Annotated in this window: 53 protein-coding genes, 1 other RNA gene and 1 pseudogene (2 of these 55 running past the window's edge); 36 read left to right on the forward strand and 19 right to left on the reverse strand. The window is 56.5% G+C overall.

Going from position 1 to position 57,304, the window contains the following annotated elements:
• The 3 genes from ACLIBF_RS05540 to ACLIBF_RS05550 all read right to left on the reverse strand — a co-directional run.
• Positions 1–172, reverse strand: the 5' portion of a protein-coding gene (locus tag ACLIBF_RS05540) for a hypothetical protein (protein ID WP_279810548.1). It extends 32 nt beyond the left edge of the window; 172 of the gene's 204 nt are visible here — the first part of the coding sequence; its start codon is at positions 170–172; the stop codon falls past the left edge of the window.
• Between the two features lie 137 nt (positions 173–309).
• Positions 310–534, reverse strand: a complete 225-nt coding sequence (locus ACLIBF_RS05545; RefSeq protein ID WP_279810547.1) for a hypothetical protein — start codon at positions 532–534, stop codon at positions 310–312.
• Positions 535–638: 104 nt separating this feature from the next.
• A complete protein-coding gene (locus ACLIBF_RS05550; RefSeq protein WP_448309470.1) occupies positions 639–845 on the reverse strand; it encodes a ParE family toxin-like protein in 207 nt (68 codons plus the stop codon).
• Positions 846–1,040: 195 nt separating this feature from the next.
• Between ACLIBF_RS05550 and ACLIBF_RS05555 the strand changes: the two genes are divergently transcribed.
• The gene (locus tag ACLIBF_RS05555) at positions 1,041–1,964 is read left to right on the forward strand and encodes an IS5 family transposase (protein WP_001118645.1); all 924 of its coding nucleotides are present in this window, start codon (positions 1,041–1,043) and stop codon (positions 1,962–1,964) included.
• A 55-nt stretch (positions 1,965–2,019) separates the two neighbouring features.
• On the opposite strand, the pseudogene ACLIBF_RS05560 reads toward ACLIBF_RS05555, so the two are convergent.
• The 3 genes and pseudogenes from ACLIBF_RS05560 to smpB all read right to left on the reverse strand — a co-directional run.
• Positions 2,020–2,496 (reverse strand): annotated as a pseudogene (locus tag ACLIBF_RS05560) (integrase arm-type DNA-binding domain-containing protein); the annotation flags it as partial.
• Positions 2,497–2,662: 166 nt separating this feature from the next.
• Positions 2,663–3,024: a transfer-messenger RNA gene (gene ssrA, locus ACLIBF_RS05565) on the reverse strand.
• A gap of 43 nt (positions 3,025–3,067) precedes the next feature.
• Positions 3,068–3,550: an SsrA-binding protein SmpB gene (smpB, locus tag ACLIBF_RS05570; protein ID WP_046288168.1), complete on the reverse strand. Its 483-nt coding sequence runs from the start codon at positions 3,548–3,550 to the stop codon at positions 3,068–3,070.
• Between the two features lie 158 nt (positions 3,551–3,708).
• On the opposite strand from smpB, the gene ACLIBF_RS05575 reads away from it, so the two are divergent.
• Positions 3,709–4,143: a type II toxin-antitoxin system RatA family toxin gene (locus tag ACLIBF_RS05575; RefSeq protein WP_031376296.1), complete on the forward strand. Its 435-nt coding sequence runs from the start codon at positions 3,709–3,711 to the stop codon at positions 4,141–4,143.
• Complete coding sequence (locus ACLIBF_RS05580; protein WP_031376295.1) at positions 4,136–4,429, forward strand: RnfH family protein; 294 nt, start codon at positions 4,136–4,138, stop codon at positions 4,427–4,429. The genes ACLIBF_RS05575 and ACLIBF_RS05580 overlap by 8 nt, the downstream gene beginning before the upstream one ends.
• A gap of 87 nt (positions 4,430–4,516) precedes the next feature.
• Here the strand turns inward: ACLIBF_RS05580 and bamE are convergent, their stop codons facing one another.
• The 3 genes from bamE to nadK all read right to left on the reverse strand — a co-directional run bounded on the left by bamE (position 4,517) and on the right by nadK (position 7,675).
• Positions 4,517–4,864: an outer membrane protein assembly factor BamE gene (gene bamE / locus ACLIBF_RS05585; protein WP_031376294.1), complete on the reverse strand. Its 348-nt coding sequence runs from the start codon at positions 4,862–4,864 to the stop codon at positions 4,517–4,519.
• Positions 4,865–5,050: 186 nt separating this feature from the next.
• Complete coding sequence (recN, locus tag ACLIBF_RS05590) at positions 5,051–6,712, reverse strand: DNA repair protein RecN (RefSeq protein ID WP_448309471.1); 1,662 nt, start codon at positions 6,710–6,712, stop codon at positions 5,051–5,053.
• Between the two features lie 84 nt (positions 6,713–6,796).
• Positions 6,797–7,675 (reverse strand): NAD(+) kinase, encoded by an 879-nt coding sequence (nadK, locus tag ACLIBF_RS05595; RefSeq protein WP_031376292.1) that lies wholly within the window; start codon positions 7,673–7,675, stop codon positions 6,797–6,799.
• A gap of 122 nt (positions 7,676–7,797) precedes the next feature.
• Between nadK and grpE the strand changes: the two genes are divergently transcribed.
• Positions 7,798–8,379: a nucleotide exchange factor GrpE gene (gene grpE, locus ACLIBF_RS05600; RefSeq protein WP_031376291.1), complete on the forward strand. Its 582-nt coding sequence runs from the start codon at positions 7,798–7,800 to the stop codon at positions 8,377–8,379.
• A gap of 57 nt (positions 8,380–8,436) precedes the next feature.
• Here grpE and ung read toward each other — a convergent pair whose 3' ends face one another.
• Complete coding sequence (gene ung / locus ACLIBF_RS05605; protein WP_279809789.1) at positions 8,437–9,117, reverse strand: uracil-DNA glycosylase; 681 nt, start codon at positions 9,115–9,117, stop codon at positions 8,437–8,439.
• Positions 9,118–9,361: 244 nt separating this feature from the next.
• Here ung and grcA point away from each other — a divergent pair, with 244 nt between their 5' ends.
• Positions 9,362–9,745 carry an autonomous glycyl radical cofactor GrcA gene (grcA, locus tag ACLIBF_RS05610; protein WP_031376289.1) on the forward strand — a complete coding sequence of 128 codons (384 nt, stop codon included), beginning with the start codon at positions 9,362–9,364 and terminating at the stop codon, positions 9,743–9,745.
• A gap of 226 nt (positions 9,746–9,971) precedes the next feature.
• On the opposite strand, the gene srmB is transcribed toward grcA, so the two are convergent.
• On the reverse strand, positions 9,972–11,291 hold the full coding sequence (gene srmB / locus ACLIBF_RS05615; protein WP_031376288.1) for an ATP-dependent RNA helicase SrmB: 1,320 nt from the start codon (positions 11,289–11,291) through the stop codon (positions 9,972–9,974).
• A 155-nt stretch (positions 11,292–11,446) separates the two neighbouring features.
• Here srmB and trmN point away from each other — a divergent pair, with 155 nt between their 5' ends.
• Positions 11,447–12,196 carry a tRNA(1)(Val) (adenine(37)-N(6))-methyltransferase TrmN gene (trmN, locus tag ACLIBF_RS05620; protein WP_031376287.1) on the forward strand — a complete coding sequence of 250 codons (750 nt, stop codon included), beginning with the start codon at positions 11,447–11,449 and terminating at the stop codon, positions 12,194–12,196.
• Here trmN and nadB read toward each other — a convergent pair.
• Positions 12,181–13,803, reverse strand: coding sequence for an L-aspartate oxidase (gene nadB / locus ACLIBF_RS05625; protein WP_069728760.1), 1,623 nt, complete (start codon positions 13,801–13,803; stop codon positions 12,181–12,183). The genes trmN and nadB overlap by 16 nt on opposite strands.
• Positions 13,804–14,215: 412 nt before the next feature.
• Between nadB and rpoE the strand changes: the two genes are divergently transcribed.
• From rpoE to acpS, 11 genes are all read left to right on the forward strand, one after another.
• Positions 14,216–14,794: an RNA polymerase sigma factor RpoE gene (gene rpoE, locus ACLIBF_RS05630; protein ID WP_031376285.1), complete on the forward strand. Its 579-nt coding sequence runs from the start codon at positions 14,216–14,218 to the stop codon at positions 14,792–14,794.
• A 27-nt stretch (positions 14,795–14,821) separates the two neighbouring features.
• Positions 14,822–15,475 carry an anti-sigma-E factor RseA gene (gene rseA, locus ACLIBF_RS05635; protein ID WP_031376284.1) on the forward strand — a complete coding sequence of 218 codons (654 nt, stop codon included), beginning with the start codon at positions 14,822–14,824 and terminating at the stop codon, positions 15,473–15,475.
• Complete coding sequence (gene rseB / locus ACLIBF_RS05640) at positions 15,475–16,431, forward strand: sigma-E factor regulatory protein RseB (protein ID WP_031376283.1); 957 nt, start codon at positions 15,475–15,477, stop codon at positions 16,429–16,431. Before rseA ends, rseB begins: the two co-directional genes overlap by 1 nt.
• Positions 16,428–16,892 carry a SoxR-reducing system protein RseC gene (gene rseC / locus ACLIBF_RS05645; RefSeq protein WP_279809787.1) on the forward strand — a complete coding sequence of 155 codons (465 nt, stop codon included), beginning with the start codon at positions 16,428–16,430 and terminating at the stop codon, positions 16,890–16,892. The genes rseB and rseC overlap by 4 nt, the downstream gene beginning before the upstream one ends.
• Before the next feature lie 219 nt (positions 16,893–17,111).
• The gene (gene lepA, locus ACLIBF_RS05650; protein ID WP_031376281.1) at positions 17,112–18,911 is read left to right on the forward strand and encodes a translation elongation factor 4; all 1,800 of its coding nucleotides are present in this window, start codon (positions 17,112–17,114) and stop codon (positions 18,909–18,911) included.
• Between the two features lie 9 nt (positions 18,912–18,920).
• A complete protein-coding gene (gene lepB / locus ACLIBF_RS05655) occupies positions 18,921–19,895 on the forward strand; it encodes a signal peptidase I (protein ID WP_069728694.1) in 975 nt (324 codons plus the stop codon).
• Positions 19,896–20,026: 131 nt separating this feature from the next.
• On the forward strand, positions 20,027–20,707 hold the full coding sequence (gene rnc / locus ACLIBF_RS05660; RefSeq protein WP_031376279.1) for a ribonuclease III: 681 nt from the start codon (positions 20,027–20,029) through the stop codon (positions 20,705–20,707).
• A gap of 150 nt (positions 20,708–20,857) precedes the next feature.
• On the forward strand, positions 20,858–21,763 hold the full coding sequence (gene era, locus ACLIBF_RS05665; RefSeq protein ID WP_031376278.1) for a GTPase Era: 906 nt from the start codon (positions 20,858–20,860) through the stop codon (positions 21,761–21,763).
• A 4-nt stretch (positions 21,764–21,767) separates the two neighbouring features.
• Positions 21,768–22,496, forward strand: coding sequence for a DNA repair protein RecO (gene recO, locus ACLIBF_RS05670; protein ID WP_279809786.1), 729 nt, complete (start codon positions 21,768–21,770; stop codon positions 22,494–22,496).
• A gap of 72 nt (positions 22,497–22,568) precedes the next feature.
• Entirely contained in the window at positions 22,569–23,300 is a 732-nt protein-coding gene (pdxJ, locus tag ACLIBF_RS05675) for a pyridoxine 5'-phosphate synthase (protein ID WP_279809785.1), read from the forward strand.
• Positions 23,300–23,680 carry a holo-ACP synthase gene (gene acpS / locus ACLIBF_RS05680; protein WP_031376275.1) on the forward strand — a complete coding sequence of 127 codons (381 nt, stop codon included), beginning with the start codon at positions 23,300–23,302 and terminating at the stop codon, positions 23,678–23,680. Before pdxJ ends, acpS begins: the two co-directional genes overlap by 1 nt.
• Here the strand turns inward: acpS and ACLIBF_RS05685 are convergent.
• Both ACLIBF_RS05685 and ACLIBF_RS05690 read right to left on the reverse strand, forming a co-directional pair.
• A complete protein-coding gene (locus tag ACLIBF_RS05685) occupies positions 23,677–23,925 on the reverse strand; it encodes a YfhL family 4Fe-4S dicluster ferredoxin (protein ID WP_031376274.1) in 249 nt (82 codons plus the stop codon). The two genes, acpS and ACLIBF_RS05685, sit on opposite strands and share 4 nt — an antisense overlap.
• A gap of 55 nt (positions 23,926–23,980) precedes the next feature.
• Positions 23,981–24,820: a MurR/RpiR family transcriptional regulator gene (locus ACLIBF_RS05690; protein WP_031376273.1), complete on the reverse strand. Its 840-nt coding sequence runs from the start codon at positions 24,818–24,820 to the stop codon at positions 23,981–23,983.
• Positions 24,821–24,974: 154 nt separating this feature from the next.
• Between ACLIBF_RS05690 and yfhb the strand changes: the two genes are divergently transcribed.
• A complete protein-coding gene (yfhb, locus tag ACLIBF_RS05695) occupies positions 24,975–25,613 on the forward strand; it encodes a phosphatidylglycerophosphatase C (RefSeq protein WP_031376272.1) in 639 nt (212 codons plus the stop codon).
• Positions 25,614–25,676: 63 nt separating this feature from the next.
• Positions 25,677–26,171 carry a tRNA adenosine(34) deaminase TadA gene (gene tadA / locus ACLIBF_RS05700; RefSeq protein ID WP_031376271.1) on the forward strand — a complete coding sequence of 165 codons (495 nt, stop codon included), beginning with the start codon at positions 25,677–25,679 and terminating at the stop codon, positions 26,169–26,171.
• Here the strand turns inward: tadA and mltF are convergent.
• The gene (gene mltF, locus ACLIBF_RS05705; RefSeq protein WP_031376270.1) at positions 26,168–27,625 is read right to left on the reverse strand and encodes a membrane-bound lytic murein transglycosylase MltF; all 1,458 of its coding nucleotides are present in this window, start codon (positions 27,623–27,625) and stop codon (positions 26,168–26,170) included. The genes tadA and mltF overlap by 4 nt on opposite strands.
• A 268-nt stretch (positions 27,626–27,893) precedes the next feature.
• On the opposite strand from mltF, the gene purL reads away from it, so the two are divergent.
• The 5 genes from purL (at position 27,894) to glnB (ending at position 36,255) form a co-directional block, all read left to right on the forward strand.
• On the forward strand, positions 27,894–31,784 hold the full coding sequence (purL, locus tag ACLIBF_RS05710; protein WP_279809784.1) for a phosphoribosylformylglycinamidine synthase: 3,891 nt from the start codon (positions 27,894–27,896) through the stop codon (positions 31,782–31,784).
• Between the two features lie 571 nt (positions 31,785–32,355).
• Complete coding sequence (locus ACLIBF_RS05715) at positions 32,356–33,783, forward strand: sensor histidine kinase (protein ID WP_069728698.1); 1,428 nt, start codon at positions 32,356–32,358, stop codon at positions 33,781–33,783.
• A gap of 3 nt (positions 33,784–33,786) precedes the next feature.
• On the forward strand, positions 33,787–34,455 hold the full coding sequence (gene qseG, locus ACLIBF_RS05720) for a two-component system QseEF-associated lipoprotein QseG (protein ID WP_089561665.1): 669 nt from the start codon (positions 33,787–33,789) through the stop codon (positions 34,453–34,455).
• A complete protein-coding gene (gene glrR, locus ACLIBF_RS05725) occupies positions 34,455–35,789 on the forward strand; it encodes a two-component system response regulator GlrR (protein WP_031376266.1) in 1,335 nt (444 codons plus the stop codon). The genes qseG and glrR overlap by 1 nt, the downstream gene beginning before the upstream one ends.
• Positions 35,790–35,916: 127 nt before the next feature.
• Positions 35,917–36,255, forward strand: coding sequence for a nitrogen regulatory protein P-II (gene glnB / locus ACLIBF_RS05730; protein ID WP_003848647.1), 339 nt, complete (start codon positions 35,917–35,919; stop codon positions 36,253–36,255).
• A gap of 52 nt (positions 36,256–36,307) precedes the next feature.
• Here the strand turns inward: glnB and hmpA are convergent, their stop codons facing one another.
• A complete protein-coding gene (gene hmpA, locus ACLIBF_RS05735) occupies positions 36,308–37,492 on the reverse strand; it encodes an NO-inducible flavohemoprotein (protein ID WP_031376265.1) in 1,185 nt (394 codons plus the stop codon).
• A 329-nt stretch (positions 37,493–37,821) separates the two neighbouring features.
• Between hmpA and glyA the strand changes: the two genes are divergently transcribed.
• Together glyA and ACLIBF_RS05745 are read left to right on the forward strand one after the other, a co-directional pair.
• Complete coding sequence (glyA, locus tag ACLIBF_RS05740) at positions 37,822–39,075, forward strand: serine hydroxymethyltransferase (RefSeq protein ID WP_448309472.1); 1,254 nt, start codon at positions 37,822–37,824, stop codon at positions 39,073–39,075.
• 128 nt (positions 39,076–39,203) lie between these two features.
• Positions 39,204–40,352 carry a 3-phenylpropionate MFS transporter gene (locus ACLIBF_RS05745; RefSeq protein WP_448309473.1) on the forward strand — a complete coding sequence of 383 codons (1,149 nt, stop codon included), beginning with the start codon at positions 39,204–39,206 and terminating at the stop codon, positions 40,350–40,352.
• Here ACLIBF_RS05745 and csiE read toward each other — a convergent pair.
• Positions 40,334–41,602, reverse strand: a complete 1,269-nt coding sequence (gene csiE / locus ACLIBF_RS05750) for a stationary phase inducible protein CsiE (RefSeq protein ID WP_089561666.1) — start codon at positions 41,600–41,602, stop codon at positions 40,334–40,336. The genes ACLIBF_RS05745 and csiE overlap by 19 nt on opposite strands.
• Positions 41,603–41,758: 156 nt before the next feature.
• On the opposite strand from csiE, the gene ACLIBF_RS05755 reads away from it, so the two are divergent.
• From ACLIBF_RS05755 to ACLIBF_RS05765, 3 genes are all read left to right on the forward strand, one after another.
• Positions 41,759–42,385 (forward strand): DUF1007 family protein, encoded by a 627-nt coding sequence (locus ACLIBF_RS05755; RefSeq protein WP_089561667.1) that lies wholly within the window; start codon positions 41,759–41,761, stop codon positions 42,383–42,385.
• Entirely contained in the window at positions 42,376–43,353 is a 978-nt protein-coding gene (locus tag ACLIBF_RS05760; RefSeq protein WP_031376260.1) for a nickel/cobalt transporter, read from the forward strand. The genes ACLIBF_RS05755 and ACLIBF_RS05760 overlap by 10 nt, the downstream gene beginning before the upstream one ends.
• Before the next feature lie 205 nt (positions 43,354–43,558).
• Positions 43,559–44,572, forward strand: a complete 1,014-nt coding sequence (locus ACLIBF_RS05765) for a TIGR04086 family membrane protein (protein WP_031376259.1) — start codon at positions 43,559–43,561, stop codon at positions 44,570–44,572.
• A gap of 62 nt (positions 44,573–44,634) precedes the next feature.
• Here ACLIBF_RS05765 and suhB read toward each other — a convergent pair whose 3' ends face one another.
• Positions 44,635–45,438 carry an inositol-1-monophosphatase gene (gene suhB, locus ACLIBF_RS05770; protein WP_031376258.1) on the reverse strand — a complete coding sequence of 268 codons (804 nt, stop codon included), beginning with the start codon at positions 45,436–45,438 and terminating at the stop codon, positions 44,635–44,637.
• 131 nt (positions 45,439–45,569) lie between these two features.
• On the opposite strand from suhB, the gene trmJ reads away from it, so the two are divergent.
• The 5 genes from trmJ to sseB all read left to right on the forward strand — a co-directional run bounded on the left by trmJ (position 45,570) and on the right by sseB (position 50,462).
• Positions 45,570–46,322, forward strand: coding sequence for a tRNA (cytosine(32)/uridine(32)-2'-O)-methyltransferase TrmJ (gene trmJ, locus ACLIBF_RS05775; RefSeq protein ID WP_031376257.1), 753 nt, complete (start codon positions 45,570–45,572; stop codon positions 46,320–46,322).
• A 130-nt stretch (positions 46,323–46,452) separates the two neighbouring features.
• Positions 46,453–46,950 (forward strand): Fe-S cluster assembly transcriptional regulator IscR, encoded by a 498-nt coding sequence (gene iscR / locus ACLIBF_RS05780; RefSeq protein ID WP_031376256.1) that lies wholly within the window; start codon positions 46,453–46,455, stop codon positions 46,948–46,950.
• Positions 46,951–47,038: 88 nt separating this feature from the next.
• The gene (locus tag ACLIBF_RS05785; protein WP_159223313.1) at positions 47,039–48,193 is read left to right on the forward strand and encodes an IscS subfamily cysteine desulfurase; all 1,155 of its coding nucleotides are present in this window, start codon (positions 47,039–47,041) and stop codon (positions 48,191–48,193) included.
• A gap of 170 nt (positions 48,194–48,363) precedes the next feature.
• Positions 48,364–49,650, forward strand: a complete 1,287-nt coding sequence (pepB, locus tag ACLIBF_RS05790; RefSeq protein WP_069728703.1) for an aminopeptidase PepB — start codon at positions 48,364–48,366, stop codon at positions 49,648–49,650.
• Between the two features lie 47 nt (positions 49,651–49,697).
• Positions 49,698–50,462 carry an enhanced serine sensitivity protein SseB gene (sseB, locus tag ACLIBF_RS05795; RefSeq protein WP_031376253.1) on the forward strand — a complete coding sequence of 255 codons (765 nt, stop codon included), beginning with the start codon at positions 49,698–49,700 and terminating at the stop codon, positions 50,460–50,462.
• A gap of 33 nt (positions 50,463–50,495) precedes the next feature.
• On the opposite strand, the gene sseA is transcribed toward sseB, so the two are convergent.
• On the reverse strand, positions 50,496–51,338 hold the full coding sequence (gene sseA / locus ACLIBF_RS05800) for a 3-mercaptopyruvate sulfurtransferase (protein ID WP_046288169.1): 843 nt from the start codon (positions 51,336–51,338) through the stop codon (positions 50,496–50,498).
• Positions 51,339–51,483: 145 nt separating this feature from the next.
• On the opposite strand from sseA, the gene ACLIBF_RS05805 reads away from it, so the two are divergent.
• Together ACLIBF_RS05805 and pbpC are read left to right on the forward strand one after the other, a co-directional pair.
• The gene (locus ACLIBF_RS05805) at positions 51,484–56,376 is read left to right on the forward strand and encodes an alpha-2-macroglobulin family protein (protein ID WP_448309474.1); all 4,893 of its coding nucleotides are present in this window, start codon (positions 51,484–51,486) and stop codon (positions 56,374–56,376) included.
• Between the two features lie 12 nt (positions 56,377–56,388).
• Positions 56,389–57,304, forward strand: the start of a protein-coding gene (gene pbpC, locus ACLIBF_RS05810) for a peptidoglycan glycosyltransferase PbpC (RefSeq protein ID WP_279809781.1). The gene runs 1,406 nt beyond the window's last position; 916 of the gene's 2,322 nt are visible here — the first part of the coding sequence; its start codon is at positions 56,389–56,391; the stop codon falls past the right edge of the window.

Consider the following 57,304-nt stretch of genomic DNA (forward strand, 5'->3'; position numbering starts at 1 on the left):
CTACGCGGTCCAGCCCTTTCTGGAGCAGCGGTGGCTGAGGCGGCAGGGCTGGCGGAGGCGAGGACGCGAAACTGGCTCCGGTCAGAATGTTATCCGGTGCAAACTCGATGGAGCGAATGGCGTCAAACGGGCGAGCAAAAGCGGCATCGCCCCTGATGGCTGGTTGCATCATGGGAAATGGTCCTTTGAACAGTTGGGTTAAACGAATATGCTTAGTGAAAAGCCGGGCTGACTGTCAGAAAGAGGTGTGGCCAGAAGGTAAAATGGAAATTTACCGGACAAGACCACAACCCGTTAAAGGGGGGTAGTTCAATACTCCTCCTCTTGTCTTGCGGCGTTCAGTGCGGCAAAGATACTCACCGGATCACCTGATATCAGTGTCCGGAGAATAATAATGCCGGTAGTTGTGACATCAGCTTCAGGGACGGCTTCCAGTGCAGCCTCAACAACACGGATATGCTCAGAAAGGCATAAAATGAAGCTCTTGATGGTGAGTATCGAACGCACACCATTGGTGATGTAATCAATTTTCACGGTTACTCCTTAATCGCGCTGGCCCGTCCTCAGCAGAAGGTCAGTGATTAAACATTGATGATTGACTGCCTAAGCCAGCGGGGTGCCTAAGCGAAGCGCTGGCCTTAAATCTGTTTGTCATAATCTGCGTGACTCAGCAACTCCCAATGCTGTCCGTTATCTCTGGAGAGGAGCCGCCATTGCGGGGTGACCCGAAGCGTGAGGTATCTGTCACGACAGGTTCGCCTCGCCCGGATTTTTTCTGCGCGCCATAAGCTGATGATCCGTTTGGCGCGCCGCATTATCCGGGCAGGTGCATGCGGTTTGGGCATCGTATTTACCTCATTTCAGCGACACAGGCGGCTTCTGCTCAAATGCCCGGGGAATACCTGCACGATCTCTGATGCACTGACGGCTGCGTTCTAACGGGCAGGGTGTCAAACTAAACCGGGCTTTGTTGAATAAATCGAACTTTTGCTGAGTTGAAGGATCAGATCACGCATCCTCCCGACAACACAGACCATTCCGTGGCAAAGCAAAAGTTCAGAATCACCAACTGGTCCACCTACAACAAAGCTCTCATCAACCGTGGCTCCCTCACTTTCTGGCTGGATGATGAGGCGATTCAGGCCTGGTATGAGTCGGCAACGCCTTCATCACGAGGAAGGCCCCAGCGCTATTCTGATCTCGCCATCACCACCGTTCTGGTGATTAAACGCGTATTCCGGCTGACCCTGCGGGCTGCGCAGGGTTTTATTGATTCCATTTTTGCCCTGATGAACGTTCCGTTGCGCTGCCCGGATTACACCAGTGTCAGTAAGCGGGCAAAGTCGGTTAATGTCAGTTTCAAAACGTCCACCCGGGGTGAAATCGCACACCTGGTGATTGATTCCACCGGGCTGAAGGTCTTTGGTGAAGGCGAATGGAAAGTCAGAAAGCACGGCAAAGAGCGCCGTCGTATCTGGCGAAAGTTGCATCTTGCTGTTGACAGCAACACACATGAAGTTGTCTGTGCAGACCTGTCGCTGAATAACGTCACGGACTCAGAAGCCTTCCCGGGCCTTATCCGGCAGACTCACAGAAAAATCAGGGCAGCCGCGGCAGACGGGGCTTACGATACCCGGCTCTGTCACGATGAACTGCGCCGCAAAAAAATCAGCGCGCTTATTCCTCCCCGAAAAGGAGCAGGTTACTGGCCCGGTGAGTACGCAGACCGCAACCGTGCCGTTGCTAATCAGCGGCTGAGCGGAAGCAATGCACGGTGGAAATGGACAACGGAATATAACCGTCGCTCGATAGCGGAAACGGCAATGTACAGAATGAAGCAGTTGTTGGGAGATTCACTGACGCTGCGTGACTACGATGGTCAGGTAGCGGAAGCTATGGCCATGGTGCGTGCGTTGAACAGGATGACAAAGGCTGGGATGCCAGAAAGCGTGCGTATTGCCTGAAAATCCAGCCAGCTACAGGGTCGTTCGCAAGAAATCTTATTTATTCAACAAAGCCCATTTTAGGGCGAATCTCCTTAATGGGGGTATCACCCAACGTTGGAAAGATATTTCTCTCTAGGCTTCGCCAGATGTCGTTAGCATGATCTTGGGAGATGCCTGACGTTTTGACTTTCTCATCAAGCCACTTCCTGGCTACTGCTTGAAATGTATGTTCCGTGGCATCCTTAAGGGCATTGGCTTTGTGGGTGTTATGAACTTGTGGGTCTATACCATTTGCAAGCAACGACAAGTACTCATCACGTAAAGCTCGTGCCTTCGCAAGTGTAAGGTGAGGATAGGTTCCTAAGCTCACCTTAGTTCGCTTTTTGGTCACAGGCACTGCATATCTGAAATACCAATTTTTCTTTCCTCCCTTCGCCAAGGGGGCGATTCGCAGGAGCAAACCATCGCCGTCAAAAAGGTTAACCTCTTTCTCGGCAGGTTTGGTGCTTTTGATTTCAGTGTCAGTGAGCTTCTTAGCGATTTTTGCCATGTTTGGGACCCTCATGTTTTGGACCCTTCGTGTTGGGTCCCAAAAAGGGTGCCATAACGAGTAGATTCTAGCAATTCTCGGTAGACTATTATAGACGTAAAAAAGCCCGCAAGGCTGGTTCCATGCGGGCTTGATAGACTTCACTGAACTTCAATATATCAAAAATTGGTGGAGCTGGCGGGAGTTGAACCCGCGTCCGAAATTACTACACCGTCGGCACTACATGCTTAGTCAGTTTTTACATTCGCCGGTTAGCTGCGAACAGACACGCCACTAACAGACTAGCCTGATTGGATTTAACGCTTCAACCCCAGGCAAGGCATCCACGCGATCTCTTTTGGGTTTGACTTCTCTTGATCCCCGTCTTAAGAGCGGAAGCTAGGGAGAGAAGGCTCTAAGCAGGTTATTAAGCTGCTAGTGCGTAGTTTTCGTCGTTTGCGACTATTTTTTTGCGGCTTTTTACGAGGCAAACCGCCCCTCGGCATGCTCCTAAGGCTTCACAATCCCGTCGAATCCAGAATCAGCCCCAGAACTTCAAATACTAGCAAAAAAGCAGGTCAGAATCCAGCGCTTAACGCTTTGAATTCTTCATGATACGTGCTTTATCCAGTTGCCATTCGCGGTCTTTGATATCGTCACGTTTATCATGCTCTTTCTTACCGCGTGCAACACCAATCTTCAGTTTACACCAGGCGTTCTTCCAGTAGAGCGAGAGCGCCACGATGGTATAACCTTCGCGATTGACGCGGCCATACAGTGAATCCAGCTCACGTTGCTTCAGCAGCAGCTTGCGGCTACGCGTGGGATCGCACACCACATGGGTAGAGGCAACGGCTAAGGGTTGAAAGGTTGAACCAAACAGGAACGCTTCGCCATCGCGCAGCAGAATATAGCTGTCGCTGATGTTGGCTTTGCCGGCACGAAGTGATTTAACTTCCCATCCTTGCAACGATAATCCCGCTTCGTACTCCTCTTCGATGAAGTATTCGTGGCGGGCGCGTTTGTTCATGGCAACAGTGGCAGAACCGGGTTTGTGTGATTTTTTCTTTGTCATAGTGCGGCGTATTTTACATCACTTAGTCGGTTATCGCATCCCCAGTCCAGCGGGGCAGCAGGAAACGGGATATTCTAGCACACCCTTACTCGGGGGCATTTTTGTTTAATCGCTGAAAATGCTATTATTCAGCGGTTTCGTGATGAACAGGAACCATTATGGCTCAGATTAGTCGTTCGGCGCTGGTCCCGTTTAGTGCCGGGCAGATGTACAAACTTGTAAATGATGTGGATGCTTACCCGCAATTTCTGCCGGGTTGCACCGGAAGCCGCGTGCTGGATGCGTCAGAGAATCAAATGACCGCGTCCGTGGATGTGTCGAAAGCAGGCATCAGCAAAACATTTACCACCCGCAATACCCTGACGGATAACCAGAGCATTCATATGCAACTGGTTGACGGGCCGTTCCGTAAGCTGACCGGCGGCTGGAAATTCATCTCGCTGGGCGATGACGCCTGCAAGGTTGAGTTAAGCCTGGAGTTTGAATTCACCAACATGCTGGTAGAGATGGCCTTTGGACGGATCTTCAAAGAGCTGGCCAACAGTATGGTGCAGGCCTTCACCCAGCGTGCCAAAGAGGTTTACAGTGCCTGATATTTCGGTTGAGGTGGTCTACGCGCTGCCTGAAAAGCAATACCAGCTCTACGTCAAAGTGGAGCAGGGCAGCACGGTAGAGCAGGCGATACAGCAATCCGGAATTCTGGAGCTGCGCCGTGAAATCGACCTCAGCAGTAATAAAGTAGGTATCTACAGCCGGGCCGTTAAGCTCAGTGATGTGGTGGATGAAGGCGATCGGATTGAAATCTATCGACCGCTGATTGCCGATCCTAAAGAGCTGCGTCGTCAACGCGCAGAGCGCTCTGCATCCGGTAAAAAGTAAGCAGCAGACAGCAGGGCAGCAATGACCTGTTAATCCGCAGCATAAAAAAAGGCGCTCAGTGCGCCTTTTTTGCTGTCTGCCGTTTAGTTAGTCGCTTTTTTGCGCCAGATTCGGCTTGTTGTCGATATTGGTCAGGACGCCGTTACCATCAAAATTGAGCGTCAGCGTCTGCTGCTGAACGCGCTCATGGCCTGGTTCCTGACGGAAAACGTAATACCAGACGTTGCTGCCGAACGGATCTTTCATCATTGGCGTACCGAGCGTGTAAGCCACCTGCTGCTGGGTCATACCGGTGTGAATCTTGGCCACATCATTGGCAACCAGATAGTTACCCTGGTTGATATCAGGACGATATACCACGCGCTCTAAGGTGGAACATCCGGCGGTCATCATCAACATTACCACTGCCGCGGCAGTCAGCGTTTTACAGCGCATCTATACATTCCTTTTCCGGGGCCAAACGCCTTTTACAGGCTGTTTTTTTGCCAACAAAATCTGAACTCTGCCTGCGGCAGGCTTTATTACTTTGGCGACATAAGTGCCGATGATAATAAACCTTTTCGCTATTGGGAACCTCTACAGAGCATGCATATGACCACGGCAGGTTAAAAAAGTGCGCTATCAGGCGGCTAAAAGTTCTTTGGCGTTAGCCAGCGTGTTGCGTGTGACCTCGCTACCGCCCAGCAGTCGCGCCAGTTCCTGCAGCCGCGCGCGCTTGTCCAGCGGCTGCATATGGGTTTCGGTCATGGCGCCATCGGTCTCTTTGCTGACAAAGAAGTGCTGATGACCACAGCCTGCCACCTGCGGCAGGTGAGTCACACACATCACCTGAGTCGATTCGCCCAGCTGGCGCAGCAGTTTGCCTACTACGGCGGCGGTCGGACCGCTGATCCCGACATCAACTTCATCGAAAATCATCGCTGGCGTTTCCATTTTCTTCGCAGTGATGACCTGAATCGCCAGGGCGATACGGGACAGCTCACCGCCGGAGGCGACTTTGCCGAGCGGCTGCAGCGGATGACCAGGGTTAGTCGTCACCTGGAAGTCGATGCGGCTGGCACCTTCAGCAGTCAGTTGGTCCGGGTTAAAGGTCAGGGCAATCTTAAACTGGCCGTGCGGCATAGAGAGCAGATGCATGCTCTGGGTAATCAGCTGCTGCAGCTCCTCAGCGTACTGAGTGCGGTGCTGATGAAGCTGCTCCGCGCTTAACAGGGCTGCCTGATAGTGCTCGCCAACCAGCGACTGCAGGCTCTCCTGATCGCTTTCATGCTGTGACAGCAACTCCGCTTCCGCCAGTAACTGCTGATGCAGTTCAGGCAGATTTTCCGGCGTAACGTGATGCTTACGCGCCAGAGCGATCTGGCGTGAAATACGCAGCTCCAGTTCATACAGACGATTCGGATCGAGATCGAGGCTGTCGCAGTAATGACGCAGCTCGTCGCTGGCTTCACTCAGCTGAATGGCCGCTTCTTCCAGCAGGTTATAAACCCCGTTCAGTTTCTCATCCAGCGAGGTCAGCTCAGACAGCATCTCACGAGCGCTGTAGAGCAGGCTGCAGAGATTGTTATCGTCGCTATCCGCAAGCAGTTGCAGCGCCTGCTGACTGGTCGACAGCAGCTGTCCGCTGTTTGCCAGCCGCTTGTACTCTTCGTCAATCTGCTCATATTCACCAGCCTGCGGTGCAAACTCGTTCAGCTCTTTCAGCTGATATTGCAGCAGTTCGCGACGTGCTTCACGCTCCTGAGCCTGCTGCTGATGCAGTGCCAGGGTGCGGCAGCTCTGATGCCAGGCCTGATAATGAGTACGCATGCGCTGCAGCAGATCGTCATGACCGGCGTAGGCATCCAGCAGATGTTTCTGGTGCTCAGGTTTGAGCAGCAACTGGTGCGCGTGCTGGCCGTGAATCTGAATCAGTAACTGGCCGAGGTCGCGCAGCTGCGACAGCGGAACCGCCGTGCCGTTGATGAACCCGCGTGAGCGTCCGTCCGCGCTAATCACCCGACGCAGCAGACACTCATTGCCATCATCCAGATGGTTATCCATCAGCCAGCGCTGAGCAGAAGGGGAGGACTTAAGCTGGAAGCGGGCGCAAAGATCGGCCCGGCTGGCGCCCTGACGCACCATGTCGGCATCTGCGCGACCGCCCAGGCATAATCCCAGGGCATCAATCGCGATAGATTTACCGGCACCGGTCTCACCAGTGATTGCTGTCATACCGCGTTGGAAATCAATGTCGAGCTCACGAACGATAGCGAAATTACTGATGGTCAGTTGGGCCAGCATAGGTTCACCTGTATGAATAAACACATATGGTTTTTCATACAGTATAAACTGGAATTTTATCCAGTAAAGAGGCGGCACGGCTTTTCAGAACAATTTTTTTGACCAGCCCAGTTTCGAACTCAGCGTATTGAAATAGCTGTAGTTTTTAGGGTGAATCAGATTCAGGTGACTGGCACTGCGTCGGATCAGCACATCCTCACCTTCCTGGATCGGCAGCGCAATCTGGCTGTCGCAGCTGATCTCCAGGTCGCTCCGGCGTGAAGAAAAGCGCAACCGGATGGTACTGCTGCTGTTAATCACCAGCGGACGGGCCGACAGAGTATGCGGGAACATCGGCACCAGCACAATTGCCTCCAGCGAAGGCGTGAGTATCGGGCCGCCGGCAGAAAGCGAGTAGGCGGTGGAACCGGTCGGCGTGGAGATAATCAGGCCGTCTGAGCGCTGGGAAAAGGCAAATACTTCATCGATATAGACTTCAAACTCGATCATGTGCGCCACTTTTCCGGGATGCAGCACCACTTCATTGATCGCCGAGCCAATGCGTGGCGAACAGTCTGATTTACATACCTGGGCTTCCAGCAAAAAGCGGCTCTCAACGAAGTAGTTGCCCTGCAATACTTCATCCAGCTGCTGCTGCGCATTATCCGGGTCGAGATCGGTCAGAAAACCGAGGTTGCCGCGGTTAATGCCAATCACCTTAATGTCATAGCGCGCCAGCACCCGGGCCGCGCCCAGCATATTGCCGTCACCGCCGACCACCACCGCCAGATCTGCCTGTTGACCAATCTCAGCCAGCGTCCCGGTCTGGACGTCGTGTAGCGCCAGCTCCTGCGCGATTTGCTTCTCCACGATCACTTGATAACCTTTGGCGGTCAGCCAGCGCCAGAGCATCTCATGCGTGGTTAACGCGGTGGGATGGCGTGGATGACCCACAATACCAATGCAGTTAAAGTGTTTGTTCATCGAGTGGGTGTTCCTTATAAGCCAAAACGGCAAGGCAATGTGATAGGTTCCCTTGAAACCGTCAAACCGATCCCCATAATAAGCCAACCAGCGAAATGAATGTGCAAAACGCGGAGAAATTCATGAGTAGTAAAGAACAGAACACCCCAAACGAGCAAGTCTCAGACGAAATTCAGCAGGATCAGCAACAACCTCAGGAAGCGGAGACAGCGGCTGAGGTGGATCCGCGTGATGAGCGTATTGCTCAGCTCGAAGCTGAATTAGCGCAGTCGCAAACCGGCGTGCGTGATGCACAACTGCGTGCGCAGGCTGAAATTGAGAACATTCGTCGCCGTGCCGAAATGGACGTTGAGAAGGCGCATAAATTCGCCCTGGAGAAATTTGCCAACGAATTGCTGCCGGTGATCGACAGTCTTGAGCGTGCGCTGGAAGTGGCGAACAAAGAAGACGCGCAACTGGCTCCGATGATCGAAGGGATTGAACTGACCCTGAAAGGTCTGCTCGGCGCAGTGCGCAAATTCGGTGTAGAAGTGGTGGGCGAAACTGGCGTGCCATTTAATCCCGAAGTGCATCAGGCGATGTCGATGATGGAGTCTGAAGAGTTTGAACCGAACCAGGTGATGCTGGTGATGCAACGTGGCTACACGCTGAATGGCCGCTTACTGCGTCCGGCGATGGTGGCGGTTGCCAAAGCGAAAGGCTGATTTCACGCCTGAATCCGTTCCACGGCCGCGCAGTGTCGCGGCCGTGTGCCTTGCTGCTTATTCAGGCAGTACCGGCGTCCAGTCAATCGGTTGCTGACCGGCTTCACGCAGTATGGCGTTAGTTTTCGAGAAGTGCTGACAGCCAAAAAAGCCCCGATGCGCCGAGAGCGGCGAAGGGTGCGGCGCCTGCAATACGTGATGGCGCTGACGGTCAATAATGCTGCCTTTCTTCTGTGCGTGGGAGCCCCACAGCAGGAACACCACCCCTTCACGATGCTGGTTAATCGCGGCAATCACATTATCGGTAAAGGTTTCCCAGCCAAAGCGCGCATGGGAATGGGCTTTGCCCGCTTCCACTGTTAACACCGTATTCAGCAACATCACGCCCTGTTTCGCCCAGCTTTCGAGAAAACCATGGTCCGGCTTCTGAAAGCCCGGAATGTCCTGCAATAGCTCTTTGTAGATGTTTTGCAGCGACGGCGGTACCTGCACGCCGGGCAGCACCGAAAAGGCCAGTCCGTGCGCCTGATTAGGGCCGTGGTACGGGTCCTGACCCAGAATCACCACTTTGACGTCGCCTAACTCAGTCAGGCGAAAGGCATTGAACACATCCTTTTGCGGTGGGTAAACCGTCACGCCTGCAGCACGCTCATCCGCCACGAGTTTCAGCGTCTCGGTAAAATAGGGTTTCTGTTTCTCTTCAGCCAGCACGTCGTGCCAGGTCAGCTTTTCAGCCATAATCCACTCCCTTAAGGTTTGTGCCGTAAGCTTAGCCGTTCCTGCCCCTGAGCTGAAGGGCAAAAATATTTTTAATAATGCAAAAAAAAGTTAATATCAGCAGCGGTTTGAGATCAGTCAGTTAGCGAAAAAGGACACTTTATGACCGGTTAAAATTGACCCAGGTCAAGGCTGACGGCGTGGGAGAGTGCTATACCGGAGCCTCAAATTTGATTCATTCACGCATTGCCCTGGAGGCGCTGACATGATTACTGGTATCCAGATCACTCAAACTAATAAACCCCAACTCCTTAATTCTTTCTGGCTGTTAGACGAAGAGAAAGCTCAGGCTCGCTGCCTGTGTGCCAAAGGCGACTATGAAGAAGATCAGGTGGTTGCGCTTAGCGAACTGGGTGAATTCACCTACCGTGAAGTGCCGGTAGAAATTAAACCGCAGGTGCGGGTAGAAGGCGGTCAGCATCTGAACGTCAACGTTCTGCGTCGTGAAACACTGGAAGATGCCGTTAAGCATCCTGAAAATTATCCGCAGCTGACCATTCGCGTTTCCGGTTATGCGGTGCGTTTTAACTCACTGACGCCAGAACAGCAACGCGACGTGATTGCCCGTACTTTCACCGAAAGTCTCTGAGTGACATCAGTTAACCGGCGCTGAAAAATAACGCAAAGCGCACACAGCAATTTTTATCAGAATATTAATAAGATAGCAGCCAGATCGGCTGGCGGTGTGGTGGCAGTTATCGCCGGATCGCCATCAGACACTGAAAATGGCACCAACTGCCTGTTACTGATGATTAAATCAAAAAAATCGCCTCTGATGAGGCGATTTTTTTATGGCTGCGATGATTTATTCCGCATTACTCATTAGCCGGCGCGCTGCCGCTCGGCTTGCGGCGTTTACCGATATTTTTGGCATCGCGGTGACGTTTTTTCACCCGCGGTTTTTCAGCTTCGCTGGATTTCTTCTCAGCTCGCTTAGCCAGCGCCTTTTTCGACGGTTTCCCGGTGGTTTTGGCGTGCGGCGCCCGCGTCTCAGGACGCAATTCATCCACCACGCGGGCTTTCAGCGGCTCATTGACGTAGCGGCTGATTTTACCCAGCAGTACGTAGTCATGCGCTTCGACCAGCGAGATCGCGATTCCTTTGCGGCCGGCACGGCCGGTACGGCCAATACGGTGCAGATAGGTATCAGCGGTGCGCGGCATATCGAAGTTAAAGACGTGACTGACTTCCTCAACATCAATACCACGCGCCGCGATGTCGGTGGCGACCAGCACGTTGACCCGGCCTTCACTCAGACGTTTAATCGCTTCGTTACGCTTGGCCTGCACCATCTCGCCTTCCAGATAGCTGCTACGAATCCCCGCTTCGTGCAGCCAGCTGACCAGCTCATGCAGACGCTCACGTTTACGCACAAACACGATGCAGCGCGTCACTTCCGGCTGTTTCAGCAAATGAACCAGTAATTTGGTTTTATGCTCCAGATCGTCAGCGCGATAGTACCACTGCTGGATCTTTTTACGTTCACGGCGGCTGGGATCGGCTTCCAGTTCAACCGGATCGTTCAGCAGACGCTCGGCGAAGTCTTTGATGTTTTCGCCTTCCAGCGTGGCGGAAAACAGCAGCGTTTGCTTGCGCCAGCGGGTTTCTGCCGCGATGGTTTCGATATCCTGTGCGAAACCCATGTCCAGCATGCGGTCCGCTTCATCGAGCACCAGCGTTTCAACTGCGCGGCAGTCAAAGTTCTCTTCTTTGATGTATTGCAGCAGACGACCGGTGGTCGCCACCACAATGTCCTGGTTTTCGCTGAACACTTCAGCGTGGTTCATATAGGCCACGCCGCCGGTGATGGTAGCGATATCCAGATGGGTATGTTTCGCCAGTTCACGCGCCTGGTCGGCGACCTGCATCGCCAGTTCGCGGGTTGGTGTGACGATCAGAATGCGGGGCGGGCCAGATTTCTTACGGGGGAAATCAAGCAGGTGCTGCAGCGCCGGTAGCAGATAGGCGGCAGTTTTCCCGGTCCCGGTAGGTGCCGAACCCAGAACGTCGCGGCCCTCAAGCGCGGGCGGAATTGCAGCAGCCTGAATCACTGTTGGGCGCGTAAAGCCTTTTTCCTGCAGCGCTTGCAGCAGGCTTTCGTCGAGTTCGAGTTCGGAAAATGTGGTTACTGTCATGGTCTACCTCAGTTTGGGGCGCTGATTATAGACAGATCAGACATAATCTTCATCTGTTAATCCGCCAGGTATGGTCTGCTGCGTGAATTCCCTTACCTGTCACGTTACACTTATGCGCTGCCGCACGGCAGAAAAAAAGTGAATGGTAGCGACCCATGATGCACGATAAGCCGCGTGAGCGGCCCCAGTTAAACAAGAACGGATTTACCTTTAAACAATTTTTTGTCGCGCACGATCGCTGTGCGATGAAAGTCGGTACCGATGCCATTCTGCTCGGTGCCTGGGCACCGGTGGCTGGCGTCAGACGGATTCTGGACATTGGCAGCGGCAGCGGACTGATCGCGCTGATGCTGGCGCAGCGCACGTCGTCGCCGGTTGAGATTGATGCGGTCGAGTTAGACGGTGAGGCGGCGCAGCAGGCACGCGAGAATGTACAGCAGTCGCCGTGGCCGCAGCGTATTCACATCCATCAGCAGGATATCGCCCGCTGGGCCGAAGACTGCGAGCAGCGTTATTCGCTGATTGTCAGCAATCCTCCGTACTTTGCGCCTGGCGTAGCCTGTTCCACTGCGGCGCGGGATAGCGCCCGTGCGACCCGCACCCTCGATCATCAGACCCTGTTACGCAGCGCAGCGTTGCTGATTGAAGAAGAGGGGATGTTCTGCGTGGTACTGCCCACCGCGACCGGCGAAACGTTTATCAGCCAGGCGCTGGCCGATGGCTGGCATTTACGTTTTCGGCTGGACGTGGCGGAATATGCTCATCGCCCGCCGCATCGCGTGCTGCTGGCTTTCTCTCCGCAGGCCGGCGAAACGCTGCTGGAGCGTCTTGCCATTCGCGCGCCCGACACCCACTATTCCGAAGACTGGTGTTGCCTGACGCGGGCATTCTACCTGTTCCTGTAACCGGGCGGCGTCAGGATGGTCGGCAGCGCTTCAGGTAACAGGTCGGGATAGTCGCGGATGTAGTGCAGTCCGCGGCTCTCTTTTCGCTCCAGCGCGCAGCGCACCATGAGATCGGCGACCTGCACCAGATTCCTCAGCTCCAGCAGGTTGTTGGAGAGGCGGAAGTGATGGTAATACTCATCAATTTCCTGCTGCAGCAGCGTGATGCGGCGCAACGCCCGCTCGAGGCGCTTGGTGGTTCGCACAATGCCAACGTAATCCCACATAAACAGCCGCAGCTCGTGCCAGTTATGCTGGATGATCACCCGCTCATCCGCATCATCGACCTGGCTTTCATCCCAGCCGGGCAGGGTAGTCACCGCTTCGACGTCGGGCAGGGTGCGAATCAAATCCTCTGCGGCTGACCAGCCATAAACCAGACACTCCAGCAGTGAGTTGGACGCCATCCGGTTGGCGCCGTGCAGGCCGGTATAACTCACTTCACCAATCGCATACAGGCCATTGAGATCGGTACGCCCCTGCTGATCGACCATCACGCCGCCGCAGGTATAGTGCGCGGCAGGCACAATCGGAATCGGCTGTTTGGTCAGATCAAAGCCAAAGGTCAGCAGCTTGTCGTAAATCATCGGGAAGTGAGCGCGGACAAATGCTTCCGGCTGATGACTGATATCGAGATACATGCAGTCCACGCCCAGCCGTTTCATTTCGTGGTCTATCGCCCGGGCGACGATGTCACGCGGCGCCAGTTCAGCCCGTTGATCAAAATCGGGCATGAAACGGCTGCCGTCAGGACGCAGCAGCCAGGCACCTTCGCCACGTAATGCTTCGGTTAGCAGGAAATTCTGCGCCTGCGGATGAAACAGGCAGGTCGGGTGAAACTGGTTAAACTCCAGATTGGCGACCCGGCAGCCGGCACGCCACGCCATCGCAATTCCATCGCCAGAGGCAATATCGGGATTGGTGGTGTATTGATAGACTTTGGCTGCGCCGCCGGTTGCGACCACGACGGCGCGGGCGCTACAGGTTTCCACCTGCTCGCGATTGCGGTTCCAGATCCACGCACCCACAGCACGGCGTGGTCCGGGCAGGCCCAGTTTGTCTGAAAGAATGAGATCGACCGCGTTAGTACGTTCCAGAATCCGGATGTTGGGATGGCTCAGCGCCTGACTGACCAGCGTGGTTTCTACCGCGCGGCCGGTGGCATCGGCACTGTGCAGAATGCGGCGATGACTGTGGCCGCCTTCACGGGTCAGGTGATAGCGCATCTCGCCTGCCGCCTGCGGATCGATATCAAAGGCGACCCCGTTATCAATCAGCCACTGCACGCAGTGACGGGCATTGCTGGCAATAAACGAAACGGCGTCGCGATCGCATAGGCCGGCACCGGCAATCAGCGTATCCTCCACGTGCGACTCAATGCTGTCGGTTTCATCGAACACCGCCGCGATACCGCCCTGCGCATACAGGGTGGAGCCCTCATTGACCTGCGCTTTGCTGAGCACCAGCACCTGATAATGTCTGGCCAGCCGTAACGCCAGCGACAGGCCGGCGGCACCGCTGCCCACAATCAATACATCACATTGATAATCCGGATTTGCATTTGTCATGGTGTTTAATTTACTAAACAAGAATAGGCCTGAGCATAAGCGTTAAGCCGGTTGCTGTGAAGTATTTTGAACAAATTTTCCACGCGCCAGGCAGCGTCAGGCTAAATGTCGCTAACAATCAGCAGGTTAAATTCGGGACGGTTTAAAAAGTGTTTTTTATACCAAACTTAATTAAGCGCAGGGATTTAAAGATGAAAAAGCCGTTGTCATAGGTTACTCTGCCTGCGATTTACGCTCCCTGTACTGAACGAAAATGAACAAGCCGGATAATCACCAGCGGAGCGGTAAATATTAGGGCGATAAGTGAACTTCGCACCACATCACAACTCTAAGCGCATGCTTGCTCAGAACCATTGAGATGTGCTGGCAGTTACTTTACGCGTATAAAAAATTTGGGGAGACATTACCTCGGATGAGCGAGCAGTTAACGGATCAGATCCTCGTTGAACGGGTACAGAAGGGAGATCAAAAAGCTTTCAACTTACTGGTAATTCGTTACCAGCATAAAGTGGCGAGCCTGGTTTCACGCTATGTTCCGTCGGGCGATGTGCCTGATGTAGTACAGGAATCGTTTATTAAAGCGTATCGCGCACTGGACTCTTTCCGGGGCGATAGCGCGTTTTATACCTGGCTGTACCGCATTGCGGTTAATACAGCGAAAAATTACCTGGTTGCTCAGGGGCGACGTCCGCCATCCAGCGATGTGGATGCGATTGACGCAGAAAATTTCGAAAGTGCGGGTGCATTAAAAGAAATTTCGAACCCTGAGAACTTAATGTTGTCTGACGAATTGAAACAAATTGTCTTTCGTACCATCGAGGCGCTACCCGAGGACTTGCGTATGGCAATCACCCTCAGGGAACTGGACGGCCTGAGCTATGAAGAGATCGCCGTCATTATGGATTGCCCGGTAGGCACTGTTCGGTCACGTATCTTCCGTGCGCGAGAGGCCATTGATAATAAAGTTCAACCGCTTATCCAACGTCAGTGATAACGGCTACTGGAAGGGTACATAGGCATGCAGAAAGAAAAACTTTCCGCTTTAATGGATGGTGAGACCTTAGATAACGAGCTGTTCTCAGCCTTATCGAAGGATGCAGATCTACAGAAAAGCTGGGAAAGCTACCATCTGATTCGCGATACCATGCGCGGCGATGTTGGCGAGTTCCTGCATTTCGATATCTCTGCGCGCGTTGCCGCTGCCATCGAAAAAGAACCGCTGCGTACTGTTACACCGCTGATCCCTGAAGCGCAGCCAGAACCTTCCCGCTGGGAAAAAATGCCGTTCTGGCAGAAAGTGCGTCCATGGGCAGCACAGTTAACCCAGGTCGGCGTGGCTGCCTGTGTTTCTCTGGCAGTTATCGTTGGCGTCCAGCACTACAACCAGCCAAACGGCGGCACGGCTGAATCGTCCGATTCTCCGGTGTTTAACACGCTGCCGATGATGGGCAAAGCCTCACCGGTCAGCCTCGGCGTGCCTTCTGATGCGTTTGATACCAACAGCGCTAATCAGCAGGTTCAGGATCAGCGTCGTCGCGTCAATGCGATGCTGCAGGATTATGAACTGCAACGCCGTTTACATGCCGATCAGCTGCAGTTTGAAACCGATGCACCGAAACAAGCACAGGCTGATGTTCCCGGAAACCAATCCTTAGGACTCCAGCAGCAGTAATGAAGCCGCTTTGGTATGCTGTTAGCCTGCTGACAGGCAGCCTGTTGTGGTCATCTGCCGCCCCGGCGCAACCTTCTGCGTCCGGGGCGTTATTGCAGCAGATGGAGCAGGCAAGTCAAAACCTCAACTACGAATTCGCCTATATCAACGTCTCCCGCCTCGGCATTGAATCGTTGCGTTATCGTCATGCTGTGATTGATGAGCGTATTTTTGCTCAGCTGTTGCAGATGGACGGCCCGCGACGTGAAGTGATCCAGCGTGGCAACGATATCAGCTACTTCGAACCTGGCCTTGAGCCGTTTTCGCTGCCCGGTAACCACATTATCGATGCGCTGCCGTCGGTGATTTTTGCAGACTTCACCAAGCTGGGCAGTGCGTACGACTTCATTACCGTTGGCCGCTCGCGTATTGCCGATCAGATGTGCGACGTATTGCGCATCGTGTCACGCGATGGCACCCGCTACAGCTATGTCGTCTGGCTGGATGTGGATACCAGGCTGCCTCTGCGGATTGACCTGCTGGACCGCGACGGTGAAACGCTGGAGCAGTTCCGTGTCATCAGCTTCGCGGTGGATGAAGGGGTGCGTAACCTGATGCAGGGGCTGGAGAAGGCCAACCTGCCGCCATCGCTCTCCGTCCCGAAAGGGGATGCGGTGACGCTCAACTGGCAGCCAGGCTGGATACCCGCCGGCATGACCCTGGTCTCTCAGAATCGTCGTACGTTGCCCGCGCTGAACAAAAACATGGAGTCGCGTCTCTACAGCGACGGCCTGTTCAGCTTCGCCATTAATATCACTCCGGCCGATAAAAGTAGTACCACCCAGACATTGCGCACTGGACGTCGTACGGTACAAACGGTTGTGCGCAATAATAGCGAGATTGCGGTGGTCGGCGAATTACCGCCTTCGACAGCAAAACGCATTGCGGACAGCATCGACCTGGGGTCACAAAAATGATGAGAGAATGGGCCACCGTGGTGGCATGGCAGGATGGCATCGCCACTCTGCATACTGAAGCGAAAACCTCCTGCAACAGCTGCCAGGCGCGTAAAGGTTGCGGCAGCCACATGCTGAACAAACTCGGCCCGAAAAATGCCCACGTAATGCAGATCGCCAGCAGCAAACCGCTGCAGCCGGGTCAGCGTATCGAACTGGGTATCCGCGAGAGCAGCCTGCTGGGCTCGGCGTTGCTGGTCTATATGACGCCGCTGTTGGGTTTGTTTGTGGTGGCAGGGCTGTTTCAGGCGCTGTTCAGCAGCGATCTGGCGGCCGCCAGCGGTGCGCTGCTGGGCGGGATTGGCGGCTTTATTATCGCCAAAGGCGTCTCGATGAAACTGGGCGATCGCGAAGCCTTTCAACCGGTGATCCTGAACATCGCATTACCTCCTGATGCGCTGCGCGTTGAAAGCGAAGCGTAACGCATCTCCAGGCCGCGCACTCCGCGGCCTTTGTCTGTTCTCCCTTACGCAAAACTCTGTTTCGCTTCCACAACGTTCCATTCTTTTATGCGCGGCGTTAACAGTGTAATATGCGTCGTCATTAATGAGGCTGACAGGATTGTGGGTAAAGAGCGATCTTCCTGAATGTGTCTGTGCTCAGGTTTTCAACTGATTCTCTATGCGAAGATATTCATATAAATGAAGCACATAAGAAATTTCTCCATCATCGCCCACATCGACCATGGTAAATCTACGCTCTCTGACCGCCTGATTCAGATTTGTGGTGGCCTCACCGCCCGTGAGATGGCTGCCCAGGTTCTTGACTCTATGGATCTGGAACGCGAGCGCGGTATTACCATCAAAGCACAGAGCGTAACGCTCGATTACCACGCGAAAGACGGCGAAACTTACCAGCTCAATTTCATCGACACTCCGGGTCACGTTGACTTCTCCTATGAAGTTTCCCGCTCACTGGCGGCCTGTGAAGGCGCACTGCTGGTGGTGGATGCCGGGCAGGGCGTAGAAGCGCAGACCCTGGCGAACTGCTACACCGCGATTGAGATGGATCTGGAAGTAGTGCCGGTTCTGAACAAAATTGACCTGCCAGCGGCCGATCCCGATCGTGCGGCGCAGGAAATTGAAGATATCGTCGGCATTGATGCTACTGACGCGGTGCGCTGCTCGGCAAAAACCGGCGTTGGCGTACCGGAAGTGCTGGAACGTTTAGTGCGTGACATCCCGCCGCCAGAAGGCGATCCGGAAGCACCGCTGCAGGCGCTGATTATCGACTCCTGGTTCGATAACTACCTCGGTGTGGTGTCGCTGGTGCGGGTTAAAAACGGCACCATGCGCAAGGGCGATAAAATTAAGGTTCTGAGTACTGGCCAGGTGTATAACGCTGACCGTCTCGGCATCTTCACCCCGAAGCAGGTTGACCGTACCGAGCTTAACTGCGGTGAAGTTGGCTGGCTGGTCTGTGCGATTAAAGACATCCTCGGCGCGCCGGTAGGGGACACCCTGACCACCGCGCGTAACCCGGCAGACAAAGCGCTGCCAGGCTTTAAAAAAGTGAAGCCGCAGGTTTATGCCGGTCTGTTCCCGATCAGCTCTGACGACTATGAAGCGTTCCGTGATGCGCTCGGCAAACTGAGCCTGAATGACGCCTCGCTGTTCTATGAGCCAGAAAGCTCGACGGCGCTGGGCTTTGGTTTCCGCTGCGGCTTCCTCGGTCTGCTGCACATGGAGATCATCCAGGAGCGTCTGGAGCGTGAATACGATCTCGATTTAATTACCACGGCACCGACCGTGGTGTATGAAGTGGTTACCACCAGCGGCGACGTGGTCTACGTAGACAGCCCGTCTAAGTTGCCAGCGCTGAATAATATTGAAGAGCTGCGCGAACCGATCGCCGAGTGTCATATGCTGCTGCCGCAGGAATATCTGGGCAACGTCATTACACTGTGCATTGAGAAACGTGGCGTTCAGACCAATATGGTTTACCACGGCAATCAGGTCGCGCTGACTTACGAGATTCCGATGGCAGAAGTGGTGCTCGACTTCTTCGACCGTCTGAAATCCACCTCACGCGGCTATGCTTCGCTGGATTACAACTTTAAACGTTTCCAGGCCTCTGACATGGTGCGCGTCGACGTTCTGATTAACTCCGAACGTGTCGATGCGCTGGCGCTGATTACCCACCGTGAAAACGCACCGTATCGTGGACGCGATCTGGTTGAGAAGATGAAAGAGCTCATCCCGCGTCAGCAGTTTGATATTGCGATTCAGGCGGCAATCGGCAACCACATTATCGCGCGTTCAACGGTTAAACAGCTGCGTAAAAACGTACTCGCCAAGTGTTATGGCGGCGACGTCAGCCGTAAGAAGAAACTGTTGCAGAAGCAGAAAGACGGTAAGAAGCGAATGAAGCAGGTCGGTAACGTTGAGCTGCCGCAGGAAGCCTTCCTCGCGATTCTGCATGTCGGTAAGGACAGCAAATAAGGATTTCCAATGGCTAATATGTTCGCCCTGATACTGGCGATAGCGACGCTGATTACTGGCATCGTCTGGGTTATTGATCGTTTTAAATGGGCACCGCAACGTCGGGCTAAACAGGCGGCGGCTCAGGCGCAAACCGGTAATACGCTCGACAGCAAAACGCTGGCGAAAGTATCGTCGCAGCCGGGCTGGGTTGAAACTACCGCCTCGGTGTTCCCGGTACTGGCCGTGGTGTTCATCGTGCGTTCGTTTATTTACGAACCGTTCCAGATCCCTTCGGGATCGATGATGCCGACGCTGCTGATTGGCGATTTTATCCTGGTGGAGAAGTTTGCCTATGGAATTAAAGATCCAATCACTCAGACCACGCTGATCCCGACCGGTCAGCCAAAGCGCGGTGACATCGCGGTATTTAAATACCCGAAAGATCCGAGCCTCGACTACATTAAACGCGTGATTGGTTTACCTGGCGATAAAGTGATCTATGATCCTTACAGCAAAACCCTGACGGTCAAGCCAGCCTGTACCGACGGTAAAGCCTGTGACACCGCGTTAGCGGTGACTTATACCGACGTTAAGCCGAGCAACTTTATTCAGACCTTTAGCGGCTTTGATGGCAACGAAACTGGCAACGGTTTTTATCAGGTGCCACAGGGCGATACGATGCGCGGTGGCTTACGCCTCGGCACCCGTAAAGAGACGATTGGCAACGTGACCCATGATATCCTGCTGGTGAACGAAGCGCAGAGTCAGGCGGGCATGTATTACCAGCAGCCGGGTCAGCCACAGGCGAGCTGGGTAGTGCCGAAAGGGCAATATTTCATGATGGGCGATAACCGTGATAACAGCGCCGACAGCCGCTACTGGGGCTTTGTCCCGGAGCGTAATCTGGTCGGTAAAGCGGTCGCTATCTGGATGAGCTTTGAGAAACAAGAAGGACAGTGGCCTACCGGCGTGCGATTCAGTCGTATCGGCGGCATCCACTAAAAGTATTGTCTGATTAACAGGCAAATCGGGTGGCCTCCTGCGGGAGGCCACTGCACACCAAACGGAATGTGTTGGATTCTCAGCCCTGTTTGGTATGCAGAGTCACAGACGCAACAAAGAACTGGAATCGCATGAACCCCATCCTGATTAACAAGCTTCAGCGCAAACTGGGCTACACTTTTACTCATTCGGAACTGTTACAGCAGGCCCTGACTCACCGCAGCGCCAGCAGTAAGCACAACGAGCGTCTTGAATTTCTCGGCGATTCCATTCTCAGCTATGTGATTGCGAACGCGCTTTATCACCGCTTCCCGCGGGTTGATGAAGGTGACATGAGCCGCATGCGCGCCACGCTGGTGCGCGGTAATACGCTGGCGGAAATGGCGCGTGAATTTGATCTCGGCGAATGCCTGCGTTTAGGGCCTGGTGAGCTGAAAAGCGGCGGTTTCCGTCGCGAATCGATCCTGGCGGATACGGTGGAAGCGCTGATTGGCGGTATCTTCCTCGATAGCAGTATCCAGACGGTAGAAAAACTGATCCTCGACTGGTATCAGAGCCGCCTCGACGAAATCAGTCCTGGCGACAAACAAAAAGATCCGAAAACGCGTCTGCAGGAGTATCTGCAGGGGCGTCACCTGCCGCTGCCAAGCTATCTGGTGGTACAGGTGCGTGGCGAAGCTCACGATCAGGAATTCACCATTCACTGTCAGGTGAGTGGCATGGCCGATCCGGTGGTGGGCGTAGGCTCCAGCCGCCGTAAAGCAGAACAGGCAGCCGCCGAACAGGCGCTGATTAAACTGGGTCTCGAATAATTCCCCTGACCCGGGCACCGGCAACGGTGCCCGATATATCATGACCTGACTGCCTGCTGGCCCTGGCGTCTGAACCGACGCTGAATCAATCATGACCCGAATATGCACTATCCCGGCGCCTGAACAGGCGCTGAATAACTCAGGACTCGAATGAGCGAAAACGTAACTTATTGCGGCTTTGTCGCGATTGTCGGCCGACCTAACGTCGGCAAATCCACTTTACTGAACCAGTTGCTGGGACAGAAGGTGTCGATCACCTCGCGTAAGCCGCAAACCACGCGCCACCGCATCATGGGCATCCATACCGAAGGCGCCTATCAGGCGATCTACGTCGATACGCCCGGCCTGCACATGGAAGAGAAACGCGCGATTAACCGTCTGATGAACCGCGCCGCCAGCAGCTCAATTGGCGACGTGGAACTGGTGATCTTCGTGGTTGAAGGCACCCGCTGGACGCCGGATGATGAAATGGTGTTAGGCAAACTGCGCGACGGTAAAGTGCCGGTGGTGCTGGCGATCAACAAAGTCGATAACATCCAGGACAAGAGTATTCTGCTGCCGCACCTGCAGTTCCTGAGCCAGCAGATGAACTTCCTCGATATCGTACCGATCTCGGCGGAAAGCGGAAAGAACGTCGATACCATTGCGGCGATTACCCGTAAACATCTGCGCCAGGCCGATCACCACTTCCCGGAAGATTACATCACTGACCGTTCACAGCGCTTTATGGCGTCGGAGATTATCCGTGAGAAGCTGATGCGTTTCCTCGGTGCTGAACTGCCTTACTCGGTGACGGTAGAAATTGAACGCTTCGTCTCTAACGAACGCGGCGGCTACGACATCAATGGCCTGATTCTGGTTGAGCGTGAAGGTCAGAAGAAGATGGTGATTGGTAACAAAGGCAGCAAGATCAAAACTATCGGCATTGAAGCGCGTAAAGACATGGAAGATATGTTCGAAGCGAAAGTGCATCTCGAACTGTGGGTTAAAGTGAAATCGGGCTGGGCGGACGACGAACGTGCGCTGCGCAGCCTGGGTTACACAGACGATCTCTGATTCGATGGAAGGCTGGCAACGCGCCTTTGTGCTGCATAGTCGTCCCTTCAGTGAGACCAGTCTGCTGCTCGACCTGTTCAGCGAAAGTGAAGGGCGGGTGCGGGTACTGGCGAAAGGGGCGCGTTCACGGCGCTCCCAGCTGAAAGGGGCGTTACAGCCTTTTACCCCACTGCTGGTTCGCTGGAGCGGGCGGGGCGAGGTCAAAACCCTGCGCAATGCCGAAGCGGTATCGCTGGCGTTACCGCTCAGCGGTATCACGCTTTACTGCGGCCTGTACGTCAACGAGCTGATATCCCGCGTACTGGAGCAGGAATTTCCGTTCTCCGATCTGTTCTTCGATTATCTTAACTGTCTGCAAAGCTTAGCCTCATCGCAGGGCTCGCCAGAACCGGCCCTACGCCGCTTTGAACTGGCGCTGCTCGGCCATCTTGGCTACGGCGTCGATTTCCTGCACTGTGCCGGCAGTGGCGAGCCGGTCAGCGACGAGATGACCTACAGCTACCGCGAAGAGCGCGGCTTTATCGCCAGCCTGGTGCTGAATCAACGCAGCTTCACCGGTCGCCAGCTGCGCGCCCTGTGTGAGCGCGAGTTCCCTGATGCCGACAGCCTGCGAGCCGCCAAGCGGTTCACCCGTATCGCCCTGAAACCTTACCTTGGCGGTAAGCCGCTCAAGAGTCAGGAACTGTTTCGTCAGTTTATCCCGAAGAAAAAACCCGACGAAGCCGCTGAATAGCGCTGGTCGTACCGCTTGCCGGATGCAACGCGGTACACTCAACATTACGACAAACAAGAAGTGAGGATGGTCATGTCTGAGTTGCTGTTAGGCGTCAATATCGATCACATTGCCACGGTACGTAACGCGCGCGGGACAAACTATCCCGATCCGGTGCAGGCGGCGTTTATCGCTGAGCAGGCGGGCGCGGATGGCATTACCGTGCATCTGCGCGAGGATCGCCGTCATATCACCGATCGTGATGTGCGTATTCTGCGTGACACCATCCAGACGCGGATGAATCTGGAGATGGCGGTTACCGATGAGATGATTGGCATCGCCTGCGATATCAAACCGCATTTCTGCTGTCTGGTTCCGGAAAAGCGTCAGGAAGTGACCACCGAAGGCGGACTGGACGTGGCGGGCCAGCAGGACAAGCTGAATGCGGCGGTCAAGCTGCTGAGTGAAGCGGGAATTCTGGTCTCACTGTTCATTGATGCCGATCACCGCCAGATTGAAGCGGCGGTGGCCAGCGGAGCGCCGTATATCGAAATTCATACCGGTGCCTACGCTGAAGCCCCGGAAGGCCTGGCACGCGATGCAGAACTGGCACGTATCCGTCAGGCGGCTACCTTCGCGGCCAGCCTTGGTCTGAAGGTCAACGCCGGCCACGGTCTGACCTATCACAACGTGCTGCCGATTGCCGCGCTGCCGGAAATGCATGAGCTGAACATCGGTCATGCGATTATTGGCCGTGCGGTGATGAGCGGATTGCCTGACGCAGTCCGGGAGATGAAGCAGCTGCTGCGTGAAGCGCGTCGCTGATGGCAATTCTCGGGCTGGGTACCGACATCGTTGAAATCGAGCGTATCGCCGGGGTGATTGAGCGCTCCGGCGATCGACTGGCGCGGCGGGTATTGAGCGAAGCGGAATGGCAGCAATATCAGGCGCACCAGCAGCCGGTGCGCTTTCTCGCCAAGCGTTTTGCTGTCAAAGAGGCGGCGGCCAAGGCATTTGGCACCGGCATTCGTGGCGGTCTGGCCTTTAATCAGTTTGAGGTTTATAACGATGCGCTGGGAAAACCGGGGTTACGTTTTTTCCAGCATGCGGATGAACTGGCACAGCGACTGGGCGTGAAAAGCGTTCACGTGACGCTGGCTGACGAACGTCATTACGCCTGCGCCACGGTGATTATCGAAAGCTAACCGTGCAGCACCACAAACTTATCCCACAGCGCATCGCGTGATTCGGTGTGCTGTGGATCAGTAATAATGGTGTTATCGATCGGGCAAACCCGCTGACAGGTTGGCTCATCATAATGCCCGATGCACTCGGTGCAGCGGCTGACGTCAATTTCATAAATCGCATCACCCAGCGAGATGGCCTGGTTCGGGCATTCCGGTTCGCACATATCGCAGTTAATGCATTTGGCCGTGATCAACAGCGCCATTTTTCCCACCTGGTTACAACAGAAAAAGCGCGGCTATTATACGCCCTCCGGCTGATCAGACCAGCTTTTTCACCAGCGCTTCGCTGTGCCGGATATGGCTGGAGGCGCGTTCCGGATCGTTTTGCACCAGCGCCATAAACAGCAGGTCAGTCAGCGCCAGCTGGGCGGTGGTCGAGGAGATCGCTGCGCTGCGGGTGCTTTGCTCTTCCGCTACGGTATAGAGACACTGGCTGGCGCTCTGTTGTAGGGTATTCGGGGTGAAGCCGGTAAAGGCCACCACGTCGGCACCTACCTGGGCGGCTTCCTGCGCGGCCAGATTGATCTCACGCCGCTCACCGGTATAAGAGATAGCGAGCAGCACATCGCCCGGCCCCATCGCCTGTACGCTGGCCAGCAGGGCGTGCATATCCTGCTCGGCGACCGCATTGATCCCGATTTTCATCAGCTTCCATGAAAAATCTTTTGCCACCAGCCCGGAAGCACCAATTCCCACCAGCAGGATGCGCCGGGCATTCTTCAGCAGCTGCAACACCTCGTTGAGCTTCTCTTCGCTGTTGATATCCAGCGTGGCGCGAATCGCCGACAGCTTTTCAGCCAGCAACTTTTCTCCCACCATTTTGAGCGGGTCATCGCTGAGAATATGGTTATGCACGGTAATCGCATCCTTGTCGGCCAGTGACTCACTCAGGGCCAGTTTCAGCGCCGGAAACCCTTTATAGCCCAGCTTCTGGGCGAACTTGACCACGCTCGACTGACTGACGCCTGACTCCTCCGCCAGCTTTTGCGAACTCAGATGACGGGCCCGATCGGGTTGTGACAGCAGAAAATCAGCCAGCCGGCGTTCGTTTAGCGCCAGACGGGGATAAAGCTGGCGAATGCGCAGCAATGAACTCATGCCCAATCCTCATGATTCAGGAGTAATTTGCGAAGAATAAACTATTCATCTGGCATTGTAGTCATCGGAATTAAAAATGACAGCCATCGCCGTGCCGCCTGATGATGGCTACAATAGAGTCTATTGGCGCAAAATCAGCGAAAAGGAGAGTTGTTTGACCAAGGGTACACAACGTCGCATCGTATTTTTCGACCTGGACGGCACGCTGCATCAGCAGGATATGTTTGGCACCTTTATGCGTTATCTGCTGCGACGCCGGCCGCTGAATCTGCTGCTGGTGGTCCCGTTGCTGCCGGTGGTGGGGCTCGGATTGCTGTTCAAAGGCCGGGCGGCACGCTGGCCGATGAGCCTGTTGCTGTGGTCGATCACCTTTGGTCATTCAGAGCGAACCTTGCTGCGTCTAGAAGCTGAATTCGCGCAATGGTTTCGCCTGCGGGTGAAAGCGTTCCCGGTGGTGCAACAGCGCCTGACTGACTATCTCGGCAGCGATGACGCCGATGTCTGGCTGATTACCGGCTCACCACAGTCACTGGTCGAACAGGTCTATTACGACTCGGCTTTTCTGCCGCGGGTGAAAATGATTGCCAGCCAGATGCAGCGCGGCTGGGGCGGTCGGGTGCTGGCGATGCGCTGTCTCGGCCATGAAAAAGTGGCGCAGCTGGAGGAGAAAATCGGCACGCCGCTGCAGCTTTACAGCGGGTACAGCGACAGCAAGCAGGATAACCCGCTGCTGTTTTTCTGCCAGCATCGCTGGCGTGTCACGCCGGCGGGCGAACTGCAACAGCTGGAATAAGTTTCACCCGCGACCGCGAGACCGCTATAATGCGCCGCTTTTCTGTTGCCGGGAGTGGCCTGCATGAATCAACAACGCGATGAATACTGGATGCGCCACGCCCTCGGCCTGGCGCGATTAGCCTGGGAGCAGGGCGAAGTGCCGGTCGGCGCGGTGCTGGTACAGGATGAGCGGGTGATTGGCGAAGGCTGGAATCGCCCGATTGGTCAGCACGATCCGACCGCCCACGCCGAAATGATGGCGCTGCGACAGGGCGGTAAGGTACTGGAAAACTATCGGCTGCTGAACACCACGCTTTACGTGACGCTGGAGCCGTGCGTGATGTGCGCGGGCGCGATGGTCCACAGTCGCATTACCCGGCTGGTGTATGGTGCGCATGATGTCAAAACCGGGGCGGCAGGCTCGCTGCTGGATGTGCTGGGGCATCCCGGCATGAATCATCAGATTGAATTGCACAGCGGCGTGCTGGCAGAAGAGTGTGCCGCCATGCTGAGTGATTTCTTCCGCATGCGGCGCGAGCAGAAAAAAGCGCTGCGTCAGGCGCAACGCCAGAGTTAATTCATGGCGATGTTCGGTTCAACTGCCGGATAGCCTTTTGCCAGTTCCGCTTGCGCAGCCATCTGCTGTGCCAGGCGTTTTTCCTGCTCCTGCAGATACCCCACCAGACTGATCTGATACTTACGGATGTTCTCCACGTAGTTATATGCCTCGTGCCCGCGCGCGTAACCATAGGTGGTCTGGGTGTAGTAACGCTTCTGGCTCAGCATGGGTAGCCGCAGCTTAACGTCCGCCCAGCTATCCGGATTGCCGCCCTGACGCGCCGTCAGTTTACGCACGTCGAGCATGTGGGCATAGCCCATGTTGTAGGCCGCCAGTGCAAACCAGATGCGCTCATCTTCCGGGATAGTTTGCGGCACTTTCTCCATCATATTCTGCAGATACTGACTGCCGCCGCGAATACTCTGCTCAGGATCGGTGCGGTCGCCCACATCGAGGCTCTCAGCGGTATTGCGGGTCAGCATCATCATGCCGCGCACGCCGGTCGGCGAGGTGGCCTGCGGATTCCAGTGCGACTCCTGATAAGAGATGGCTGCCAGCAGGCGCCAGTCGATGCCGGAGGCATACTTCTCAAACAGCGGCTTGATGTCGGGCAGGGTACTGTCGATGGCGCGCAGGAAAGTGCGGGTATCGACATAGTCAAAGGTACCTACGTGACCGAGATATTTCTCCTCCAGTCGCGCCATTGCGCCTTCTTCACCCATGCCGTTAAAGAAGTCGAGCATCGCCGCATTCAGGCTGTCATCGTCGCTGTGCTTCATGTACCAGGTCACCGGCTCTTCATCGGTGACGTCAAACGCCACTGCCAGCTGCGGATAGATGCGTTGCAGCAGGGCGATCGTCACCGAGTCGCCGATGGTATAGTCGAGTTTGCCATCCGCCACTGCTTCCAGCAGCGCTTTCGGGCTTTGATCGGTGGAGATCGCCCAGTCCAGATCGGGGAACTGATTAGAGCGGGCGCTTTTCAGGCTGGAGAGGTACGCCGATCCCGAGGCGACCGTCAGCCGCCCCTTGAGATCACCGAGGTTTTTCGGGCGTGGCTTATCCACGCGATACACCAGCTGTTGCGAAACGTTGTAGTAGCCGGGCCCGGTTCGATACCGCGCCAGGCGTTCGCTGTTATAATTCAGGCCCGCCGCCAGCACATCCGCTTTCCCTTCATCAAGATCGTCAAACAGGTCACTCAGGTTCGGGCGGACCGTCACCTTCAGTTTAACGCCCAGATAATCGGCGAAGCGTTTTGCCAGCTCGTAGTCCATACCGGCCGGGGCCTGATTTATGGTGTAGTAAGTCAGCGGGGAATTGATGGTACTGACACGCAATACTCCCCGTGATTTAATCTGTGAAATCGTATCCTGCCCACCGCCGTACCACGGGATGGACGGCCACAATGCCATCGCTAACAGCACGGCGACCAGACCGATAAACAGATAATTAAATTTTAGGCGTTTCAAATAGTTATCTCTCGCTGGCTCTAAGGCCTCTGTCTTTTAAAGGCAGTATTTGTCTTCTTTGAACTCCCAGAGCGAGGGGCATTTTGCGCAACAAAGCGAAGCTGAGCAACTCATATAGCAGGTTTTGCGCAAATTTCAGGCAAATCCGGTGGGCCATAAATTTTGCGCAAACGGTTTCGTCGCGAGGGCGCTTTCTCTATAATACGCCCCGTTTTCCCCTGTTGCGCCCAATGAAGCGTCGCCCGGCGTTTCGAAGACGAGAGATCTTATGATGGAAATTCTGCGTGGTTCGCCCGCCCTGTCGGCATTTCGTGTAAACAAACTGCTGACCCGCTTTCAGGACGCTCACCTGCCGGTGAGTGATATTTACGCTGAGTACGTCCATTTTGCCGATGTCAGCGCGCCACTGAGCGCCGACCAACAGACCCGTTTACAGCGTCTGCTGAAATATGGTCCTTCTCTCGCTGAACATGCGCCACAAGGGCGTCTGCTGCTGGTGACACCGCGTCCTGGCACCATCTCGCCATGGTCATCGAAAGCCACCGACATTGCTCACAACTGCGATCTGCCGCAGGTCCGTCGCCTGGAGCGCGGTCTGGCATTTTACGTGCAGGCCCCTCAGTTAACCGAGGCGCAGTGGCAATCGCTTGGCGCGCTGCTGCATGATCGCATGATGGAGACGGTCTACAGTGATCTGGCGCAAGCTGAGCAACTGTTCGCTCACCACTCACCGCAGCCGGTAAAAAGTGTCGATGTGCTGGGTGAGGGCCGTCAGGCGCTGGTCCAGGCTAACCTCTCGCTGGGTCTGGCGCTGGCAGACGATGAAATTGATTACCTGCTGGCGGCGTTCACCCGCCTGGGCCGCAATCCGAACGACATCGAACTCTATATGTTCGCTCAGGCTAACTCTGAGCACTGTCGCCACAAGATCTTCAACGCCGACTGGATTATTGATGGCGAGAAGCAGCCGAAATCGCTGTTTAAGATGATCAAAAATACCATGGAGCAGACGCCGGATTACGTGCTGTCTGCTTACAAAGATAACGCTGCTGTGATGGAAGGGTCCGATGTCGGCCGTTTCTTCGCTGATGCGGCAGAAAGCGAATACCGCTGGCATCAGGAAGCGGCACATATCCTGATGAAAGTTGAGACTCACAACCACCCCACGGCGATTTCACCGTGGCCTGGCGCGGCAACCGGCTCCGGTGGCGAAATCCGTGACGAAGGGGCAACCGGACGCGGCGCCAAGCCGAAAGCTGGCCTGGTCGGGTTCTCGGTGTCGAACCTGCGTATTCCTGGCTTCGAGCAGCCGTGGGAAGAGGATTTCGGCAAGCCGGACCGCATCGTCAGCGCGCTGGAGATCATGACCGATGGCCCACTGGGCGGCGCGGCATTTAACAATGAATTTGGTCGTCCGGCACTGAACGGTTACTTCCGTACCTATGAAGAGCAGGTTACCAGCCACAATGGCACCGAGCTGCGCGGCTACCACAAGCCGATCATGCTGGCGGGCGGCATTGGCAATATCCGTGCTGACCACGTGCAGAAAGGTGAAATCACCGTCGGCGCTAAGCTGGTGGTGCTGGGCGGTCCGGCGATGAACATCGGTCTGGGCGGCGGTGCCGCCTCCTCAATGGCGTCGGGCCAGTCTGATGCCGATCTCGACTTCGCCTCGGTACAGCGTGACAACCCGGAAATGGAACGTCGTTGCCAGGAAGTGATCGATCGCTGCTGGCAGCTGGGCGATGACAACCCGATTCTGTTCATTCATGACGTGGGCGCGGGCGGTCTGTCGAATGCGATGCCTGAGCTGGTCAGCGATGGCGGCCGCGGTGGTCAGTTTAACCTGCGCGATATCCTCAACGATGAGCCGGGCATGAGTCCGCTGGAAGTGTGGTGCAACGAATCACAGGAACGTTATGTGATGGCGGTGGCACCCGAGAAGCTGGCAGAGTTCGAAGCGATTTGCCAGCGTGAGCGCGCACCGTTTGCGGTAATCGGTGAAGCCACCGAAGAGCTGCATCTGAGCCTGAGCGACAGCCATTTCGACAATAAACCGATCGACATGCCGCTTGACGTGCTGCTGGGCAAAACGCCGAAGATGACGCGTGACGTGGTGACGCAGCAGGCGCAGGGCAATGAACTGCAGCGTGATGGCATCACCCTGGTGGATGCGGTCAATCGCGTGCTGCATCTGCCCGCCGTGGCGGAGAAAACCTTCCTGATCACCATTGGTGACCGCAGCGTGACCGGCATGGTTGCGCGCGACCAGATGGTCGGGCCGTGGCAGATCCCGGTCGCCAACTGCGCCGTGACCACCGCCAGCCTCGACAGCTATCACGGTGAAGCCTTTGCGCTGGGCGAACGTGCGCCGGTTGCGCTGCTCGATTTCGCTGCCTCCGGCCGTCTGGCGGTGGGTGAAGCGCTGACTAACCTCGCGGCCACCTCTATCGGCTCACTGAAACGCGTCAAACTGTCGGCTAACTGGATGTCGGCTGCCGGTCATCCGGGCGAAGACGCCGGTCTGTACGCCGCGGTAAAAGCGGTCGGCGAAGAGCTTTGTCCGGCGCTGGGCATCACCATCCCGGTCGGTAAAGATTCGATGTCGATGAAAACCCGCTGGCAGGAAGGCAACCAACAGCGTGAAATGACGTCGCCACTGTCGCTGGTGATCACCGCGTTTGCGCGGGTTGAAGATGTGCGTCGCACCGTCACGCCGCAGCTGCAGCCCGATCGGGAAAACCTGCTGCTGCTGATCGACCTCGGTAACGGGGCCAATACCCTCGGCGCTACGGCGCTGTCACAGGTTTATCGTCAACTGGGCGACAAGCCAGCCGATGTGCGTGATGCCAGCCAGCTGGCGGGCTTCTTCAATGCGATGCAGGCGCTGGTGGCGCAGCAGAAACTGCTGGCCTACCACGATCGTTCCGACGGAGGCCTGTTAGTGACGCTGGCAGAAATGGCCTTTGCCGGCCACTGCGGTGTTGAAGTTGATATCGCGGCGCTGGGCAATGACCCACTGGCCGCCTTATTTACCGAAGAGCTGGGCGCGGTGATTCAGATTAACGCTGCCGATCGCGCGGCGGTAGAGCAAATCCTGGCCGAGCACGGTCTGGCAGACTGTAGTCATCTGCTGGGTCATGCTCAGCCAGGCGACCGCTTTGTGATTCGTTCGGGCGACAGCGCGGTTTACAGCGAAAGCCGGACTACGCTGCGCACCTGGTGGGCAGAAACCACCTGGCAGATGCAGCGCCTGCGTGATAACCCGGCCTGCGCCGATCAGGAACACCAGGCGAAAAAGAACGACAGCGATCCGGGCCTCAACGTTACGCTGACCTTCAATCCGCAGGAAGATGTCGCAGCCCCGATGATCGCCACTGGCGCGCGTCCACGGGTTGCGGTGCTGCGTGAGCAGGGCGTCAACTCGCACGTTGAAATGGCAGCGGCTTTTGACCGGGCCGGCTTTACCGCGGTTGATGTGCACATGAGCGACCTGCTGGCCGGACGGCGCGGTCTGGAAGAGTTCCAGGCGCTGGTTGCCTGTGGTGGCTTCTCTTACGGCGACGTGCTGGGCGCGGGCGAAGGCTGGGCAAAATCAATCCTGTTCAACGCTCGGGTACGCGATGAGTTTGAAACCTTCTTCCACCGTCCGCAGACGCTGGCGCTCGGCGTCTGTAACGGTTGTCAGATGATGTCCAACCTGCGTGAACTGATTCCCGGCAGTGACCTGTGGCCACGCTTTGTGCGTAACCAGTCTGAGCGGTTTGAAGCCCGTTTCAGCCTGGTCGAAGTGGCAGCCAGCCCGTCGCTGTTACTGGACGGAATGGCCGGATCGCATATGCCTATCGCGGTTTCCCATGGGGAAGGGTTTGTAGAAGTGCGCGACCCGGCTCATCTGGCCGCACTGGAAGCGAAAGGACTGGTGGCGCTGCGCTTTATCGATAACTTCGGCAAAGTGACAGAAACCTATCCGGCTAACCCGAACGGCTCGCCAAACGGTATCACTGCGGTCACCAACGAAAGCGGCCGCGTCACCATCATGATGCCGCATCCGGAGCGGGTGTTCCGCACCGTCAGCCACTCCTGGCATCCGGCAGAGTGGGGCGAAGACAGCCCGTGGATGCGTATTTTCCGCAACGCACGTAAACAGCTGGGTTAAATAATCCGCTGATAACAACAGGAGGCCACAGCGCCTCCTGTTTTATTTTCAGGCGGCTGTTGGCAAATGGCGACAGCCGTGGCTTAACGGTGTCGCCGTCTGGCGACATTTATCCTGCTGATTTATATCAGCTAGTTTTCCTCTCGTGCTGAGTGTTGCTTTCAGGCGACACTTTTACCGGCTTTTGCGGTTCGCTAACGCTGCCGTTAGCCCGGTGAATCTGACAATTAACTGAAAAATATAGTTATTTATTAATTGGCATGAAACTTGCTATACTCCGTGCGCTGCTCATTCACCTGTTTATGATTGCCCCGCACTGCGGAAAAGAGCTCATAAAACCCGAATGACGCACCAAACGGAGCCTGCCGTCCACCTCATCGATAATCGTTTGCTATGCAACGTTATCAAACGCCGGACGTAACGTTGAGTAAGGCTCCACCCATTGTTCCGCGATGCCGCTGGCGTCGCGTCAACGGCAGGCCAGCGCGCCTGCCGTTTTCTTTTCTGCCTCTTTCTTCCTGCATCAGAGTCCGCTAGCATCCAGACAGCATTTTTCTAAGGAAGCGGCCGCGTGAAAAGATGGCGTTTATTTCCCCGTTCTCTGCGCCAGCTGGTGCTGATGGCGTTTGTGCTGGTGCTGTTACCGCTGCTGGTGCTGGCCTGGCAGGCGTGGGAAAGCCTTTCAGCCCTCAGCGAACAGGCGGCGGATACCAACCGCAACACCTTCACCGACGTGCGCCGCAGCGAGGCGATGGCCCGCACCGCGGTTGAACTGGAGCGCAGCTATCGCCAGTACTGCGTGCTGGATGATGCCTCGCTGGCGCGGCTCTATCAAACGCAGCGTACTCGTTACAGCCAGATGCTGAGCGCCCACAGCGCCAGCCTGCCGGAACTGCCGGCTTTCCAGACACTGCAAGCCACGCTGCCCCTGCTGACCCAACCGCAGTGCGACAATGGCAATCCGGTGCCGCGCGCCGCCGAGGCGCTGGATCGCTTCTCGGCCACTAATATCCGGATGGTGCAGGATACGCGCGAAGTGGTGTTTTCACGTGGCTTACAGCTACAGCGTGAGATTGCCGATCGCGGCCAGTTCTTTGGCTGGCAGGCGCTGATTCTGTTTATCATCAGCCTGGCGTTAATGATGCTCTTCACCGGCATGATCATCGGGCCGGTTAAGCGCATTGAACGGATGATCAACCGGCTGGGTGAAGGACGCGAACTGGGCAGCAGCGTAGAGCTTCGCGGCCCGCGTGAGCTGCGGTCACTCGGCCAGCGTATCCTCTGGCTGAGTGAGCGACTGGCCTGGCTGGAAACCCAGCGTCATGAATTCCTGCGTCATCTCTCCCACGAATTGAAAACGCCGTTAGCCAGCCTGCGCGAAGGCACCGAACTGCTGGCGGATGAAGTGGCCGGATCGCTTAATAGCGAGCAGAAAGAGGTGGTGTCGATTCTGGACAGCAGCAGCCGCCATCTGCAGCGGTTGATTGAGCAACTGCTGGATTACAACCGTAAACTGGCCGATGGCCCGACCCAACTGGAAACGGTCAGGCTGGATGAAATTGTGGCACGGGTGGTCAGCGCGCATGCGCTTTCGGCGCGGACCAAACTGATGCAGACGGTGCTGGATCTCAACGCGACCCGCTGTCTGGCCGAGCCGACGCTATTGATGCGGGTGATCGACAACCTCTATTCGAACGCCGTGAACTACGGCAGCGAATCCGGTACCATCTGGCTGCGCAGTCAGCAGCAGGGCGATCGGATCTGGATCGAGGTTGCCAACAGCGGCACCCCGATTCCGCCGGACGAGCAGAAGATGATATTCGAGCCGTTCTTTCAGGGCAGCCAGCAGCGTAAAGGGCCGGTGAAAGGCAGCGGGCTGGGCCTGAGTATTGCCAAAGATTGTCTGCGCCGGATGCAGGGCGACCTGTCGCTGGTCTCCAGCGATCGCACCGGCGTCTGTTTTCGCATTGAACTGAACACCACAGCCGGGAATGTCTGACTGATGAAATATTTACCCGCTTTGCTGTTGAGCACGCTGACCACGCTGCTGCTCAGCGGATGTACCGCCTCTCCGGCCACCTCATCGCTGCCGTCGGGCCATCCGGTGACGGAACCGGAGGTCAAAATAGCTGATTATCTGGCGACCCGCTGCAGTGATGTGTGGCAGATTGAAAACCACGCGGCGCTGGCTAATCCGCTCTACTGGATGCGCACCATCGACTGTGCAGAACGGTTGTCGCCAGCCGAAGCCCGGGCTGAAGCGCACCGCTGGCCGGCAGACGGCTGGTCACGCGCCTTTAAGCAGGGCGTGTTAATGGCTAACGGCAACGTCACGCCGGTCGAGCGGCGCCAGTATGTCGCCACCCTGGACAGCTACAGCAGTGATTTTCCTGCTCCGGTTCGTCCGCTTATTCAGCTGTGGCGCAGCAATCAGGCGGCGCAACTTGACCTCAGCGAAGCGCGAACCCGTTACGCGCACCTGCAACAAAGCAGTGATGCCCAGCAGGAGACACTCCGGCAGCAGATGATCAGGCAGCAACAGCAGCTGAGTGATACACAGCGTAAGCTGGAGCGATTGACCGACATTGAGCGCCAGCTATCATCCCGCAAAGCGCCGGATGTCTCTGACAGCAGTCACGGCACTGCACTGCCGCAGGACGAGGAGCAATAATGGTTAAACAAGCCGCCCGACTGCTGCTGGTCGATGACGATCCCAGCCTGCTGAAGCTATTGGGCATGCGTCTCAGCAGCGAAGGTTACCAGGTCACCACGGCCGCCAGCGGCCCGGAAGCGTTGCGCCTGCTGCAGAAAGAAAAAATTGAGCTGGTTATCAGCGATCTGCGGATGGATGAAATGGACGGGCTGGCGCTGTTTGGCGAAATCCAGAAACGCCATATGGGGCTGCCGGTGATTATCCTGACCGCGCACGGCTCGATTCCGGATGCGGTCTCCGCCACCCAACAGGGCGTGTTCAGCTTTCTGACCAAGCCGGTGGATCGTGATGCGCTCTACAAAGCGATTGATGAAGCGCTGGCGCAGCAGGCGCCGATCAGCGATGACCGCTGGCGCGAAGCGATTGTTACCCGCAGCCCGTTGATGCTGCGGCTGCTGGAGCAGGCGCATATGGTGGCGCAGTCTGACGTCAGCGTGCTGATTAACGGGCAGAGCGGTACCGGTAAAGAGATGCTGGCGCAGGCAATCCATGCCGCCAGTCCACGTCACGGCAAGCCGTTTATCGCCATCAACTGCGGAGCGCTGCCGGAACAACTGCTGGAGTCTGAGCTGTTTGGTCACGCCAAAGGGGCATTTACCGGCGCGGTGAGCGCCCGTGATGGGCTGTTCAAAGCGGCCGGTGGCGGCACGCTGTTTCTTGATGAGATCGGCGACATGCCACAGGCGCTGCAGGTTAAGCTGCTGCGGGTACTGCAGGAGCGCAAAGTACGGCCGGTCGGCAGCGATCACGACATGGATATCGACGTGCGTATCATTTCCGCCACCCACCGCGATCTGCCTAAGGCGATGGAGAAAAAAGAGTTTCGCGAGGATCTGTTCTATCGCCTCAACGTGGTTAACCTGAAAATTCCGGCGCTGCATCAGCGGACGGAGGATATCCCGCTGCTGGCGAATCATCTGCTGCGTCAGGCGGCGGAACGGCACAAACCGCAAATCCGCAGTTTTTCTGTCGATGCGATGAAACGCCTGATGGCCGCCAGCTGGCCGGGTAACGTGCGTCAGCTGGTCAACGTGGTTGAGCAGTGTGTGGCGCTCAGCGCGTCACCGGTGATCAGTGATGCGCTGGTGGCGCAGGCGCTGAGCGGTGAAAACAGTGCGTTGCCGACCTTTGTCGAGGCGCGCAATCAGTTCGAGCTGAACTATCTGCGTAAGTTACTGCAGATGACTAAAGGCAATGTGACCCATGCTGCGCGTCTGGCTGGACGCAACCGTACTGAGTTCTATAAGCTGCTGTCTCGTCACGAACTGGACGCCAGCGATTTTAAAGAGTAGCGTGCGCCGCAATCCCGCCAGGGCAAAGCGTGATCCGCATGGCGGATATTCGCTGCCCGGCCGCGCCAGCAACATTTATACTTGATAAACCCTTCCGACCACGGAGGGAGAGAGAAAAGGGTCTGACATGAAAAAGATTGATGCGATTATCAAACCATTCAAACTCGATGATGTACGTGAAGCCTTAGCTGAAGTCGGCATCACCGGCATGACCGTGAGTGAAGTGAAAGGGTTCGGCCGCCAGAAAGGCCATACCGAACTCTATCGTGGCGCAGAGTATATGGTCGACTTTCTGCCGAAAGTAAAAATTGAGATGGTGGTCGGCGACGATATCGTTGATACCTGTGTTGAAACCATCATGCGCACTGCGCAGACCGGTAAAATCGGTGACGGTAAAATCTTTGTCTTTGACGTGGCGCGTGTGGTGCGCATTCGTACGGGCGAAGAGGATGAAGAGGCGATCTGAGTTCGCCGGATTAAAAAAGCCCGCTGCGATGCGGGCTTTTTTTATGGTGCAATCACATGCCTTTATGCGGACCGAACAGTTCGTAATGGATGCGCGCGTCCTCAACGCCAGCATCACGCAGCTGCGCCACCACATGCTGCATAAAGCCCAGCGGACCACACAGGTAGAACTGTGTCTGCGGTGACTGTAAACGTGCCGCCATCGCCGTCACGTCCATCAGGCCCTGCGCATCATAGGCGCCGGCATCCTGCGGGGCAGGCTGACGATACCAGACCTGCGAAACGAAATCGCTGAGCTGTGCGCCGGTCGCTTTTACTTCATCAGCAAAGGCGTGCTGCTCGCCATTTTCCGCGGCGTGCAGCCAGCTTACCGCAGCAGGATGCTGCTGCGCGGCCAGCGCATGCAGCATGGCCAGCATCGGGGTCTGACCGACGCCAGCCGAGATCAGCGCTACCGGCGTTTCAGCCTCAGTCTGCAGGAAGAAGTCACCGTGCGGCGCAGCCAGCTGCACTTCATCGCCCACCTGACCATACTGATGCAGCCAGCCAGAAACCGTGCCTTTGTCCTCACGCTTCACCGCAATGCGGTAATCTTTACCGTTACTCAGGTTGGTCAGGGAATACTGGCGAATCTGATGATGTTCGAAACTGGCGGGCTGCAGGTGCACCGTCAGGTACTGGCCCGGCTCAAACGCGGCCACCGGTCCGCCATCGACCGGCGTAAAAGTGAAGCTTTTGATTACCGCACTCTGTTGCTCAATCGCGCTGATGCGGAAGGCGCGGGTCCCCCGCCAGCCGCCCGTTTGCTGTTCCGAGGCCTGATAAATCTGCTCTTCACGCTGGATAAACACCTCTGCCAGCACGCCGTAAGCCCGGCCCCAGGCCGCCAGCACCTCTTCACCCGGATCCAGCAGCTCTTTGATAGTTGCCAGTAAATTTTCGCCGACGATGGCGTACTGATCAGGCTGAATATTCAGGCTGGTATGCTTCTGGGCAATTTTTTCCACCGCCGGCAGCAGCACCGCCAGATTTTCCAGGTTGGCACCGTAGGCGCAAATTGCATTAAACAGCGCTTCACGCTGATCGCCATTGCGCTGGTTATTCATGTTGAAGACGTTTTTGAGTTCGGGATGGTGCGACAACATGCGGTCATAAAAGTGGGCGGTGAGTTTCGGACCGCAGGCCGCAATGGCGGGCAGGGTCGATTTAACGGTCGCGATGGTTTGCGCATCAAGCATAGGAGGAACCTCACATGTAAAGTTGTATTTTAAATACATCTTATAGCCATGCCGGCTGCGCTGTAAATAACCGCTTTAACTTTCTGATCGCCTGGCAAGCCGCGTATGGCCGCTGAATGAGGAAATCTCCGTCACATCCTGAAGAAAAATCGTGGCGCAGTCTGACCAGAAAAAAGCGTAAAAATCCCGTGCCGCTGCATAGCCAATCGTTTGCGTAAAAAGAGGGGATTCACCCTACCTTCACCTGATAAAACGGTTTACACTGTGGGCCTTCGCCCCGGTGGGGCTTAAACTGCCGTTAAAAAAGTTAGCTGAGTCAGGAGATGCGGATGTTAAAGCGTGATATGAACATTGCCGATTATGATGCCGAGTTGTGGCAGGCGATGGAGCAAGAGAAAGTGCGTCAGGAAGAGCACATCGAACTGATTGCTTCTGAAAACTACACCAGCCCGCGCGTTATGCAGGCGCAAGGTTCGCAGCTCACCAACAAATACGCCGAAGGCTATCCAGGCAAACGCTACTACGGCGGTTGTGAATATGTTGATATCGTTGAGCAATTAGCGATTGACCGCGCTAAACAGCTGTTTGGCGCTGATTACGCTAACGTGCAGCCACATTCAGGTTCTCAGGCGAACTTCGCGGTTTATACCGCGCTGCTGCAGCCGGGCGATACCATCCTTGGCATGAACCTGGCCCACGGCGGACACCTGACCCACGGCTCACCGGTTAACCTTTCTGGCAAACTCTACAACGTAGTCGCTTACGGCATCGATGAAACCGGCAAGATCGACTACGACGAGCTGGCTGAACTGGCCAAAACGCATAAGCCAAAAATGATTGTCGGCGGTTTCTCTGCCTATTCCGGCGTATGTGACTGGGCAAAAATGCGTGAAATCGCCGATAGCGTGGGCGCATGGCTGTTCGTTGATATGGCGCACGTTGCCGGTCTGATTGCCGCTGACGTCTACCCAAGCCCGGTGCCGCATGCGCACATCGTGACCTCGACCACCCACAAAACGCTGGCGGGTCCGCGCGGCGGGATCATCCTGGCGAAAAACGGTGACGAAGAGCTGTATAAAAAACTGAACTCCGCAGTGTTCCCGGGTGGACAGGGCGGTCCTCTGATGCACGTGATCGCCGGTAAAGCGGTGGCGTTCAAAGAGGCGATGGAGCCGGAATTCAAAACCTATCAGCAGCAGGTCGCGAAAAATGCCAAAGCGATGGTCGAGGTGCTGATCGCACGCGGCTACAACATCGTCTCTGGCGGCACCCATAACCATCTGTTCCTGATCGATCTGGTGAGCAAAAACCTGACCGGTAAAGAAGCCGATGCGGCGCTGGGCCGTGCTAACATCACGGTAAATAAAAACAGCGTCCCGAACGATCCGAAGAGCCCGTTTGTCACCTCGGGTATTCGTATCGGTACGCCAGCCGTTACGCGTCGTGGCTTCGACGAAGCGGACGTACGTGAACTGGCGGGCTGGATTGCTGACGTGCTGGATAATATCAACGACGAAGCGACCATTGAGCGCACCAAACAGAAAGTGCTGGAAATCTGCAGCCGTCTGCCGGTCTATGCTTAAGCGTTAACTTGTTGTGTAACCGCATAAAAAGGATGGCATCAGCCATCCTTTTTTATTGCCTGAGGTGCGGCGCTCTGCCAGAGTAGCGCCGACTCTTGCTGCCAGGCAGCACACTTGCTGGAGGGAATATGGCAATCGGCTCCGCCAGATGGCTCGGATTGGGCTACTTCACTTACTTCTTCTGTTACGGCATCTACCTGCCTTTCTGGGGCGTATGGCTCAAAGGCACCGGCCTTGATGCGGAAAAAATCGGTCTGCTGCTGGGATGTGGCATGGTGGCGCGCTTTGTCGGCAGCCTGCTTATCGCCTCGCAGGTAAAAAATCCGGCACAGTTAATTACCGCACTTCGCCTGCTGGCACTGATGACCTGCCTGTTCGCCATTGGCTACTGGGTCGGGCAACAGTGGATGTGGCTGCTGGCGGTGATGATTGGCTTTAACCTGTTTTTCTCGCCGCTGGTGCCGCTCAGTGATGCGCTTGCCGCCACCTGGACGCAGCAGATTGGCCTGGCTTACGGTCCGGTACGGCTGTGGGGATCGCTGGCATTTGTGATCAGTTCTGCGCTGACCGGGGTGCTGGTCAGCGCTTACTCTTCGCAGGCAATATTATTGTTACTGTCGGTGGGGGCGCTCAGCATGCTGGCCGGGATGATGCTCACCCCAGCCACCCATCCGCAGGGGAATGAGCGGCAGGGCGCAACAGGCGGTGGCTGGCCGGTCTGGCGTGACCTGCTGCGTGAGAATGCGGTCTGGCGCTTTATGCTGTGCGTGACGCTGCTGCAGGGGGCGCATGCCGCCTATTACGGCTTCAGTGCTATCTGGTGGCAGGAGAGCGGCTATTCGGCCTCAACGGTGGGCTATCTCTGGTCGCTGGGCGTGGTGGCGGAGATTATTATTTTTGCGCTCAGCAATCGCCTGTTTCGTCGCTGGAGCGCGCGCGATTTGCTGCTGCTATCGGGTATCTGCGCACTGATCCGCTGGAGCCTGCTGGGTGCCAGCACCGCGCTGCCGCTGCTGATTGTGGCGCAGATTCTGCACTGCGGCAGCTTCACCGTCTGCCATCTGGCGGCGATGCGCTTTATTGCTGTCCGTCAGGGCGCTGAGGTGATCCGGTTGCAATCGCTCTATTCCGCGCTGGCGATGGGCGGCGGAATCGCAGTGATGACCATGATTTGCGGCGTGCTGTTTACCCATCTGCAGGGGCATCTGTTTTGGGTGATGGCGTTAGTTGCGCTGCCTGCGCTGTTCCTGCGCCCGCGTTACGACTCGAGCAAATAACGGATACGCTGCTGATGGTGCGCCGTCAGCGGCAGTTCCGCATGTATCAGCGGCGGTGAGTAGAGCGGCAGCGAGGTGGCGTACGGTGAAATAATCAGGTCAACTTCGCGCGGCGCGCCATCGCGCTGGAAACTGCTCACCTGCTGATAGGTAATATTGATCGGCAGCAGGGTGATTTCACGGATCTGCTGCTCGACATCCTGCTCAAGCTGCGGATCTTCGCCGGTTAATATCAGCACCTGCTTCTCCTGCAACGCATTTTCCTGCATCAGCCAGGCACCAAAAATCACCGTAATCAGGCTCACCTCTTCCGGGGTAAAAGCGATCTGGTATTCATATTCAAAAGCGCGCAGCGCCAGCTGGGTGGTGCGTAACAGGCGCGGATAGAGTCGGCTGACATCCAGCGCCACGCTGTTGTCGATGCCGATGGTAAAGTGGGTGCGATCCAGCGCCTGCGCCAGATGGGTATAGAGCTGCTGCAGCAGATCGGCGCGGTCAGCAAAGGTCACCGCAGCACACTGCTCAAAATCGGCAATCAGCTGTACCGTCGCCGCCATTAATCGCTGCTCGCAGGGATGCTTTGCCCGATCGGCCTGCGGGGTGTGGATCAGGCTGAACAGCAGCGTCCAGAAATCCGTTTCGCTGATGTGCGGTGCCAGATGGCAGCGTTTGCGCCAGTGATGAATGACATCCTCAGCCGCCTGGCGTTCTGCCTTATGTTGCAGCCAGACGCGCTGCGGATCGCTAAACAGCGCGGGTTGTCGCTGGCACAGCCCATACTTCATAAAAATCTGCAAAAACAGCCGATCCCGTTCGCTAAACTCGCGACCCAGTCGCAGCCCGCAGTGCTGAATTAACGCCTGCAGGTTAGTCTCATCGTAGAGCGCTTTCTCAATCTTCATGACCTTCAGACGCTGACGCAGTGGGGCGGCAAAATGCTCACAGACAAAGGTCTGTGACAAACGCAAACTGCGTCGCAGGTTGTGCAGCAAACAGAGGCGCCGATCCAACTCTGTACCATGAAGACGAAAGCTGCCATCCACCATCTGGTGCAGTTCCAGCCGGTGATATCGCTGTATCTCGTCACCCACTTCCGCGATATCCTGTCGGGCAACCGCAGGATCAACACCATTTAACTGGCAGACTTTTTCAAGCGTAAGCGCGGGAGTCGGCAGAAATAACAGTAATAAAAGATGGCACTGTCGCTGTGAACGGGTGAAGAGTGGTGCCAAAGGGGTAGCAGAACTCATCAATCAGATTTCCAGCAGGCTAATTTGAGCTAAGAATAGCCAACCCCGTCAGTCCCGGTAGCTGTCAGGCGGTTTTTTTAGTCAGAGGTTTAAGGCGGGTCACAAAATTTTGTTACTTATGGATTCTTTTCATCGGGAACGTTACTTTATAACATTATGAAACGCACACGCTTTGTATTACTGATGGTCTTAAGTCCGGCGGCACTGGCGCATCCACACAGTTTCATAGACATGAAAACCGAACTGGTGGCGAAGGGGGATACCTTCACCGGCTTAAAAATGACCTGGACCATGGATGAGATCACCTCTGCCGATCTGCTGTATGACGCTGGCGAGGCGAAGCCAGGCAGCGTGGTGTGGAAAAAGCTGGCGGCCGGTGTGATGGCTAACGTGCTGGGCCAGCACTACTTCTCAGAAATCTGGCATAACCAACAGCGGGTGAAATTTTTGAATCTGCCTGACGAATATCATCTCTCGCGTAACGGTCATAAGGCGGTGCTGGAGTTTATTCTGCCGCTGGCGGAGCCGCCGGTACTGACCGGGCAGCGGTTTGACATCCTGACCTTTGATCCCAGCTATTTTGTCGACATGTTTTATGACAACGCCAGCGCCCTGACGCTGCCGCCGGCACTGCAGCAACGCTGTAAGTTTACGCTGAACACGCCAAAGCCCAACGACTCGTTGAAACAGTATGCGCTGTCGCTGGATAAGGCTGATGCACCAGCAGAAGAGCTTGATTTAGGTCGGCAGTTCGCGCAGACGGTGATTCTCACATGTCAGTAATTTCTACTCCGGCAGGCGCTTCGCGACTCTGGCCGCTCTGGCTGCTGGCGGCGCTGTTGCTGACCGGCGGCACGCTACTCTGGCTCAACTGGTCGCAGATTCTGTTGCAAAGCGTACTCTGGCAGAAAGATCTGCACCGGCAGATGACTCAGCTGTTACAGCTGGTGGCTGAGCAGCCGCAGCAGGCCGGGCTGTCACTGGTGCTGTTCAGCCTGCTGTATGGCATTTTGCATGCGCTGGGACCGGGCCATGGCAAAGTGGTGATTACCACTTTTCTTGCAACCCATCCGGCCAGAGTTAAAACCAGTATTAAGCTGACGCTGCTGGCCTCGCTATTGCAGGGTTCAGTAGCGATCGTGCTGGTCACGGTGATGCTGGTGCTGCTGCAAACCTCTTCACGCCAGCTGCATCTCAGCAGCTTCTGGCTGGAAAAGGGCAGCTATCTGCTGGTGAGCGGACTGGGGGCCTGGATCGGTTATCGCGCGCTGCGAACGCTGTGGCAGATGCGACGTCCGCGCCCGGCGCTCGCTTTCCGCACGCTGCGTCCCGATCACCAGCATCACGCACACTGTGGTTGCGGACATGCGCACCTGCCGTCGCCGCAACAGATACGCGAGGCGGTGAGTATGAAAACCCAGCTACTGGTGGTGGTATCGATGGGGCTGCGGCCCTGTTCCGGGGCGATCATGATGCTGCTGTTTGCCAAAGTGATTGGCGTTTATGCCTGGGGCGTGCTGTCAGCGGCGGCGATGGCGCTCGGCACCGCACTGACCATCTCGCTGATTGGTTTGCTGGTCCAGCGCGCCCGTGTAGTGGCGCAGCGACTGGCCCAGCCGCGACACAATCAACTGGCGCAGCTATTGGTTCCGATGCTCACCTTAATCGGCAGCCTGATATTAATCGTGGCCGGCATCGCTTTATGGCAGTCAGCACAACCCGCCTTCAGCGGCGGAATTCGACCTTTCTGAATCTCAACAAGCGCAGCGGGAATTAAATTTCCGCTGCGTAGCGTATCTCGCTAATTTATGTAAATTCACATCTTTATTTTTTTCTCGCCTGGCGATGGTGGTGAAATGACTATTCACTGTCTACGCTGTTAATACCAAAACGGCATTCTCTGCCGGGATGATTAAAACCAAAGCACCTTTCTGTTTGTTGCGAGGAGAATATTTCATGGCTGATACCCGTATTAATAATGGCTATACCGAAACGCTGGCGACCGGGCCGGCGGGATTGCCGCTTAAGCGTATTTCCTGGAGCGCCGTCTTTGCTGGGGTAATTTGTGCGCTGATCGTTCACATCATATTGACGCTGCTGGGAACGGCAATTGGCGCGACCAGCGTTGATCCGATGAAGGAGCAGAATCCATTAGACGGTCTGGGTACCGGCGCACTGGTCTGGACCGCAATTGAAATGCTGGTGGCGATGGCGGCCGGTAGCTACGTGGCGGGCCGCCTGGCACAGCGCGAAGGCGCGCTGCACGGTTTACTGATGTTTGGCCTTAGCACAATTTTCACTATTTACCTGGCGATTGCGCTGGCGAGCAGTGTATTGGGCGGGGCAATGAATATTGTCGGTTCCGGTTTCCAGGCATTAGGTAGCGGTATTTCCGCCGCTGCGCCATCGGTCACTCAAATGGCGAAAGATAAGCTGCAGGAAAATAATATTAATTTAGATGACCTGCAGAACGAACTGGAAACTACGCTGCGCCAGACCGGTAAGCCGGAATTACAGCCGGAGAATTTAAAGCAGGATGCAAATAACGAAGCGCAGAACGCGGAGAATCAGGCTAACAACACTGCCAGCCATCCACAGACGGCGGATACCGATCTGTCTAACTGGTTAAAAGGCGTGATGAATCGTCATTCAGATACATTACAGGCCGCCGATCGTGATGCGCTGAAAAATATTATCAAAGCGCGTACCGGTAAAAGCGATCAGGAAGTCGATCAGATCGTCGCTAAAGCAGAGCAGAGCTATCAGCAGGCGATGCAGAAATATCAGGAACTGAAACAGCAGGCCGAGCAGAAGGCACGTGAAGCCGCAGATAAAGCAGCAGCAGCCACGGCGAAAGCCAGCTGGTATGCGCTGATTCTGTTGATTATCGAAGCGGTGCTGGCCGGTGTGATGGGGATGGTGGGTCGTCGTACTCAGCCTCGTCAGGTTCTGTCACACGAACGTCGTTAATCGACGCGAAAAACAGGCAATAAAAAAGGCGGCTGAGAAGCCGCCTTTTTCTGTGCTGTTACTTAGCGTTTTAACGCTTCGCTCAGCTCTTCACGCATGTTTGACAGCATGGCTTTCACCACGCGTGGGTTACCGGCAACGATATTACCGGAGTGCAGATAACCGTGGTTACCGGTGAAGTCAGTGACCAGACCACCCGCTTCACGTACCAGCAGTTCACCCGCCGCAAAATCCCATGGCTTCAGGCCAATCTCAAAATAACCATCAACGCGACCGGCTGCGACATAAGCCAGATCCAGCGCCGCTGAGCCGGTGCGGCGGAAGTCGGCGCACTGGGTAAACAGTTTGGTCAGGATGTTCATATAGGCGGGGGCGTGCTGTTTCAGCTTGAACGGGAAGCCGGTTGCCAGAATGGTGCCATCCAGGTCGCGAGCGATGCTGCCGCGCAGGCGGTATCCATTAAGCTGGGCGCCCTGGCCGCGTACGGCGCTGAACAGTTCATTACGCATTGGGTCGTAGACCACCGCGACTTCAGTGCGGCCTTTAATGCGCACGGCGATGGAAACAGCAAAGTGGGGCAGACGTTTGATGAAGTTGGTGGTGCCATCCAGAGGATCGATAACCCATTGAATGTCCTGATCCTCACCCGCCAGTTCACCGCTTTCTTCGGTGATGATGGTATGTTTCGGGTAAGATTTACGAATCACTTCGATAATCAGGCGTTCTGCTTCGCGATCAACATTCGTTACGAAGTCGTTGCTGCCTTTCTGGCTGGCTTCGACGGCGTCCGGGGTTTCATAATTCTTGGCAATTAAATTTCCGGCCTTGCGCGCTGCGCGCACGGCAATGTTGAGCATTGGATGCATCGGTATCTCTCGCTGGATGTTAAAGAACGGGGAAACGGCGCGGAGTATAGCAGCGTGTTCGGTAAATGTCCTGCTTTATGTTAGCATTCGCGCTACTGATTTTACTGACCCGCTGCTGAGACTCCTCAATAATGCTGCAAAATATCCGTATCGTGCTGGTTGAAACCTCTCACACCGGCAACATGGGCTCCGTCGCCCGCGCCATGAAAACCATGGGCCTGACCAACCTTTATCTGGTTAACCCGCTGGTCAAACCCGATTCACAGGCGATTTCTCTCGCCGCCGGGGCCAGTGATGTAATTGGCGACGCTAAAATCGTCGACTCGCTGGACGAAGCTATCGCCGGCTGCAGTTTAGTGGTTGGCACCAGCGCACGTTCCCGTTCACTGCCGTGGCCGATGCTTGATGCCCGCGAATGTGGCGTGAAAAGCGTGGAAGAGGGGCAGCAGGCGCCGGTGGCGCTGGTGTTTGGTCGTGAGCGCGTCGGCCTGACCAATGAAGAATTACAGAAGTGTCATTATCACGTCGCGATTCAGGCTAACCCGGAATACAGCTCGCTGAACCTGGCGATGGCGGTGCAGATCATCGCCTATGAAGTGCGGATGGCGTGGCTGCAGGCGCAGGAACAAGCCAGCCCGCAGCCGCAGTATGCTGAGTCGCCTTATCCGCTGGTGGATGACCTTGAGCGCTTCTATCAGCATATGGAACAGATGATGCTGAACAGCGGCTTTATCCGAGAAGCTAACCCGGGCCAGGTGATGAGTAAACTGCGTCGTCTTTATACCCGTGCCCGGCCGGAACGTGATGAACTCAACATTCTGCGCGGCATGCTTTCATCGTTTGAAAAGCGAAAAAACGAGAAGAAAGAAGACGATAATAGTTGAGTAAATTACCAGGTTAAATACTTGAGTGTTTTACCTGGTTAAATAGTTGACCAAATTACTCGGGAATGTCAGACTTGCCGACATCTTTTGCTAATCCTCCGATAACCGGACGCTATTGAGGTCGTACGCTATGAGACTGACATCCAAAGGACGTTATGCCGTAACTGCTATGCTGGACGTTGCCCTTCACTCCCATGAAGGCCCGGTTCCGCTGGCTGACATTTCCGAGCGTCAGGGCATCTCGCTGTCGTATCTCGAGCAGTTGTTCTCCCGCCTGCGTAAAAATGGCTTAGTTGCCAGCGTACGGGGGCCGGGCGGTGGTTATCTGTTGGGTAAAGAGTCGAATGCTATCGCGGTCGGTGAAGTGATCACCGCAGTCGATGAGTCAGTTGACGCCACCAAATGCCAGGGTAAAGAAGGCTGCCAGGGCGGCGAGCGCTGCCTGACTCACGTTCTGTGGCGCGATCTGAGCGTGCGCATCAGTGACTTCCTGAACAATATTACGCTGGCTGAGCTGGTGAATAATCAGGAGATCCTCGACGTGGCCGATCGTCAGAACGCCAATGACAATCGTCGCTTCCAGAGCCCACGCGCTCAGGAAATCAACGTCAATCTGCGCGCCTCGTAATCCCCACTGTTGCGGCCCTAACTGCTAACGCGGGCAGGGCCGAATCTGCTATAAAGACGTATGATTTTTTATACGGAGCTGTAGCGCAATGAAATTACCGATTTACCTGGATTATGCCGCCACCACGCCGGCCGATCCGCGTGTAGCCAGCAAAATGATGCAGTTTCTGACGCTGGATGGCACGTTCGGTAATCCGGCCTCCCGTTCTCACCGTTTTGGCTGGCAATCTGAAGAAGCGGTCGATGTGGCGCGCAATCAGGTGGCCGAACTGGTTAATGCCGATCCACGCGAAATCGTGTTTACCTCTGGCGCCACCGAATCTGACAATCTTGCGATTAAAGGCGCAGCCCACGCCCATCAGGCGCGCGGCAAACATATCATTACCAGCCAGACTGAACACAAAGCGGTACTCGACAGTTGCCAGCAGCTGGAGCGTGAAGGCTTTGATGTCACCTACCTGAAACCGGCCGCCAACGGCATTATCAGCCCTGAAATGCTGCGTGACGCCCTGCGCGACGATACTATTTTAGTCTCGATCATGCACGTCAATAATGAAATCGGCGTGATTCAGGATATCGCTGCGTTTGGTGAGCTGTGCCGTGAACGCGACATTCTGTTTCACGTTGATGCGACCCAGAGCGTTGGCAAACTGCCGATCGATCTCAGCGTGTTGCCGGTCGATTTGATGTCATTTTCCGCCCACAAACTCTATGGCCCGAAAGGGATCGGCGCACTCTATGTCCGTCGTAAACCACGGGTGCTGATCGCTGCCCAGATCCATGGCGGTGGACACGAGCGTGGCATGCGTTCCGGCACGCTGCCGGTTCACCAGATTGTCGGGATGGGCGAGGCCTATCGCATTGCGGCGGAAGAGCGTGAGACCGAGATGGCGCGCCTGCAACGCCTGCGCGACCGGCTGTGGCACGGCATCAGTACGCTGCCGGACGTCACGCTGAACGGTGACCTGCAACACAGCGCCGCTAACATTCTTAACCTCAGTTTTGCCAACGTTGAGGGCGAATCGCTGATCATGGCGCTAAAAGACCTGGCGCTCTCCTCCGGTTCTGCCTGTACCTCTGCCAGTCTGGAGCCCTCCTATGTCCTGCGGGCTTTGGGTGTCGGCGAAGAGCTGGCGCACAGTTCGCTGCGATTTTCGCTTGGTCGCTTTACCACCGAAGAAGAGATCGATTACGCCATCGCGCTGGTGCAGAAATCAGTGACGCGTCTGCGTGCCTTAATGTAATCGGCCGGATACCCGGCCAGATTCTGGAAACCGCGCCATAATATGCGCAAGGCTGGCATCCTCTGAAAGAATCTGTTATCAGGTCTGTCCACGCATTGTATTTAACATCTTATTAAAGCCACTTTAACAATCAGGCTGGATGAAACGAATAACGTCTATGGAGCTTCGCGATGACCACACAACCGATGAACATCACTCTTAGCAGCCAGCCCGCCGATGCGCGCTGGGGCGAAAAAGCCATTCTGAGCAGCAACGACAGCGGCATGACGCTGCACCTGACCGGCGCGGATGCGCTGATGACCATTCAGCGTGCCGGTCGCAAACTGGATAGCCAGGGGATCCGCCATGTGGCGCTGACCGGCGAAGGCTGGCACCTTGAACAATGCTGGGCGTTCTGGCAGGGCTACCGCGGTCCGAAAGGGCAGCGTCAGGTTGACTGGCCGACGCTGGGCGAGCACGAGCAGGCAGAATTTGATCGCCGGCTGAAAATTATCGACTGGGTACGCAACACCATCAACCTGCCAGCCGAAGAGCTGGGACCGGAGCAGCTGGCGCACACCGCCATCGATCTGATCAGTGAAGTGGGCGGCAGTGCTGTCAGCTATCGCATCACCAAAGGTGACGATCTGCGGGTGCAGGGCTACATGGGCCTGCATACGGTAGGACGCGGCTCCAGCCGTCCGCCGGTGCTGCTGGCGCTCGACTTCAATCCGACCGGTGACGACAACGCGCCGGTGTACGCCTGTCTGGTCGGCAAAGGCATTACCTTCGACACCGGCGGCTACAGCATGAAGCAGAGCAGCTTCATGGACTCAATGAAGTCTGACATGGGCGGCGCGGCCACCGTGACGGGCGCGCTGGCGATGGCGATTGCCCGCGGTCTCAACAAACGCGTGAAGCTTTACCTCTGCTGCGCCGACAATATGGTCAGCAGCAACGCCTTTAAACTGGGCGATATCATTCGCTATCGCAATGGCAAATCGGTGGAAGTGATGAACACCGACGCCGAAGGTCGACTGGTGCTGGCTGATGGCTTAATCGACGCCAGCGAGCAGCAACCGACGCTGCTGATCGATGCTGCCACCCTGACCGGCGCAGCCAAAACCGCGCTGGGCAATGATTACCACGCACTGTTCACCTTTGATGAGGTACTGGCGCAGTCGCTGATGGGCAGCGCAGTCAGCGAGAACGAGCCGTTCTGGCGTCTGCCGCTGGCCGAGTTCCATCGCAGCCATCTGCCGTCTAACTTTGCCGATCTCAATAACATTGCCAGTCCGGCGCATGCGGCCGGTGCCAGCAGCGCGGCGGCGTTCCTCTCTTATTTCGTCAGCAACTACCAGCAGGGCTGGCTGCATATCGACTGTTCTGCGACCTACCGCAAAAGCGCGGTCGATCAGTGGGCTGCCGGTGCTACCGGCCTCGGCGTGCGGACGCTGGCTAACCTGTTACTGAAATAAGTGCTATTCAGCGGTGGCGGGTGCTGCCGCGTATTTAGAGAGTGAATATGAACCGTCTTGAAGAGGTGCTGAAGCTGGCCGCTACCGAGCCCGCTCACCGGCCCGAATTTTTTCAACTGCTGCTGGAATCAGACGTCTGGGTGCCGGGCGAAAGCACGGCACAGCAACTTGATGCCAGTACGCCGGTGGATCTGCAGCACTGGGAAAAAGAGGATGGCAGCAGCATCATTCCGTTTTTCAGTTCAGAACAGGCGATGAGTGACGCGGTCAGCAGCGAGCAGGCTTATCTGCGTCTGCCGGTGCGCACGCTGTTTGAAATGACCCGCGGCGAAACGCTGTTTCTCAATCCTAAATTACCGACCGGCAAAGAGTTCTCGCCTGCCGAAATCACTCATCTGCTGGCGGAAGAGGGCAGCGCCCTGAGTCAGCAAACGGTGCTGGAAGGCGGGCAGTCGCTGCTGTTATCTGAAGTGGCGGAACCGCCAGCGCAGATGGTTGATTCGCTGACCCAGCTATTCAGCAAATATAAACAGGTGCGCCGCGCGTTTATCGCCAGCATCCGTGAACGGGCCGATGAAGCGCCGAATCTGCTGATTGGTATTGAAGCGGACAGCGATATTGAAGCGATTATTCAGGCGGCGGGCAGCGTGGCGATGGATACGCTGCCGGACGATGCGCCGGTCGACTTATGCGAAGTGACGGTGGAGGATCGTGGCATCAGCCATTTCTTCACCGCACATATTACCCCGTTCTATGAACGTCGCTGGGGCAGTTTCCTGCGCGACTTCAAAGGCAGCGAACGCATCATCTGATGAAAAAAGAGCGGCGCAGTGGCCGCTCTTTTTTTATTTCGCAATCGGCAGATCGTCGCGGCTACCCCATTCGCTCCACGAACCGTCGTAGATGGCGGTCTGACGTGCGCCCAGCGCGGTCAGCGCCAGAATCACCACGGCTGCAGTAACGCCCGAACCACAGCTGGCCACCACCGGTTTGTCCAGTTCAACCCCGGCACGGGCAAACAGATCGCGCAGTTCAGCCAGCGGTTTCAGTTCGCCATTCACCACCAGGCTATTCCATGGCACGTTCAGGCTATTTGGAACGTGGCCGCGCAGCAGACCAGGACGCGGTTCATCCACTTCGGCGTTAAAACGGTTCGCCGCGCGCGCATCCACCAGCTGTGCGCCGCCTTCATGACTGATCAGCAGCACGTCATTGAGCCGACGGACCTGGCTTTCATCATAGCTGGCCTCAAACTCACCTTCCGCCAGTGACACCGGGCCGCTCTCAAGGGCAAAACCGGCCGCTTTCCAGCCCTGCAGGCCGCCAGCCAGAATCGACACCTGGGCAGCGCCATACAGGCGCAGCATCCACCAGGCGCGTGGGGCCGAGAACAGATTCCCCTCGTCATAGACCACCAGATGTTTGTCGCTGCTGATACCCAGTTCACGCATCGCCACGGCAAAACGCTCGGGGCGCGACAGCATGTGCGGGTAAGGGCTGGTGTGATCCGACAGTTCTTCAATATTGAAAAACGGTGCATCAGGCAGATGGCCAGCCAGATATTCGGCATTCACATCCCGGACCGCTTCCTGACCAGGCGGCAGCATCCGGCTATCCAGCACCTGCAGGTTCTCATCATGATAGTGTTCCTGTAACCAGTCGGCGGACACAAACAGTGGCGTCGTCATAACAACCTCATCTCAGTTATCTGTGCTGTCAGTGTCGGGCAATGCGGGCGCCATCTCAAGAGAAGCGTTGATTAAATGCGAGCATTGAGATGAAATTGCGCAGCGTTATAAAACAACTCCCCTGGGGCCCGGTGAAGGATTTACCATGAAAAAACGCATTAACCGACTGCTGATCGGCCTGCTGATCGGCGGCTCGCTGCTGGCGACGGCAGCCGTGCCGGTTTTCACTGTCAGCGCAGCGGAAACGACTGCCACGCAGGTCAGCAAACCGCTGACTCTCCTCGACCTCTCTGAGCTTCAGCTTGATGGCGCCGCCGCGCTGGTCTTAACCTTTAATCAGCCGCTGGATGATAAACAGGATCTGACGCAAAAAGTCAGGCTGACCGACGATAAACTGGGTCAGGTTGACGGTGGCTGGGAGCTGTCTGACAACCGCAAAGCGCTGCGCTTTCGCCATCCCCAGCCGTCGCGTCAGTTTACCGTTACGGTAGAAGCGGGATTGCGTGCGGCCAGCGGAGAGACGCTGGCGGCCGGCTTCAGCAAAAAAATCACTACCCGTGATATCGAACCGATGGTCGGTTTTGCCAGCCGTGGCTCGCTGCTGCCGCTGCGTCTCACTCAGGGGTTACCGGTGCTGGCGCTGAATATCGACCAGGTGGATGTGGATTTTTTCCGGATAAAAAATGCCGGTCTGGCGGCGTTTCTTGCCGAATGGAATGACGGCAATAACCTCTCAAGCTGGCAATCTCAGTCGTTACTGAAAAGCAGTCAGCTGGTTTATAGCGGACGTTTTGAACTCAACCCGGCACGTAATACCCGTGAAAAGCTGCAGTTGCCGCTACAGGATATTACCCCGCTGCAGCAGCCGGGCGTCTATCTGGCGGTGATGAAACAGGCGGGCACCTATCACTACAGCATGCCTGCCACGCTGTTTACCCTGAGCGATATTGGACTGTCACTGCATCGCTTTCCCACGCAGCTTGAACTGTTCGCCCAGAGCCTGGAAAACGGCAAGCCGCTTGCTGACGTCAGCGTCAGGCTGCTGAACGAAAAAGGCCAGGTACTGCAAAGCGGCACCAGCGACAGCAACGGGCATCTGCGCCTGAAGGCGGATGAGAAGGGTCGGTTACTGCTGGCGATGCAGGGCGAGCAGACCTCGCTGATCGATCTGGCGCGTCCGGCACTGGATCTGGCCGAGTTTCCGGTGACCGGGCCGCAGGGCTATGACAAACAGCTGTTTGTGTTTGGTCCACGGGATATCTATCGCCCGGGCGAAACGGTGATCGTCAATGCGCTATTACGGGATGCCGACGGCAAACCGCTGCCGGCCCAGCCGGTGAAAGCCGAGCTGGTCCAGCCCGATGGTCAGGTGATGCGTACCTTTGTCTGGCAGCCGCAGGACGGTTTTTATCAGCAGCGGTTCACGCTGCCCGACGCGTCGATGACCGGTGACTGGCAGCTGCGGCTGAATACCGGTGACAACCTGAAGCGGCAATGGACGTTCCACGTCGAGGATTTTCTGCCGGAACGCATGGCGTTGACCCTGAAAACCGATCCTCAGCCGCAACCTGCCGATGCTGATATCGCCTTCGATATTGAGGGCCGTTACCTGTATGGCGCCCCGGCAGCCGGTAACGCGTTGCAGGGTGAGCTTTATCTGCGCCCGGCGCGGGAGGCGGTCGCTGCTCTGCCGGGTTACCAGTTTGGTGATATCACCGAGCAGGGCCTCAGGCGCACGCTGGATGAAGTCGATCTGAAGCTGGATGCCAACGGCAAGGCCCGGCTCACGGTCGATAATCAGTGGGATCAATTGCATTCACCGCTCAATCTGATTCTGCAGGCCAGCCTGCTGGAAACCGGTGGGCGGCCGGTTACCCGCCGTGCCACGACCGCCATCTGGCCAGCCGAGGCACTGCCCGGTATTCGTCCGCTGTTTGCCAGTAAAGCGGTGTATGACTACCGCAGTGACAGCTATCACGACGAGCCTACCGTGCCGGAAAACAGCCTGGCAGAGTTTGACCTCGTTTATGCCAACAGCCAGGGCGTAAAGCTGGCGGCTGACAAACTGGTGGTGCGATTAATCCGCGAACGGCGCGATTACTACTGGAGCTTTTCTGACAGCGAAGGCTGGCAGTCGCGTTACGATGCCAAAGACCTGCAGGAAGATGAACGCGTGATCACTCTGCCGGCGGGCGGCAGCAGCAAGGTGGGCTTCCCGGTCGAGTGGGGCAGTTACCGGCTTGAGGTGCAGGCGGGCGAAAAGATCGTCAGCAGCGTACGTTTTCAGGCGGGTTATGACTGGCAGGATAATACCAATGGCACCGGGGCACTGCGCCCGGATCAGGTAAAACTGAAGCTGGATAAAGCGGCGTATCAGCCTGGCGAAACGGTGCATCTGCAGGTGGAGTCTCCGACAGCCGGTAAAGGCTATCTGATGGTGGAGTCGAGCAGCGGTACGCTGTGGTGGCAGCCGTTAACCGTGCCACAGGGTGGCACCCAGGTTGACGTGCCGATTGCCGACAGCTGGCAGCGTCACGATCTCTACTTTAGTGCCATCGTGGTGCGCGACGGCGATAAGGTCAGCGGGGCGACGCCAAAACGCGCGGTCGGACTGCTGCATCTGCCAATGGCGACCGAGGCGCGGCGACTCAATCTGACGCTGGATACGTCCGCCACCCTCCGGCCTGAGCAGAACCTGACGGTGAAAGTGCAGGCCAGCCGCGATGGCGGCCCCCTGCCTGAGAAGGTGCAGGTGCTGCTGTCGGCGGTCGACAGTGGCGTGCTGAGCGTGACCGATTACCAGACGCCCGACCCGTGGCAGGCGTTTTTCGGTCGTAAACGCTATAACGTCGATCAGTATGACGTGTTCGGCCAGCTGATTGAGGGCGGGGGGCGACTGGCGACGCTGCGCTTTGGCGGTGATGGCGAAGATCCTTCCAATACGCGCGGTGGTAAAAAGCCGGTTACCCACGTCAATATTGTGGCGCAGCAATTACAGGTTGTGACGCTGGATAAAGAGGGCAAAGGTACCCTTACGCTGCCGATCCCGGCGTTTAACGGTGAGCTGCGACTAATGGCGCAGGCCTGGAGTGACGACAGCTTCGGCGTTGCAGAGCGCAAAGTGGTGGTGGCAGCGCCGCTGGTCAGTGAACTGGCGACACCGCGCTTTCTTGCCAGCGGCGACCAGGCCTCCCTGGCGCTGGACGTTACCAACCTGACCGATCTGCCACAGACTCTGAAAGTGGATGTGGCAGCCAGTGGCCTGATCGGACTGACGGGGGCCGCCAGTCAGACTATCAGTCTGGCAAAAGGCGCTCGCACTACCCTGCAGATACCGGTGACGGCGAAAAACGGTTTTGGCGACGGTGAGGTCGCGGTGCAGATCAGCGGACTGAATCTGCCTAGCGAGCAGCTACGGCCCAGCAAACAGCAGTGGAAGATCGGCGTCAGGCCGCCTTATCCTGCCCAGACCCTCAATTTTGATGCGGTGATTACCCCCGATCGGCCGTGGCAGGTGGCGGCCGCGGCGTTTACCGGTCTCGACAGCCAGACGCTGACCGGGCAACTGACGCTGAGTAATCGGCCGCCGTTAAATCTCGCCAGCTATATCAGCGCGCTGTATGCCTATCCTTACGGTTGTCTGGAGCAGACCGCCAGCGGCCTGTGGCCTTCGCTCTACACCAGCCAGGCGCAGCTCAGTGCGATGGGAATTAAAACCAGCACTGATGAGGCGCGGCGGGCGGCGGTGGATACCGGCATCGCCCGGCTGGCAGGCATGCAGCGCGCGGACGGCAGCTTCGGTTTATGGGGTAAACAGAGCGAAGAGGAGTTCTGGTTAACCGCTTACGTGACCGATTTTCTGCTGCGTGCCAGCGAGGCGGGTTATGCGTTGCCTGACGACCTGATCGCCCGTGCCAATGCCCGGCTGCTGCGCTACTTACAGGACCCGGCGCAGATCACTGCCAGCGGCAGTAACCAGCCTGACGCATTGCGCTTCAGCGTGCAGGCCTACGCCGGCCTGGTACTGGCGCGGCAGCAGCGCGCGCCGCTGGGTGCCCTGCGAGCGCTGTATGAAAAGCGTGATCAGAGCCGATCGGGGCTGGCGCTGATGCAGCTCGGGGTGGCGCTGAAGCTGATGGGGGATGCGCAGCGGTCGCAGCTGGCGGTCGCGCAGGCTGCCAGCCTGACGCGCCCTGACGATAGCTGGATTGGGGACTACGGCAGCACGGTACGCGATCAGGGCATGATGATTGCGCTGTTAGCGGAAAACCAGCTGCAACCGGATCTGCAAAACAGCCTGCTGCTGTCGCTGTCGAAAGAGCTTAATGGTAAACGCGGGTTCTCGACGCAGGAGAATAACGCGCTCTATCTGGCTGCGCGCACCTTGCAAACGGCTCAGGGCCAGAGCTGGCAGGCGAACATCGTGGGCAAGCCGCAACCGGTAACCGGCCATGCGCCGTTAAACAGCGGACTGGATGCTCAGCAGCTGACGCAGGGCGTGACGATAAGTAATCCGGGCCCGGCGGCCCTGTATGGCAACCTGAACGTGGTGGGGTATCCGCTGAGCCCGCCAGCGCCGGTCAGTCAGCAGCTGGCGATCAAACGGGAGTACTTCACCCTCGACGGCAAAGCTGCCGATCTCAGCCAGCTGCGCAGCGGCGAGCTGCTGGTGGTACGTCTGACCGTTTCAGCCAGACGTGACATCAGCGATGCGCTGGTGGTGGATTTACTGCCTGCCGGACTGGAGCTGGAAAATCAGAATCTGGCCGACAGCAGCGCCAGCCTGGGTGACAGCGCGGATGCGTTAAAAGAGAGCATGATGGATATGCAGCAGGTTAACCTCCGGCATATTGAGTTCCGTGACGATCGCTTTGTCGCTGCGCTGGCCGTTGATAGCTATCGTCCTGCGACGCTGATCTATCTGGCGCGGGCCGTCACGCCAGGCACTTACCGGATGCCACCGCCGCAGGTGGAATCGATGTATGTTCCTGAGTGGCACGCCATCGGCAGTACGCCGCCGCCGATGAATGTCCGGTAAGCGGATGGCAGGGTGTTGAACATCCGAACGGCTAAAAAGCGGTGGCTGGCGCTGCCGCTTTTTTTACTGATGTTGCTGCTGGCTCTGTGGGGGCTGGATCGGCTCTCTCCGTTACCGCTTAAGCAACCACAGCCAGCGCGCGTGGTGGTGGCCGCCGACGGTACGCCGCTGTGGCGCTTCGCCGATCGTCAGGGGATCTGGCGCTATCCGGTCACGCCAGAAGAGGTTTCGCCCGCTTACCTGCAGGCATTACTGACTTACGAAGATCGCTGGTTCTGGTATCACCCTGGCGTCAATCCGCTGGCCCTGCTGCGCGCCGCCTGGCAGGATCTGCGGCACCGTAGCGTGATTTCCGGTGGCAGCACCTTAACTATGCAGGTGGCACGGCTTATTGACCCCCAGCCGCGGACGCTAAAGGGCAAGCTGATTCAGGCCTGGCGTGCGCTGCAGCTGGAGTGGCACCTTTCCAAACGCGATATCCTGACTCTCTACCTCAACCGGGCACCGTTTGGCGGCACGCTGGAAGGCGTCGGCGCCGCAAGCTGGAGCTGGCTGGGCAAATCGCCCGCTGAGCTGACCCGCGGCGAGGCCGCCTTGCTGGCGGTGTTGCCACAGGCTCCCAGCCGGTTACGGCCGGATCGCTGGCCGGCGCGGGCCGAAGCCGCCCGCAACAAAGTGCTGGATCGGCTGGCGCAGTACCGCGTCTGGTCGCCTCAGCAGGTGGCTGAAATCCGACAGGAGCCGGTCTGGCTTCCGCCGAGACAGATGCCACAGATGGCGCCCTTACTGGCCCGGCGTCTGCTGTCGATCAGCGACCGTGAAAAGATTGTCTCGACCCTCGATCCGTCGTTGCAGCGTCAGCTGGAAAGCATGGCGCTGAACATTAAAAGCCAGCTTCCACCGCGCACCTCGCTGGCGGTGCTGGTAG

This window comes from Pantoea sp. PGP6 (genome assembly GCF_053474785.1).

Excerpts from the sequence above, each read along its gene's own strand:
- ACLIBF_RS05550 (WP_448309470.1), bottom strand. The coding sequence starts at position 845 with ATGCCCAAACCGCATGCACCTGCCCGGATAATGCGGCGCGCCAAACGG.
- smpB (WP_046288168.1), bottom strand. The coding sequence starts at position 3,550 with ATGACAAAGAAAAAATCACACAAACCCGGTTCTGCCACTGTTGCCATG.
- ACLIBF_RS05575 (WP_031376296.1), top strand. The coding sequence starts at position 3,709 with ATGGCTCAGATTAGTCGTTCGGCGCTGGTCCCGTTTAGTGCCGGGCAG.
- bamE (WP_031376294.1), bottom strand. The coding sequence starts at position 4,864 with ATGCGCTGTAAAACGCTGACTGCCGCGGCAGTGGTAATGTTGATGATG.
- recN (WP_448309471.1), bottom strand. The coding sequence starts at position 6,712 with ATGCTGGCCCAACTGACCATCAGTAATTTCGCTATCGTTCGTGAGCTC.
- nadK (WP_031376292.1), bottom strand. The coding sequence starts at position 7,675 with ATGAACAAACACTTTAACTGCATTGGTATTGTGGGTCATCCACGCCAT.
- grpE (WP_031376291.1), top strand. The coding sequence starts at position 7,798 with ATGAGTAGTAAAGAACAGAACACCCCAAACGAGCAAGTCTCAGACGAA.
- ung (WP_279809789.1), bottom strand. The coding sequence starts at position 9,117 with ATGGCTGAAAAGCTGACCTGGCACGACGTGCTGGCTGAAGAGAAACAG.
- grcA (WP_031376289.1), top strand. The coding sequence starts at position 9,362 with ATGATTACTGGTATCCAGATCACTCAAACTAATAAACCCCAACTCCTT.
- srmB (WP_031376288.1), bottom strand. The coding sequence starts at position 11,291 with ATGACAGTAACCACATTTTCCGAACTCGAACTCGACGAAAGCCTGCTG.
- trmN (WP_031376287.1), top strand. The coding sequence starts at position 11,447 with ATGATGCACGATAAGCCGCGTGAGCGGCCCCAGTTAAACAAGAACGGA.
- nadB (WP_069728760.1), bottom strand. The coding sequence starts at position 13,803 with ATGACAAATGCAAATCCGGATTATCAATGTGATGTATTGATTGTGGGC.
- rpoE (WP_031376285.1), top strand. The coding sequence starts at position 14,216 with ATGAGCGAGCAGTTAACGGATCAGATCCTCGTTGAACGGGTACAGAAG.
- rseA (WP_031376284.1), top strand. The coding sequence starts at position 14,822 with ATGCAGAAAGAAAAACTTTCCGCTTTAATGGATGGTGAGACCTTAGAT.
- rseB (WP_031376283.1), top strand. The coding sequence starts at position 15,475 with ATGAAGCCGCTTTGGTATGCTGTTAGCCTGCTGACAGGCAGCCTGTTG.
- rseC (WP_279809787.1), top strand. The coding sequence starts at position 16,428 with ATGATGAGAGAATGGGCCACCGTGGTGGCATGGCAGGATGGCATCGCC.
- lepA (WP_031376281.1), top strand. The coding sequence starts at position 17,112 with ATGAAGCACATAAGAAATTTCTCCATCATCGCCCACATCGACCATGGT.
- lepB (WP_069728694.1), top strand. The coding sequence starts at position 18,921 with ATGGCTAATATGTTCGCCCTGATACTGGCGATAGCGACGCTGATTACT.
- rnc (WP_031376279.1), top strand. The coding sequence starts at position 20,027 with ATGAACCCCATCCTGATTAACAAGCTTCAGCGCAAACTGGGCTACACT.
- era (WP_031376278.1), top strand. The coding sequence starts at position 20,858 with ATGAGCGAAAACGTAACTTATTGCGGCTTTGTCGCGATTGTCGGCCGA.
- recO (WP_279809786.1), top strand. The coding sequence starts at position 21,768 with ATGGAAGGCTGGCAACGCGCCTTTGTGCTGCATAGTCGTCCCTTCAGT.
- pdxJ (WP_279809785.1), top strand. The coding sequence starts at position 22,569 with ATGTCTGAGTTGCTGTTAGGCGTCAATATCGATCACATTGCCACGGTA.
- acpS (WP_031376275.1), top strand. The coding sequence starts at position 23,300 with ATGGCAATTCTCGGGCTGGGTACCGACATCGTTGAAATCGAGCGTATC.
- ACLIBF_RS05685 (WP_031376274.1), bottom strand. The coding sequence starts at position 23,925 with ATGGCGCTGTTGATCACGGCCAAATGCATTAACTGCGATATGTGCGAA.
- ACLIBF_RS05690 (WP_031376273.1), bottom strand. The coding sequence starts at position 24,820 with ATGAGTTCATTGCTGCGCATTCGCCAGCTTTATCCCCGTCTGGCGCTA.
- tadA (WP_031376271.1), top strand. The coding sequence starts at position 25,677 with ATGAATCAACAACGCGATGAATACTGGATGCGCCACGCCCTCGGCCTG.
- purL (WP_279809784.1), top strand. The coding sequence starts at position 27,894 with ATGATGGAAATTCTGCGTGGTTCGCCCGCCCTGTCGGCATTTCGTGTA.
- qseG (WP_089561665.1), top strand. The coding sequence starts at position 33,787 with ATGAAATATTTACCCGCTTTGCTGTTGAGCACGCTGACCACGCTGCTG.
- glrR (WP_031376266.1), top strand. The coding sequence starts at position 34,455 with ATGGTTAAACAAGCCGCCCGACTGCTGCTGGTCGATGACGATCCCAGC.
- glnB (WP_003848647.1), top strand. The coding sequence starts at position 35,917 with ATGAAAAAGATTGATGCGATTATCAAACCATTCAAACTCGATGATGTA.
- hmpA (WP_031376265.1), bottom strand. The coding sequence starts at position 37,492 with ATGCTTGATGCGCAAACCATCGCGACCGTTAAATCGACCCTGCCCGCC.
- glyA (WP_448309472.1), top strand. The coding sequence starts at position 37,822 with ATGTTAAAGCGTGATATGAACATTGCCGATTATGATGCCGAGTTGTGG.
- ACLIBF_RS05745 (WP_448309473.1), top strand. The coding sequence starts at position 39,204 with ATGGCAATCGGCTCCGCCAGATGGCTCGGATTGGGCTACTTCACTTAC.
- csiE (WP_089561666.1), bottom strand. The coding sequence starts at position 41,602 with ATGAGTTCTGCTACCCCTTTGGCACCACTCTTCACCCGTTCACAGCGA.
- ACLIBF_RS05755 (WP_089561667.1), top strand. The coding sequence starts at position 41,759 with ATGAAACGCACACGCTTTGTATTACTGATGGTCTTAAGTCCGGCGGCA.
- ACLIBF_RS05760 (WP_031376260.1), top strand. The coding sequence starts at position 42,376 with ATGTCAGTAATTTCTACTCCGGCAGGCGCTTCGCGACTCTGGCCGCTC.
- ACLIBF_RS05765 (WP_031376259.1), top strand. The coding sequence starts at position 43,559 with ATGGCTGATACCCGTATTAATAATGGCTATACCGAAACGCTGGCGACC.
- suhB (WP_031376258.1), bottom strand. The coding sequence starts at position 45,438 with ATGCATCCAATGCTCAACATTGCCGTGCGCGCAGCGCGCAAGGCCGGA.
- trmJ (WP_031376257.1), top strand. The coding sequence starts at position 45,570 with ATGCTGCAAAATATCCGTATCGTGCTGGTTGAAACCTCTCACACCGGC.
- iscR (WP_031376256.1), top strand. The coding sequence starts at position 46,453 with ATGAGACTGACATCCAAAGGACGTTATGCCGTAACTGCTATGCTGGAC.
- ACLIBF_RS05785 (WP_159223313.1), top strand. The coding sequence starts at position 47,039 with ATGAAATTACCGATTTACCTGGATTATGCCGCCACCACGCCGGCCGAT.
- pepB (WP_069728703.1), top strand. The coding sequence starts at position 48,364 with ATGACCACACAACCGATGAACATCACTCTTAGCAGCCAGCCCGCCGAT.
- sseB (WP_031376253.1), top strand. The coding sequence starts at position 49,698 with ATGAACCGTCTTGAAGAGGTGCTGAAGCTGGCCGCTACCGAGCCCGCT.
- sseA (WP_046288169.1), bottom strand. The coding sequence starts at position 51,338 with ATGACGACGCCACTGTTTGTGTCCGCCGACTGGTTACAGGAACACTAT.
- ACLIBF_RS05805 (WP_448309474.1), top strand. The coding sequence starts at position 51,484 with ATGAAAAAACGCATTAACCGACTGCTGATCGGCCTGCTGATCGGCGGC.